The sequence below is a fragment of the Koromonas humicola genome, from assembly GCF_059726255.1.
The window spans coordinates 806,431-864,101 of record NZ_AP040873.1; the positions used below are offsets into that span (position 1 = coordinate 806,431).

General features: G+C 55.0%; 51 protein-coding genes and 1 pseudogene (2 of these 52 only partly in view). 31 read left to right on the forward strand and 21 right to left on the reverse strand.

Annotated elements, in window-relative coordinates; translation table 11 throughout:
- The 15 genes from AC6IZD_RS03570 to AC6IZD_RS03640 all read left to right on the forward strand — a co-directional run.
- Positions 1-864, forward strand: partial view of a sigma-54-dependent Fis family transcriptional regulator gene (locus AC6IZD_RS03570; protein WP_497786310.1) — the 3' end only. It extends 1,164 nt beyond the left edge of the window; the window shows 864 of its 2,028 coding nt (coding positions 1,165-2,028); the start codon falls outside the window, past its left edge; its stop codon occupies positions 862-864.
- Between the two features lie 380 nt (positions 865-1,244).
- A complete protein-coding gene (locus AC6IZD_RS03575) occupies positions 1,245-2,204 on the forward strand; it encodes a hypothetical protein (protein WP_497786311.1) in 960 nt (319 codons plus the stop codon).
- A gap of 56 nt (positions 2,205-2,260) precedes the next feature.
- The gene (locus AC6IZD_RS03580) at positions 2,261-4,996 is read left to right on the forward strand and encodes a molybdopterin-dependent aldehyde oxidoreductase (RefSeq protein WP_497786312.1); all 2,736 of its coding nucleotides are present in this window, start codon (positions 2,261-2,263) and stop codon (positions 4,994-4,996) included.
- A 93-nt stretch (positions 4,997-5,089) separates the two neighbouring features.
- Entirely contained in the window at positions 5,090-7,387 is a 2,298-nt protein-coding gene (locus tag AC6IZD_RS03585; RefSeq protein ID WP_497787553.1) for a pyridine nucleotide-disulfide oxidoreductase/dicluster-binding protein, read from the forward strand.
- 1 nt (position 7,388) lies between these two features.
- Positions 7,389-7,601 (forward strand): DVU_1557 family redox protein, encoded by a 213-nt coding sequence (locus AC6IZD_RS03590; RefSeq protein ID WP_497786313.1) that lies wholly within the window; start codon positions 7,389-7,391, stop codon positions 7,599-7,601.
- Positions 7,598-8,323: a DVU_1556 family methyltransferase gene (gene trsM, locus AC6IZD_RS03595; RefSeq protein ID WP_497786314.1), complete on the forward strand. Its 726-nt coding sequence runs from the start codon at positions 7,598-7,600 to the stop codon at positions 8,321-8,323. Before AC6IZD_RS03590 ends, trsM begins: the two co-directional genes overlap by 4 nt.
- Before the next feature lie 14 nt (positions 8,324-8,337).
- On the forward strand, positions 8,338-8,796 hold the full coding sequence (locus AC6IZD_RS03600) for a DVU_1555 family C-GCAxxG-C-C protein (protein ID WP_497786315.1): 459 nt from the start codon (positions 8,338-8,340) through the stop codon (positions 8,794-8,796).
- A gap of 11 nt (positions 8,797-8,807) precedes the next feature.
- Positions 8,808-10,262, forward strand: a complete 1,455-nt coding sequence (trsS, locus tag AC6IZD_RS03605) for a radical SAM (seleno)protein TrsS (protein ID WP_497786316.1) — start codon at positions 8,808-8,810, stop codon at positions 10,260-10,262.
- A complete protein-coding gene (locus tag AC6IZD_RS03610) occupies positions 10,259-11,596 on the forward strand; it encodes a DVU_1553 family AMP-dependent CoA ligase (RefSeq protein WP_497786317.1) in 1,338 nt (445 codons plus the stop codon). The genes trsS and AC6IZD_RS03610 overlap by 4 nt, the downstream gene beginning before the upstream one ends.
- Positions 11,596-12,255, forward strand: coding sequence for a histidine phosphatase family protein (locus AC6IZD_RS03615; protein ID WP_497786318.1), 660 nt, complete (start codon positions 11,596-11,598; stop codon positions 12,253-12,255). Before AC6IZD_RS03610 ends, AC6IZD_RS03615 begins: the two co-directional genes overlap by 1 nt.
- Positions 12,256-12,268: 13 nt before the next feature.
- Positions 12,269-13,435: a cysteine desulfurase family protein gene (locus tag AC6IZD_RS03620; RefSeq protein WP_497786319.1), complete on the forward strand. Its 1,167-nt coding sequence runs from the start codon at positions 12,269-12,271 to the stop codon at positions 13,433-13,435.
- 22 nt (positions 13,436-13,457) lie between these two features.
- Entirely contained in the window at positions 13,458-14,294 is an 837-nt protein-coding gene (locus AC6IZD_RS03625; protein WP_497786320.1) for an XdhC family protein, read from the forward strand.
- Between the two features lie 225 nt (positions 14,295-14,519).
- Complete coding sequence (moaA, locus tag AC6IZD_RS03630; protein ID WP_497786321.1) at positions 14,520-15,536, forward strand: GTP 3',8-cyclase MoaA; 1,017 nt, start codon at positions 14,520-14,522, stop codon at positions 15,534-15,536.
- Between the two features lie 54 nt (positions 15,537-15,590).
- Positions 15,591-16,877 carry a molybdopterin molybdotransferase MoeA gene (locus AC6IZD_RS03635; RefSeq protein ID WP_497786322.1) on the forward strand — a complete coding sequence of 429 codons (1,287 nt, stop codon included), beginning with the start codon at positions 15,591-15,593 and terminating at the stop codon, positions 16,875-16,877.
- Between the two features lie 56 nt (positions 16,878-16,933).
- Entirely contained in the window at positions 16,934-17,407 is a 474-nt protein-coding gene (locus AC6IZD_RS03640) for an NUDIX hydrolase (protein ID WP_497786323.1), read from the forward strand.
- Here AC6IZD_RS03640 and AC6IZD_RS03645 read toward each other — a convergent pair.
- The 3 genes from AC6IZD_RS03645 to AC6IZD_RS03655 all read right to left on the reverse strand — a co-directional run bounded on the left by AC6IZD_RS03645 (position 17,404) and on the right by AC6IZD_RS03655 (position 20,340).
- The gene (locus tag AC6IZD_RS03645; RefSeq protein WP_497787554.1) at positions 17,404-18,654 is read right to left on the reverse strand and encodes an aminopeptidase; all 1,251 of its coding nucleotides are present in this window, start codon (positions 18,652-18,654) and stop codon (positions 17,404-17,406) included. The genes AC6IZD_RS03640 and AC6IZD_RS03645 overlap by 4 nt on opposite strands.
- 166 nt (positions 18,655-18,820) lie before the next feature.
- Positions 18,821-19,726 (reverse strand): pirin family protein, encoded by a 906-nt coding sequence (locus tag AC6IZD_RS03650; RefSeq protein ID WP_497786324.1) that lies wholly within the window; start codon positions 19,724-19,726, stop codon positions 18,821-18,823.
- Positions 19,727-19,782: 56 nt separating this feature from the next.
- Entirely contained in the window at positions 19,783-20,340 is a 558-nt protein-coding gene (locus tag AC6IZD_RS03655; protein ID WP_497786325.1) for a YceI family protein, read from the reverse strand.
- 286 nt (positions 20,341-20,626) lie between these two features.
- Between AC6IZD_RS03655 and AC6IZD_RS03660 the strand changes: the two genes are divergently transcribed.
- Entirely contained in the window at positions 20,627-21,103 is a 477-nt protein-coding gene (locus AC6IZD_RS03660; protein WP_497787555.1) for a thioredoxin fold domain-containing protein, read from the forward strand.
- Positions 21,104-21,182: 79 nt separating this feature from the next.
- On the opposite strand, the gene AC6IZD_RS03665 is transcribed toward AC6IZD_RS03660, so the two are convergent.
- Positions 21,183-21,419, reverse strand: coding sequence for a metallothionein (locus tag AC6IZD_RS03665; protein ID WP_497786326.1), 237 nt, complete (start codon positions 21,417-21,419; stop codon positions 21,183-21,185).
- Positions 21,420-21,543: 124 nt separating this feature from the next.
- Here AC6IZD_RS03665 and AC6IZD_RS03670 point away from each other — a divergent pair, with 124 nt between their 5' ends.
- Positions 21,544-22,146 (forward strand): cysteine hydrolase family protein, encoded by a 603-nt coding sequence (locus tag AC6IZD_RS03670; protein ID WP_497786327.1) that lies wholly within the window; start codon positions 21,544-21,546, stop codon positions 22,144-22,146.
- 333 nt (positions 22,147-22,479) lie between these two features.
- On the opposite strand, the gene AC6IZD_RS03675 is transcribed toward AC6IZD_RS03670, so the two are convergent.
- The 6 genes from AC6IZD_RS03675 to AC6IZD_RS03700 all read right to left on the reverse strand — a co-directional run bounded on the left by AC6IZD_RS03675 (position 22,480) and on the right by AC6IZD_RS03700 (position 27,718).
- Entirely contained in the window at positions 22,480-24,195 is a 1,716-nt protein-coding gene (locus AC6IZD_RS03675; RefSeq protein WP_497786328.1) for a DUF7305 domain-containing protein, read from the reverse strand.
- The gene (locus AC6IZD_RS03680) at positions 24,177-25,238 is read right to left on the reverse strand and encodes a hypothetical protein (RefSeq protein WP_497786329.1); all 1,062 of its coding nucleotides are present in this window, start codon (positions 25,236-25,238) and stop codon (positions 24,177-24,179) included. Before AC6IZD_RS03680 ends, AC6IZD_RS03675 begins: the two co-directional genes overlap by 19 nt.
- A 7-nt stretch (positions 25,239-25,245) precedes the next feature.
- The gene (locus AC6IZD_RS03685) at positions 25,246-25,788 is read right to left on the reverse strand and encodes a prepilin-type N-terminal cleavage/methylation domain-containing protein (protein WP_497786330.1); all 543 of its coding nucleotides are present in this window, start codon (positions 25,786-25,788) and stop codon (positions 25,246-25,248) included.
- 9 nt (positions 25,789-25,797) lie between these two features.
- Positions 25,798-26,421 carry a pilus assembly FimT family protein gene (locus tag AC6IZD_RS03690; protein ID WP_497786331.1) on the reverse strand — a complete coding sequence of 208 codons (624 nt, stop codon included), beginning with the start codon at positions 26,419-26,421 and terminating at the stop codon, positions 25,798-25,800.
- A 226-nt stretch (positions 26,422-26,647) separates the two neighbouring features.
- Positions 26,648-27,355 (reverse strand): monofunctional biosynthetic peptidoglycan transglycosylase, encoded by a 708-nt coding sequence (mtgA, locus tag AC6IZD_RS03695; protein ID WP_497786332.1) that lies wholly within the window; start codon positions 27,353-27,355, stop codon positions 26,648-26,650.
- Positions 27,356-27,442: 87 nt separating this feature from the next.
- Positions 27,443-27,718, reverse strand: coding sequence for a hypothetical protein (locus tag AC6IZD_RS03700; protein WP_497786333.1), 276 nt, complete (start codon positions 27,716-27,718; stop codon positions 27,443-27,445).
- Positions 27,719-27,923: 205 nt separating this feature from the next.
- Between AC6IZD_RS03700 and AC6IZD_RS03705 the strand changes: the two genes are divergently transcribed.
- The 3 genes from AC6IZD_RS03705 to AC6IZD_RS03715 all read left to right on the forward strand — a co-directional run bounded on the left by AC6IZD_RS03705 (position 27,924) and on the right by AC6IZD_RS03715 (position 32,308).
- Entirely contained in the window at positions 27,924-29,405 is a 1,482-nt protein-coding gene (locus AC6IZD_RS03705) for a DNRLRE domain-containing protein (RefSeq protein WP_497786334.1), read from the forward strand.
- 71 nt (positions 29,406-29,476) lie between these two features.
- A complete protein-coding gene (locus AC6IZD_RS03710; protein ID WP_497786335.1) occupies positions 29,477-31,699 on the forward strand; it encodes an NHL domain-containing protein in 2,223 nt (740 codons plus the stop codon).
- 9 nt (positions 31,700-31,708) lie between these two features.
- Positions 31,709-32,308 carry a hypothetical protein gene (locus AC6IZD_RS03715; RefSeq protein WP_497786336.1) on the forward strand — a complete coding sequence of 200 codons (600 nt, stop codon included), beginning with the start codon at positions 31,709-31,711 and terminating at the stop codon, positions 32,306-32,308.
- Positions 32,309-32,474: 166 nt separating this feature from the next.
- Here AC6IZD_RS03715 and AC6IZD_RS03720 read toward each other — a convergent pair whose 3' ends face one another.
- The 4 genes from AC6IZD_RS03720 to AC6IZD_RS03735 all read right to left on the reverse strand — a co-directional run bounded on the left by AC6IZD_RS03720 (position 32,475) and on the right by AC6IZD_RS03735 (position 39,734).
- Positions 32,475-34,334 (reverse strand): methyl-accepting chemotaxis protein, encoded by a 1,860-nt coding sequence (locus tag AC6IZD_RS03720; protein ID WP_497786337.1) that lies wholly within the window; start codon positions 34,332-34,334, stop codon positions 32,475-32,477.
- Positions 34,335-34,359: 25 nt separating this feature from the next.
- Positions 34,360-34,881: a TOL_0243 family YfiR-like periplasmic protein gene (locus AC6IZD_RS03725; protein WP_497786338.1), complete on the reverse strand. Its 522-nt coding sequence runs from the start codon at positions 34,879-34,881 to the stop codon at positions 34,360-34,362.
- A 124-nt stretch (positions 34,882-35,005) separates the two neighbouring features.
- Positions 35,006-36,985 (reverse strand): TonB-dependent receptor plug domain-containing protein, encoded by a 1,980-nt coding sequence (locus AC6IZD_RS03730; RefSeq protein ID WP_497786339.1) that lies wholly within the window; start codon positions 36,983-36,985, stop codon positions 35,006-35,008.
- A gap of 514 nt (positions 36,986-37,499) precedes the next feature.
- Positions 37,500-39,734: an APC family permease gene (locus AC6IZD_RS03735; RefSeq protein ID WP_497786340.1), complete on the reverse strand. Its 2,235-nt coding sequence runs from the start codon at positions 39,732-39,734 to the stop codon at positions 37,500-37,502.
- A gap of 187 nt (positions 39,735-39,921) precedes the next feature.
- Between AC6IZD_RS03735 and AC6IZD_RS03740 the strand changes: the two genes are divergently transcribed.
- Together AC6IZD_RS03740 and AC6IZD_RS03745 are read left to right on the forward strand one after the other, a co-directional pair.
- Positions 39,922-41,046 (forward strand): sensor histidine kinase, encoded by a 1,125-nt coding sequence (locus AC6IZD_RS03740; protein ID WP_497786341.1) that lies wholly within the window; start codon positions 39,922-39,924, stop codon positions 41,044-41,046.
- Positions 41,043-41,738: a response regulator transcription factor gene (locus AC6IZD_RS03745; protein ID WP_497786342.1), complete on the forward strand. Its 696-nt coding sequence runs from the start codon at positions 41,043-41,045 to the stop codon at positions 41,736-41,738. Before AC6IZD_RS03740 ends, AC6IZD_RS03745 begins: the two co-directional genes overlap by 4 nt.
- Positions 41,739-42,007: 269 nt before the next feature.
- On the opposite strand, the gene AC6IZD_RS03750 is transcribed toward AC6IZD_RS03745, so the two are convergent.
- Positions 42,008-42,562, reverse strand: coding sequence for a metallophosphoesterase family protein (locus AC6IZD_RS03750; protein ID WP_497786343.1), 555 nt, complete (start codon positions 42,560-42,562; stop codon positions 42,008-42,010).
- A gap of 380 nt (positions 42,563-42,942) precedes the next feature.
- Between AC6IZD_RS03750 and AC6IZD_RS03755 the strand changes: the two genes are divergently transcribed.
- Positions 42,943-43,593 (forward strand): energy transducer TonB, encoded by a 651-nt coding sequence (locus AC6IZD_RS03755; RefSeq protein ID WP_497786344.1) that lies wholly within the window; start codon positions 42,943-42,945, stop codon positions 43,591-43,593.
- 252 nt (positions 43,594-43,845) lie between these two features.
- Here the strand turns inward: AC6IZD_RS03755 and AC6IZD_RS03760 are convergent, their stop codons facing one another.
- Entirely contained in the window at positions 43,846-45,312 is a 1,467-nt protein-coding gene (locus AC6IZD_RS03760) for a sensor histidine kinase (RefSeq protein ID WP_497786345.1), read from the reverse strand.
- A gap of 30 nt (positions 45,313-45,342) precedes the next feature.
- Between AC6IZD_RS03760 and AC6IZD_RS03765 the strand changes: the two genes are divergently transcribed.
- The 7 genes from AC6IZD_RS03765 (at position 45,343) to kdpC (ending at position 52,444) form a co-directional block, all read left to right on the forward strand.
- Complete coding sequence (locus tag AC6IZD_RS03765; protein ID WP_497786346.1) at positions 45,343-46,467, forward strand: universal stress protein; 1,125 nt, start codon at positions 45,343-45,345, stop codon at positions 46,465-46,467.
- A 64-nt stretch (positions 46,468-46,531) separates the two neighbouring features.
- Positions 46,532-47,236, forward strand: coding sequence for a response regulator transcription factor (locus AC6IZD_RS03770; protein WP_497786347.1), 705 nt, complete (start codon positions 46,532-46,534; stop codon positions 47,234-47,236).
- A 225-nt stretch (positions 47,237-47,461) separates the two neighbouring features.
- Positions 47,462-47,695 carry a hypothetical protein gene (locus AC6IZD_RS03775; protein ID WP_497786348.1) on the forward strand — a complete coding sequence of 78 codons (234 nt, stop codon included), beginning with the start codon at positions 47,462-47,464 and terminating at the stop codon, positions 47,693-47,695.
- Positions 47,696-47,841: 146 nt separating this feature from the next.
- A complete protein-coding gene (gene kdpF, locus AC6IZD_RS03780; RefSeq protein ID WP_497786349.1) occupies positions 47,842-47,931 on the forward strand; it encodes a K(+)-transporting ATPase subunit F in 90 nt (29 codons plus the stop codon).
- A 1-nt stretch (position 47,932) separates the two neighbouring features.
- Positions 47,933-49,735, forward strand: a complete 1,803-nt coding sequence (gene kdpA, locus AC6IZD_RS03785) for a potassium-transporting ATPase subunit KdpA (RefSeq protein WP_497786350.1) — start codon at positions 47,933-47,935, stop codon at positions 49,733-49,735.
- A 10-nt stretch (positions 49,736-49,745) separates the two neighbouring features.
- Complete coding sequence (kdpB, locus tag AC6IZD_RS03790) at positions 49,746-51,836, forward strand: potassium-transporting ATPase subunit KdpB (RefSeq protein ID WP_497786351.1); 2,091 nt, start codon at positions 49,746-49,748, stop codon at positions 51,834-51,836.
- Positions 51,837-51,847: 11 nt separating this feature from the next.
- The gene (kdpC, locus tag AC6IZD_RS03795; RefSeq protein ID WP_497786352.1) at positions 51,848-52,444 is read left to right on the forward strand and encodes a potassium-transporting ATPase subunit KdpC; all 597 of its coding nucleotides are present in this window, start codon (positions 51,848-51,850) and stop codon (positions 52,442-52,444) included.
- 465 nt (positions 52,445-52,909) lie between these two features.
- On the opposite strand, the gene AC6IZD_RS03800 is transcribed toward kdpC, so the two are convergent.
- From AC6IZD_RS03800 to AC6IZD_RS03820, 5 genes and pseudogenes are all read right to left on the reverse strand, one after another.
- Entirely contained in the window at positions 52,910-54,028 is a 1,119-nt protein-coding gene (locus tag AC6IZD_RS03800; protein ID WP_497786353.1) for a serine hydrolase domain-containing protein, read from the reverse strand.
- A 282-nt stretch (positions 54,029-54,310) separates the two neighbouring features.
- A complete protein-coding gene (locus AC6IZD_RS03805) occupies positions 54,311-54,769 on the reverse strand; it encodes an RES family NAD+ phosphorylase (protein ID WP_497786354.1) in 459 nt (152 codons plus the stop codon).
- Positions 54,769-55,098: pseudogene (locus AC6IZD_RS03810) on the reverse strand (Xre family toxin-antitoxin system antitoxin); the annotation flags it as partial. The pseudogene AC6IZD_RS03810 and the gene AC6IZD_RS03805, both read right to left, overlap by 1 nt.
- Before the next feature lie 295 nt (positions 55,099-55,393).
- Positions 55,394-55,678, reverse strand: coding sequence for a hypothetical protein (locus AC6IZD_RS03815; protein ID WP_497786355.1), 285 nt, complete (start codon positions 55,676-55,678; stop codon positions 55,394-55,396).
- A gap of 106 nt (positions 55,679-55,784) precedes the next feature.
- Complete coding sequence (locus AC6IZD_RS03820; protein ID WP_497786356.1) at positions 55,785-55,976, reverse strand: hypothetical protein; 192 nt, start codon at positions 55,974-55,976, stop codon at positions 55,785-55,787.
- 1,168 nt (positions 55,977-57,144) lie between these two features.
- On the opposite strand from AC6IZD_RS03820, the gene AC6IZD_RS03825 reads away from it, so the two are divergent.
- Positions 57,145-57,671 carry the start of a thiamine pyrophosphate-dependent enzyme gene (locus AC6IZD_RS03825; RefSeq protein ID WP_497786357.1) on the forward strand. The gene runs 1,225 nt beyond the window's last position, so the window shows 527 of its 1,752 coding nt (coding positions 1-527); it begins with the start codon at positions 57,145-57,147; the stop codon falls past the right edge of the window.

A 57,671-nucleotide genomic window follows, 5' to 3' on the forward strand; every position in this document is an offset into this window, starting at 1 on the left:
TTGCGGTCACGCGGACCCTTTATAGCAATCAACTGTGCCGCCATTCCAGAGACTCTGATCGAGAGCGAACTCTTCGGCTATGTTGATGGATCGTTTACTGGAGCGAAGAAGGGCGGGCAGGCGGGCAAGTTCGAAATGGCGGGGGGAGGCAGTATCTTCCTCGATGAAATAGGCGAGATGTCGTTGAGTGTGCAGGCGAAACTGTTGCGGGTGCTGCAGCAGAGGACACTTACACGCATTGGGTCTTCAAAAGAAATAGACATCGACATAAGAATCATCGCCGCCACACATCGCGATCTGAATAAGGACGTTGCAGCGGGGAGGTTCCGCGAAGATCTCTTCTATCGCCTGGCCGTGCTGGAAGTGAAAGTTCCACCTCTGCGGGAACGCCCTGAAGATATTCCGGAGCTCGTCAATGCGCTGATCACGAAGATCTCGGTACGGTTGCAGCGCCCCCTGGCCGCGGTTGATCCTGAGTGCATGCGGCGCCTCTGCGCCCATAGCTGGCCGGGCAACGTGAGAGCGTTGGAAAACGTACTTGAGCGCGCGCTCGTGTGCATGGGGCATTCGCACATTTTGAAGCCCGAACATCTGTGGCTGCCTACTGAGATTCTCGCGCCTGTGGTTGATGCGGAAGTTGTTTCACCTCCGCATCGCGCGGAGCACGACGTGTCAAAGGTTCGCTCTCTGCGCGACGTCGAGCGTGATGCCATTGCCGAGGCTCTGAGTGCCTGTTGCGGCAACATCAAAAAAGCAGCTTTCCGGTTGGGGATCGCTCGCAACACCCTCTATCGCAAGATGGAGGATTATGGTCTGCTGGTCGAGGCTGAACGTCACAGCCGTCATAATTCCGACACGGTCTAGTTCCTCTCTACATTGCATGTTCCAGTAATGAACACAATCTTGTGTTCATTCTTGGAGCACTGACTCATCCTTGATATCCCACGCGAACGACTCGCAACACTCTTCCGACATGGCTTTCAGCTCTGAATGTCATTCGCGGTACCGCAGGGTACGTCTTTAACTCCAATTGCGAACATTAAGCGGATGGAAAGCGTCCGATCGCGCTGGGCCATGATGACGTGGCGCAAATAAGGTTCGGTGGCAGCGCGATTGCAGGACTGCAATTAACAGGAGTTATCACGAGGAACCGGGAGCTTGCCATTTGCGGTCTGAGTGGATGAGCTCTGACCTCTTCTGAGCAGTGTTCCCGAAGGGGACGGCTTCCATTCGGAGGAACAGAAATGATCCTTGTTGATGTCTTGAAGAACCGGAAGACTATGCAGACTTTTTGGCACTGCCTCACAGCTCTAGTCGGAATGGTAGTCATCTGCAGTCTCTCGGTCCCTGCCCACGCACAGGCTTTGGGGTGGGAAGGTGAAACCGGAGTTTTTGTCACTCCGTTGGCGTACACAGCCTCCGCTGAGGGACAGAAGTTCCATCCTGTGGTGGCATACCACTATTTCAATGCTGGCCCTGTCATTGGCGATTTCCACGAGACGTCGATCGAAATGGGAGTCGGAAAGCGTATGGAGTTTGGTTACACGCATGAATTCCACGTTTTCGGCAATGATCCACAAGGCGTGAGTTATCTGTGGCAAAACGGCTTTGATATTTTCAACGGCAAAGTCAACGTGCTCCCCGAGAATTACAAGAAACAGAAATGGGTTCCGGCGCTCTCGGTCGGCTTCATGGCGCGCACCGGCGACCGTAACGTTGGCAACTATGTTGACGATCTTGTCGCAAACAATAACAAGATCAATGGAAAGAGCAACGGCGACATTTACCTGGTGGCCAGCAAGGTAGTTCCTGTCAAGAACGCAGGGAAGTTCAGCGCTATGGTGCTGAGCACTGGCGTGCGTGGCACGAACGCCGAACTGTGGGGCATGGGGGGCAATGCTCCGGATTGGCAGGCACGCGCGTTTGGCGCAGTGGCACTCGTATTCAAAGGTCCAGATAAGAGCACGATCATTTTTGGCTCCGAAGCAGCGCAGCAACCGCACCACCCGAAAGATTTTCCAACTCTGAACATTCCAACAACGCTTACCTATTGCATGCGCGTAGTGCCCACCTCGAAATACAAACTGAATTTCGATTTTGGTATTGCACAGATCGCAGGCAGGGTGATGGCCACAGGGCCGAACACCTATCTTGATCTGAAAGCGCGGCATCAGGCCGGATTCCAGGTTTCGTACGGCTTCTAGTCAGAGGCAACAGGCTGCCGAACTTGGCGGCCGAGTGAAAGGACAAGGCGAACCACATGGAGAGAAGAATTCTAAACGTGAACGGTGTTGATCGCCCCGTGATCATTGATCCGGAAAAGAGCCTGGCTGACGTGCTCCGTCAGCAGCTTCTGCTCACCGGATGCAAGCTGTGCTGCAGTGAAGGTCAGTGTGGGACCTGCACTGTGATCATAGACGGTCAGCCAACTCGTGCCTGCATGGTGATGATGGAAGATCTGGAACCCGATGCCAAGATCACGACGATTGAAGGCATTGGCACCCCGGAGAATCTGCATCCACTGCAGGTGGCCTGGATGGCACATGGAGCGGCACAGTGCGGCGTCTGTACGCCGGGCTTCCTGATGTCCGCGAAAGTGCTGCTCGAGAAGAACAACAATCCTACCCGCGATGAAGTGCGCGACTGGTTCGAAGCGAACAAGAACGCCTGCCGTTGCACGGGATACAAGCCGCTGGTGGATTCCGTGATGGATGCTGCAGCGGTGTTACGTGGCGAGAAGAAGAAGGAAGATCTTCTGTTTGAACCACCAGACAACGGATCGATTCTTGGCTCGACCTATCATCGTCCATCGGCTGTGGCTAAGGTCACGGGCCAGTGGGATTTTGGTGACGATGTAGCGCTGCATATGCCTCCTGACACATTGCGGCTGGCTCTGGTGCAGTCACAGGTCTCACATGCCAACATCAAGAGCATCGACACAAGCGAAGCCGAGAAGATGCCGGGCGTCGTGAAGGTCGTTACCTGGAAGGATGTGAAGGGCAAGAATGCAATCACCGGACTCATCACCTTCCCGACGAACAAGGGCGATGGGTGGGATCGTCCGATCCTTTGCAAGGACAAAGTATTCCAGTACGGCGACGCTATCGCCATTGTCTGCGCCGACACAGTAGAGCATGCTCGTGCCGCCGCAGATGCAGTGAAGGTCGATCTGGAAGTCCTGCCGGCTTATATGAGCGGTCCCGCTGCAATGGCTCCCGATGCGCTTCAGATCCACCCCGGCGTTCCGAATGTGTATTTCGAGCAGGGCGTGAAGAAGGGCGAGGAAACTGGCCCGATCATGGAGAAGGCGGCATACACGGTTGAGGCAGAAACTTACTGCAGCCGTCAGCCGCATCTGCATCTTGAACCGGATTGCGGACAGGCCTATCTCGATGATGAGGGCCGCCTGACCATTCAGTCCAAGAGCATCGGTCTGCATCTGCACCATGCCATGATTTGCCCGGGCATCGGCATCGAACCTGAGAAGCTCCGCCTCATCCAGAATGGCACTGGCGGAACATTCGGATACAAGTTCAGCCCGACGATGGAAGCACTGCTTGGCGTGGCGTGCCTCGCAACGCAGCGTCCGGTTTCTCTCACGTACACTCAGTACCAGAACTTGACTTACACGGGTAAGCGTTCGCCAGCCGAAATCAAGATCAAACTTGGTGCCGACAAGGATGGCAAACTGCTCGCGATGGAAACCGACTGGTGGCTCGATCACGGCCCGTATTCCGAATTTGGCGATCTCGTCACAGTACGCCAAGGTCAATTTACTGGCGCTGGTTACGACATCCCCAATATTCGCGGTCTAGGTAGAACCGTGTGCACGAACCATGCATGGGGTTCCGCATTCCGTGCGTTTGGTTCTCCGCAGGCGTTTCTGGCGTCGGAAATCGCCATGGACATGCTTGCCGAGAAGATGGGCATCGATCCTTTCGACCTTCGCGTGAAGAACATCAATCGCCTCGGCTCAACGTTCCCGACCGGGCAGGAACTCGATGTTTACTGCCTTGAGGGACTATTCAAGCTGTTGCGTCCGAAATACGAAGAGGCAAAAAAACGCTGCAAGGCTCTTTCTACGGCGAAGAGACCGCGCGGTGTTGGCTTATCGCTTGGCCTCTATGGATGCGGACTCGACGGCCCGGATGGTTCGGAAGCTGCAATCGAGCTGACTCCGACGGGTGTGACGGTGTATGACAGCTGGCAGGATCATGGCCAGGGCTCCGACCTTGCGGCTCTCACTCTGACGCATGAAGTCCTTCGTCCCACCGGCTTGAAACCTGAACAGATCAAGCTGAGGATGAATGACACTCTGCTACCCAATAGCGGACCTTCCGGTGGAAGCCGCTCAACAGTGTTCACCGGCAATGCCACAAAGATCGCCGCAGAGATGCTGATGAATGCCATGCGCAAGCCGGATGGCAGCTATCGTACCTACGACGAAATGGTGGCTGAGAATATCCCTGTGCGCTATGACGGAAAGTGGGTGGCTAGCGATTGTACCGCTTGCGATCCGGATACCTGCCAGGGCAAGCCATTCCCGGTCTACATGTATGAACTGTTCATGCCGGAAGTGGAAATCGATGTTGAATCCGGCAAGGTGCAGGTCGTGAAGTTCACGACGGCCGTGGACGTGGGCACCATCGTCAACCGCGCAACGGTCGAAGGACAGATCTACGGCGGACTGGCGCAGGGCATCGGACTGGCTCTGACCGAAGACTTCGAGGACCTGAAGTATCACATCTCCTTAAGGAATTGCGGACTGCCTTACATCAAGGACGTGCCGGACGATATCGAGATCCTGTTCCAGGAAACTCCGCGTCCGCTCGGGCCATTTGGTGCAGCTGGTGTCGGTGAAGCTCCGTTGACTGCTCCCCACCCAGCGATTCTGAACGCAATTCACAATGCTTGCGGCATTCGCATTACTCGCGTGCCAGCACTGGCGAAGGTCGTGAAGGAAGCCCTCGATGCAAAACATGCAGTACTAGCTTAGTTGGCGTCACCGGGACGGCTGAAAAAGTATCCAGCCGTCCCAGCTTTTCAGATGTAATGTGTTGTGGTATTTGTGATCGGAACCGGGGGCGTTATGGAAGGGGAGCGCGTCAGGCAATGGGAAGCGCAATGTATCGAAGAGCAACCACCAGCGTGCACGGCGGCATGCCCAGTCCATGTGGATTCGCGAAAACTGGCGCAAAGCATCCGAACCGGTAACTTCTCAGCAGCTCTCAAGGTATTTACCAGCACTATTTCTCTACCTCGAATTATCTCCCGAATTTGTGATCATCCGTGTGAGCGGGCCTGCCGACGCAACGAAGCTGGCGATGCATTGAACATCTCTGCACTCGAGCGAGCCGCGATTGAGTATGGCGGCACAATTGCCAAGCCAAGGAAGTACGGTACCCGCCAACAGAGTGTTGCAATCGTTGGTGCAGGTATTAGCGGGGTTGTTGCAGCCATCGATTTGCTGGTGAGGGGATACCTAGTTCATATCTTCGAGGCCGAAGAGCAATTGTTGCCGCGCTTGCGCCATAGTGACTGGAATGTTCCTGCGGAGGACATCGAGGCTGATCTCTCGGTCTTCGCGGTGCTTGGGGCGGCGTTACACACCGGGCAAACTGTTTCAAGCGATGATCATGAGAATAGCTTGACAGACCTGCTTGCCAGGTTTGACGCGGTCTATCTCGCAACGGGTGACGCAAGTGAGCTAAGTAGGTCATTGCGTCCGAGTCTGACTATCGATCCTGTTACGTACGCCGCGGGCGTGGTCAAGCTCTTCGCAGGAGGATCGCTGAGAGCTAACACCCAAGAGTACTCGCCCATAATTTCTTCCCAAGACGGTCGATATGCGGCGCTATCGATTGATCGAATGTTGCAGGGCGCATCGCTCACTGCAAGCCGCGAATCGCAGGGATCGCAGAAGTCTCGACTGTATACAAACACGGCTGACTTTGCTCCGAGTACACAGGTCATTGCTGCGGCGGAGGATCGGAGATACACCCGCGAAGAAGCGCAGCGTGAAGCCGACCGCTGCTTCCCGTGTTCATGCATGGAGTGCGTTAAAGCTTGCGAATATCTCAAGCAGTACGGTTCATATCCGAAGCGCTATGTTCGCGAGATCTATAACAACTTGACCATTGTGATGGGTGTTCGCAACCTGAACCGAATGATCAACTCCTGCTCTCTTTGTGGGCTATGCGCGGAAGTGTGCCCTGAAGAGATGAATATGGCAGACGTCTGTATCGACGCGCGGCAGAGCATGGTTGCGACAAAGAAAATGCCTGTCTCCGCACATGAGTTTGCATTGCGCGACATGGCCTTCAGCACCGGCGAGCAGTTCGCTGTTGCGAAGCATCAGCCCGGGTTTGACAGCAGCGCTGCGCTGTTCTTCCCAGGGTGTCAGTTGGCGGCATCGTCTCCAGAGCACGTGCAATCCTGCTACGAGTTTCTATGCGAGAGCCACGAGGGCGGCGTGGGATTGGTGTTGAACTGCTGCGGTGCTCCGGCACGCTGGGCAGGGCAGAACGATCTGTTTGAGCAGAGCCAGAATGTGCTGAAAGATATTTGGCAGAAGATGGGAAGACCTAAGATCATCACTGCATGCTCGTCCTGCTTCCGCACACTGAAGGAGAGCCTGCCGGAAATCGAAGTAGAGTCGCTGTGGCCTCATCTGAACAATGATGCGGCACTCGGTACAATTCCACATTTGCCAGGACGTGAGTTCGCGATTCATGATCCCTGTGCGACGCGAGGCGTAGCTGAAGTAGAAGGTTCCGTGCGCGAGATCCTGCGCCACATTGGAGTGAAGAGTTCGGAACTAAACGAGCGAGGTCAAACGACTTGCTGCGGATATGGAGGACTGGCACGATTTGCGAATCCGGAACTCATCGATAGAACGATGAAGCGTCGAGCGCAGCAGAGTGACGCCGATTACATTACGTACTGTGCCATGTGTCGCGACAGTTTCGCACGCCAGGGAAAGCGCGCAGTTCATGTTCTCGACCTTGTGTTCGGGTCTGAAGGCAATGATCCGGCTGCGCGTCCAGATCCGGGATTCTCAGCCCGTCAAGATAATCGATCGAAGCTAAAACGGCATCTCCTGAAAGAACTCTGGGGAGAAGGTGGAAATCGAGAACGATCTATGTTGCCACTGAAGATTTCTGATGAAGTACGCCAGACGATGGAGCAGCGCATGATTCTCGACGCGGATGTTTCCGACACCGTGCAGCATGCGGAAAGCTCAGGCGAGAAGTTTCGCATACCCGAGAGCGGACACTGGCTTGCTACGTATCGCTCGGGATGTGTGACGTACTGGGTGGAGTACACGCACGACGAAGACGGGTTCAGTATTCATAACACCTACTCCCACCGTATGCAGGTGCGCTGAAATGAACAAGGAACCTGATCGTGGCAATGAGAGTCCGCTGATTTGTTGCAAGTGTGATAAGGCGTTCGAGAGGTGCAAGGTGACAGCTTCGTATCTCGGAAGCGAATTTCCGATTGAACTATGGAAGTGTCCCGGGTGCGGTGTGGTGTACGTGCCGGAATCACTGGCGACAGGCAAGATGCTCCGGGTAGAGCAGGCGTTGGAGGATAAGTGAGTTCTAGGGCCATGTTGCGGAATTCCGGAGCGTACTCCACCGGGCGCACGTCGGCGAGTGCTCGGATATCCCATCCTGGGGGAATCGATCTGACGCTTCGAACTCTGGAACTTGCCGGACTTCGCTATGGTTCGCGCGTGCTGGATGTGGGATGCGGGGCAGGCGACACAGTTGTGTTGCTGAGAGCACACGGATTCCACGGATACGGTGTGGATAGCAACTTCGTGTGTGATGATGACGTCGCGGCGCTTTACTGCAAGGAAGGAGATGCCGAACACCTGGACTTTGTCAGCGGGGCGTTCGACGCTGTACTGCTGGAATGCACCCTGTCGTTAATGCAGGCGCCGAGGCGCGCTCTGGGCGAGTGTGCGCGTGTGATTGGCAGAGGCGGCAAGCTGATGATTTCTGATTTGTACGCGCGTAATCCTTCCGGCGTTGAGCAATTACGCAGCTTAGGCCATACCTGCATCGCAGGAATGTTTATTCGGACGGACCTGGAGTCGTGGTTGAAGGATTGTGGGTTTGCCGTCACCTGCATTGAAGACCATTCGAAGGAATTACGGGAGACTGTTGCACGGTACATTCTCGAGCACGATTCACTGACGGGGCTTTGGGGATCTAGCGACGTGTGCGAGTGCGAACAGATTTCAGATGCAATGCGGCAGGCGCGTGCGGGATACTTCATCCTCACCGCGGCGAAAACAGAAGGGCAGTGCAGCTAGGAGGGAAGAAGACCATGAGTGACGAAGGCTTTCGAATCATGGAACTGGGGCTGCAAGGATACAAGTGCAGCCAGATCCTTACGCTGATGGCGCTGGAAGCGCAGCAACATGGGAACCCAGAGCTGGTTCGCGCGATGACCGGATTGCTGTCAGGCCTTGGAACTGGAAAGCTGTGTGGCGCACTGACTGGCGGATGCTGTGTGCTGGGAATGTACGCAGGGAAAGGATTGGCCGAGGCGAATGCAGATCCTCGATTGCAAACCATGCTCGAAAGATATGTTGAGTGGTTCGAGGTGGAGTACTCAGCGCGTTTTGGTGGGATCAACTGCTCGGAAATTGTGAAGGACGATCAACGACTGCGGCTCACGGTATGCCCGGGAATTGTCGTGGAGTGTCTTGAGAAGATACGGGAGCTTCTCGCTGAAAACGATTACGACTTCAGCGTGGATCCACAAACTACACACGGTGTTTAGGTGAAAGCTGTATGGGCACAAACCAGAGCCACGGAGCGCAGTTAACAGACATCTCGAATTCGGCGAGTGAGGTGCTGGCGGTTACCGAGAGCGTTTGCCCCGTGTGCCTGAGTCGCGTGGATGCTGAGCGGGTTCGGATTGGTGATGACATCTACCTCAGAAAGACCTGTCCAGAGCACGGCAAATTTCAGACGATACTCTGGCGCGGAGTCCAACTCTACGCAGAATGGGCGAAGAAGCGTTACATGCCATCTCACCCGTTATCACCTTCAGGCGGAGTAGAGAAAGGCTGCCCTTTCGACTGCGGACTCTGCACGGAACATCGACAACATACATGCTGCGTCGTGCTGGAGGTTACCGAGCGTTGCAATCTGCAATGTCCTGTCTGCTTCGCGAATGCAGGGAAGGCTACAAAGCACGATCCGACACTCAGCGAGATTGACGCATGGTGCAAGTCTCTGCTCGAACTTGGCGGTCCATACAACATTCAGCTTTCAGGCGGCGAACCTACAGTTCGCGATGATCTTCCCGAGATAATTCAACTGGTACAGTCACGAGGATTCAGCTTTCAGCAATTGAATACGAACGGTCTGCGACTCGCGTCGCAAGATGGATATGCGCAGCGGTTGAAAGCCTCAGGACTCGGGTGCGTGTTTTTGCAGTTTGATGGACTGACTGACGATGTGTATTGGAAGACACGCCGTCGTCCGCTACTGGATGTGAAGTCGAAAGCAATTCGCAATTGCGCCGAGGCGGAACTGGGCGTTGTACTGGTGCCGACTCTTGTCCCAGGGGTGAACACTGACCAGATCGGCGCGATCCTGCATTTCGCACTCGAAAACTCTCCAGTCGTGCGAGCAGTACACTTTCAGCCCATCAGCTACTTTGGCCGGTATCCCGAGCCTGCCGGGGATGTCGCTCGGATTACGCTGCCTGAAGTGATGCAATCAATAGAGGCGCAGACCGGCGGAGTGTTCCGCGTACAGAATTTCTATCCAGCATCAGGCGAAAACGCATTCTGCGAATTCCATGGAAAGTTTTGGATTGGCGACGACGGCAGTGTCGAACCGGCACCCCGGCCCGCAACTTCTTGCTGCGCACCTCCCGTAGACGGTGGGTTGATTCAACTGGGCGCGATCAGCTGTGGTAATGGCGAGGGCGCGCGTGCAGCACGCAAATTCGTTGCTCAGCACTGGTCATTTCCTTCCTTATCGGTTGCAGCGCATGAAGATGAAGGGCTCGATCTCAGCAGTCTGGACACCTTTCTCGCCCAACACGCGAACTCGTTCTGCATCTCTGGAATGGCGTTTCAGGATGCTTGGAATCTTGATCTGAACCGTTTGCGTGAATGCTTCCTACATGTGTATTCCCCAGATAACAGGTTGGTTCCGCTGTGCGCCTACAACCTCTCGTCAACGCTGGGTGAAACAATCTACCGCCGCATGGGCGCGAGAGGTGATGAATGACACTCGCGACGCGGATTGTGCCTCTTACTCCTCTTCACTCGTGGATCGCCGCGCGAATTGGAGTGCGTGGCCAGGAATTGACGCGCGAGGCAATCAGCGAGTTTCAGATGGAGCGACTGAGTGAAAGTATTCGCTGGGCGCAGGAGCGAAGTCCGTTCTATGCAGAGCATCTGCGAAGGGTGGATGCGGGCCGCATTCGCTCCATGGATGACGTGCAACAAGTGCCTCTCACGTCGCCGGCGGATCTAGCTCGGAATTCGGCACAATTCCTTTGCGTGTCGCAGAGTGAAGTCAGCCGCGTTGTGACGCTTGCAACGAGCGGAACAAGCAGTGTTCCGAAGAGGGCGTTCTTTACTTCCGAGGACCAGGAAAGTTCTCTAGATTTCTTTGCACATGGCGTTTCCACGCTGACCTCGCCAGGAGATCGAATGTTGATTGCTCTTCCCGCCGAACGTCACGGTGGAGTCGGGCAGTTATTGGCTGCGGGCATTGAGCGCTTCGGTGTCGATGCGATTCCATACGGACTCATTGCGGATGCGGATGACGCTTTGGAAACGATGGAGCGCGAGCACGCGACGAGTATCATCGGGTTTCCTGTTCAGTTGTTGTGCTTGGAATCAATGACAGGTCAGCTGGCCGACAGGGTCTTCGCGCGCCTGACAAGCATTGTTCTCTGCAGCGATTATGTTTCGCCAACCGTTGTAAAAAGATTAGCCCGCCGTGCACCGAATGCCGAAGTCTTCCAGCACTATGGAATGACGGAAACCGGATTGGGCGGTGGCGTGGATTGCCGCGCGCATGAAGGTTACCACTTGCGTGAAGCGGACTTCCTTTTCGAGGTCGTTGATCCAATGACGGGCAAGCACGTTGCGGATGGAGAGTGTGGGGAGATAGTGATCTCCACCCTAACGCGGAAGGCGATGCCTCTGATCCGCTACCGCACGGGAGACAGTTCCTGGTTTTCTGCGAACCGTTGCAAATGTGGAACCTGCCTACGAACTTTGTACTACGTTGGTCCGCGAACGGACGGCGCGATTTGGGTCGGTTCCGGACACATCACGATGCCAGAACTTGACGATGTGTTATTCGCGCTGCCGGAGGTTCTGAATTTCGATTGCACGATTGTCCCCGGAGAGATTGCGGTAATGAGCGTGCGTCTTTATTTCTCGGGGACGGTGAGCAAGGGTGTGGAAGAGCAAGCTCGTGAGCAACTGGTACGAATTCCGGCCATAAATACGGCAGTCAAGAGTGGACGATTGCAGTTGCAGATCAGTGGTTCGAGCGATCTGCCTGTGTTTACCGGGGCGAAGCGGCGCATCGAGGTGGGTGGGTGATGAAGAGAACTTTCCTTTATCTCGTGCGGCATGGGGCCATCATCAACGTGAATGGGAAGCGGTACATAGGCCAGACCGAGGCTCCGTTGAGCGAGCATGGAATTGAGCAGGCGTGGGCTCTGCGCGACTATTTGGAGCACGTCGACTTTACTCAGGCCTGGTGCAGTGATCTTACTCGCTCGCAGCGTACGGCGAAGATCATTCTTGGCGGAAGACAACTGCTTCTCAATGTGTGCCCGCAATTTCGCGAGATTAGTCTTGGAGTTTGGGACGGGTTCAGCTTTTGCGAAATTGCAGAGAAGTTCCCAGACGAGTTCGCGGCGCGCGGTGCGGATATCGAGAACTGGCGTCCGCCGGACGGCGAGAGTTTTTCCGATTGCCGTAAGCGAGTGATGTCGGAGCTCAACAAGTTGCTTCAGATCTCGGAAGGCAATGTGCTGTTAGTAGGTCACGCGGGGGTGAATCGCATGATCCTGTGCGAAGCGCTTGGGCTGTCCACGGCAAACCTCATGAGCATCGGGCAGGATTATGGATGCTTGAACATTGTTGAGTTTGGTCGCGAACGCCGCCGAGTTCAATTGCTGAACTACGCTCCAGCGGTTATGGCGCGAATGGCGGATGCTCCGAGGTCCGAGAGTGGAGCGGCAAGATCGAAGTAAGGAGGGTTGGCCGATGATTTATCTCGATAACAACGGAACGACGCCGCTACTGCCGGAAGTTCTCGATGCGATGCTTCCTTACTTTATTGAGAGGTTTGGGAACGCGTCCTCCATGCATGCTTTTGGTCGTCGTGCGCTCGAAGCAGTGAAGCAGGCACGGACCTCGGTTGCGAAGTTTCTTAACTGCCGAACAACAGAGCTCATCTTCACCAGTGGTGGAACGGAAGGAGACAACACGGCGTTGCTCGGCATGCTTTCGCCGGGCGATCATGTTGTCACCTCGGCCATCGAGCATAGCGCGATCCTACAAACCTGCCTTCATCTCAAGCACATCGGATGCGATTACACGGCAGTCAATGTGAATCACCAGGGGCAGGTCGAACCGGATGAAGTTCGCAAAGCCCTCAGGCCGAATACCAAGCTGATCTCCATCATGGCAGCGAATAATGAAACCGGCGTGCTGCAACCAATCGAGGAGATTGGTCGGGTCGCGCGCGAGGCAGACATTTGGTTTCATACGGACGCCGTACAAGCAGCGGGCAAGGTACCGTTGGATGTTGAGCGAATTGGATGCGATCTGCTTACGATCACCGCGCACAAGATGCATGGGCCTCAAGGGACTGGAGCTTTGTACGTGCGCCGCGGAGTGCCGCTTCGTCCTCTGTTGCACGGTGGCCATCAGGAGACAGGAAGGCGTCCGGGGACCGAGAACATTCCTGGGATTGTGGGGCTCGGGTGCGCGTGCGAGATCGCAATGCGCGGATTGCAGGATGGTTCCATCGAACGCATACGCGCATGGCGCGACAGGTTGGAAGGTGCCGTGCTTAGTCACATCCCGGAGACAGGGATCAATGGCAATAAAGGTCCACGGGTTGCGAACACCTCAAATATCTATTTCGACCACGTTGCGGGTGACGCTTTGGTGCTTGGGCTGGACGAACTTGGAATCGCGGTATCGCGAGGCGCGGCATGCAATGCAGGTGAAGCCGAGCCTTCAAGCATTCTGATGGCCATGGGTTTGAGTGGTGAACGCTCGCGCTCGAGTGTTCGCTTCAGTCTTGGAAAAGCCAATACTGAGCAGGATATCGAAAGGCTTATTGAGGTGTTGCCGGAAGTGGTCCAACGTTTGCGACAGCGTAGTTGGTTTGCCGAACCTAGCCGAGTTGTTACAACACACTAGGCTGGAAGGGAAGCAGTCGGTCATGGATATCTACCAGGAGATTTGCAATCTGCAACGCCAGGGACGGCGCTGTGCGTTGGCAACGATCATCAACGTACGGGGCTCGATTCCATCTGTAAGGGCGGCAAAGATGCTGATCCGCGACGATGGATCCATCGTGGGGACCATCGGCGGCGGATGCGTCGAGAACGACGTTCGCAAGGGGGCGATGGAGGTTATGAAAGAGGAGAAGCCGAATACCTATGAATTTAACCTCAATCAGAATCCGGATGATGACAGTGGGTTGGTCTGTGGCGGATCGTTGCAGGTGTTCGTGGAGCCAGTGGTTCCGGCACCTCTGCTGTACATATTCGGCGCGGGCCATGTTGGTCTGAACATCTATAAAGTTGCATTGCTGGCCGGTTTCCAGCCAACGATCATCGACGATCGTGAAATCTATGCCAACCGCGAGCGCTTTCCAGAGGCACTCGACGTGTATGCGGGCGATATGCAACGGGTGATGGCGCAACTCGATCCGCCGGACACTTCCTACATCGCCATTGTGACGCGAGGGCATCGTCACGATCTCACGGTACTGCGCTGGGCGTTAGAGACAAAGGCCCGCTACATCGGAATGATCGGTTCTGGGCGGAAGGTATTGACGCTGTATCAGCAACTTGAAAGGGAAGGCTTTTCGCCCGAGGCTTTTGAGAAGGTGTTTGCGCCTATCGGATTGGAACTTGGCGCGGTCACTCCGGAGGAGATCGCAATTTCCGTGGTCGCGGAATTGATTGCAATCCGCAGACATTCGAATTCGCAACTGCCGCACTCCAGAAATCGAGTTCGCAAGAATTTGCATTGCGAGTCGGCCGGGGTCTAGAAAACTCAGGACATCTGTGTGCGCGGCGGTGTATCGGAGTTCGAAAAATGTGCAACGTTCAGGAATGGAGCACCGAAGTGCTCAATTTTTGAACACCTGCCGTGGGCCGGCGAGCATGCGGAATTTGATTCGCAAGCGTTGACGCGGCAAACTCTAGAGAAGCGATTCATTTTGCAGCGGCACGTGAATTGCAGTTTCATCCGTACAGCGCTAATTCGGAGAATCATGTCGGAGCCAGTGGCAGGACATCCCGTTATCCCCGATGAGCTTGGGGCTGTAATGCCGTCCTCTGTCGAGCTTGGCTGGTTGCGTCGGCTCCGACTTTCAGTGACAGACCGGTGCAACTTCCGATGCTGCTACTGCATGCCATCCGAAGGGGTGCCAAAGCTGCGGCACGAAGATCTGCTGTCGTTTGAGTCTCTTCTGCAACTCGTCCGGTGGTTGGTGTCCGATACTGGGATTCGTACGATCCGGCTCACAGGTGGGGAACCTCTGGTTCGAAAAGGGATTGAACACCTGATCGAGGGACTCGCGTCCATTCCTCAGATCACTGAGGTGGCGATGACCACGAATGGAACGCTACTGCCACACATGGCGAGTGACCTGAAAAACGCGGGACTGGACCGGGTTAACATTTCTCTGGATTCACTCGATCCAACGCGTTTCTCGCAGATTACGCGAGGCGGGAGTCTCGATCACACTATGGATGGGATCGAAGCGGCGGAGCGAGCGGGGCTTACTCCTATCAAGCTGAATGCTGTGTTGCAACGATCCACCTGGCGTCGGGAGGTTCCACAACTTCTCAATTTTGCGCAGGCTCGGAAGTACGAGGTTCGCTTCATTGAACTAATGCGCACGGGGACCGAAAGCCTATGGTGTGACTCCGAATTCATCTCTGTCGATGAAGTTTGTCGCGAGCTAAAAGCTGAGCTCTTACCGTGGGACGTCGAGAGCCGGGCATCGGCTCGCAGGTCGCTTGTGAAGTGGAATGGAGAGTTCATCAAAGTAGGGTGGATTACTCCGCGCTCGCATCCCTTCTGCAGCAGCTGTGAGCGACTTCGACTCGACGCTCGCGGGCGCGTACGGCGCTGCCTGATGGATTCGACGATGTTCGATTTGGCGCAGGCTTTGAGAGACTCGGATCATAAGTCTGCTCGCGCGGGATTTCGAGAATACATCGCCGGGAAGGTCGCACCGACGATGATGAATAGTTCCTTCGCAATGAGCCAGATCGGCGGCTGACGCGCGTGAACGAGCTCAACAGTACTTGCGGCATGGTTTGGGCAAAGGAACCATATGGCACTCAGCTTCTTTGAAGCACGCGACATCATTCTGCAAAATGTAACCACTGTTGGGACCGAGCAGGCTGGATTGCTCGAGGCTCTTGGACGTGTGGTAGCGGCGGACGTCGTAGCTCCGCTGAATCTTCCGCAATTCGATAACTCCTCGATGGACGGATATGCAGTGCGCGTGCAGGATTGCGTCGCTGATAGGCCCATTCCTGTTCAGGGATATGTCCCCGCGGGCGAACTCGCGAACGCACCTCTAAAGGCGGGAACCGCTATAAGGATTATGACCGGAGCTCCTGTACCGCAGGGTACGGAAGCAATCGTTCCCTTCGAGGAGACTGAGGAGGCTCCCGACAGTGTAGTTGTGAAGGCGAAGGTCGTTGCGGGGCAGCATATTCGACGCGCAGGCGAAGACATCCAAGTGGGCAGCGCTGCATTGGCTGCCGGTAGCACGATTCGTGTGCCGGAGATCAGCCTGCTCGCGTCGCTCGGCCGAACATCGGTGATTGTCTTTCGAAGACCCCGTGTCGCAATTCTTGCAACGGGAGATGAGCTAATTGAGCCTGGGCAGCCACTTTCGGCGGGCAAGCTATACAACAGCAATTCGATGGCATTGGCGGCAGCGGTACAGGAAGTAGGCGCAACTCCCGTTTTGCTAGGTATAGCCACGGACGACAAAGCCACATTGTCCCAGATGATTCGAGAAGGGCTTCGGGCGGATGTGCTCATTACTGCCGCAGGCGTTTCTGTCGGCGACCGTGACATGGTACGGAAGACACTGGGTGAGTTGGGCGTTGAACAAATCTTCTGGGGCATCGACATGAAGCCAGGTAAATCGACGGCTTTTGCCATCAGAGACAAAGTTCCGGTGTTTTCGCTGCCGGGTAATCCGGTTTCAGCCATTGTCACGTTTGAGGAACTCGTGCGCCCAGCGTTGTTGAAGATGATGGGCTACCGCAAGGTCATAAAAACAGCGGTGATGGCTACGCTACAGCACGATGTTCGCAAGCTGGCGGGGAAGACACAGTTACTTCGTGTGCGGCTTGAAACAAGGGCAGGGCAACTTTGTATTTGGAGCGCTGGCGATCAGGACACTCGCTTCCTTAAGACTTTGTTGCATGCGGACGGATTGGCAATTCTGCCCGCCGCGCCCGGTTTTTGCAAGGCCGGAGAAGCGGTTCCCGTTCATCTTCTTTCAAGCAAGGCGGGTGATTTAAGTGAGTCGGAGGAATGTGAGGCGCCGAAGCAAATCTCTGGCCGGGGAAGTGTAGTCGCATCTTCCGGCAACAACTAGGGCGCATTCTTTCCAGGGCAGTTGGACAGCGGCTACAATCCGCAAGAGCGATAGATATGCTGAAGAGAAGTGCCGGATTGCTTATGTACCGTAGAACGAAGGGTGAAGTGGAAGTATTTCTGGTTCATCCCGGAGGCCCGTTTTGGGCGAAGAAAGACTACGGCGCGTGGTCCATTCCTAAGGGCGAGTATCAGGCAGACGAGAGTGCATTGGAAGTCGCGCGGCGCGAGTTTCAAGAGGAGACCGGCCACGTTGCTGAAGGTGCGTTCCTTGAGCTAGGAGAGGTGAAGCAGGCGGGCGGCAAGATTGTCACTGCGTTTGCATTCGAGGGAGACTGTGATCCCGCAGCGATCAAAAGCAATCTGTGCGAAATTGAGTGGCCTCCGCGATCAGGGCGCCGGATGGAAATTCCCGAAATCGATCGCGGCGCTTGGTTTTCGATCGCAGAGGCCCGAGAGCGCATTCTGAAGAGTCAACAACCCTTTCTAGAAATGCTCACCAGTAGATTGAGTCAACAAAAGGCCTGCTAGCTCACCCACTCTCCCTTTCGCATTAACGGTTCCGATGCGCCTGACGCAGTAATTCCATCAATGTCGAGTTCCGCTGATCCGATCATCCAGTCGACGTGAATCAGACTCTCGTTTGCACCTCTTGCAGCAAGTTCTTCGCGAGTTAGCTTGTCACCATCGCGCAGGCATCCACTGTAGGACTGGCCGAGAGCGATATGGGATGCGGCGTTCTCGTCGAACAACGTGTTGAGGAAGGTGATCCCGCTGTGCGCGATTGGAGAAGAATGCGGAACTAGTGCTACTTCTCCTAGCCGTCGCGCGCCCTCATCTGTGCTGATAAGTTGTTCCAATACTTCCTGCCCTCGGCTGGCGTGAGCCTGGACAATCCGTCCTTGCTCGAACCGCACCTGAATGTCCTCAATCATTGTTCCCTGATATGAGAGCGGCTTGCTCGCGGCGACTGTCCCATCTGCACGATCTTTGTGCGGGGTGGTGAAGACTTCCTCGGTCGGTATGTTGGGAATGCAATACACTCCGTTGCCAGCCGTTGTGCCTCCTCCAACCCAGAGATGGTCGTCTGAGAGTCCGAGACGAAAGTCGGTTCCAGGCCCTCGATACTGCAGAGCGGCGTAGCGCTTCTCGTTCAGGTATGCCGCTCGTTTGTGTAGAGTCGCATCATGCTGCTTCCATGCTGAAACAGGGTCGTCGAAGTTGATGCGCGAGGTTTCGAAGATGGCGTCCCACAGCTTTGCAAGTGCCGCATCTTCGGGTTCCCCCGGAAACATCGCTCTTGCCCAGGCGGGTGTCGCACTCGCGACAATCGTCCAGTTGATCTCATGACGCGCGATCAATTCCAGCGCAGGTCTGTAAGCAATGGAGTTCGACCGATTTGCGCGGCTCACCTTCTCGGAATCTTCGTTCGAGAGCAACAGTGGGTCAGCCCCGGTAATTGCCAGTCTTGCGGCGCCGCTCTTGAACGCTGCGGCCATTCCCTCATAAAGCCACTTCGGAGCGTGCTCGAAACTTTCATCATGTGCGTTTCTGAACCGCAGCAATGACACAGCGTCGTCCGTGTACAAAGTAGTGACGAGCGCGGCCCCTGCACGGTAAGCATGCTCGGTAATGCGCCGCGCCAAGGGAACTGCATCCAGGGAAGCGGTCATCACTAGCTCCTGTCCAGCCTTCAGTCCAAGCCCAACCTTCACCGCTACTTCGGCGAGCTGATTGATCTTCTTCTCAAGCGTGGATTCGGTCATTGTGAGCGTCATTGCCATGGTGTATTGGATGCAACGTACTTACCTTATGCACCTTCAGCGCTGACTTCAATCGACGAACTTAGGAGCGAGGGGAACAAAACGCGGTGTTAGAGGAGAAGAAGCATCGAAAAATCAGCAGAAAGCGACGGAATAAGCCGACGCTTTCTGCAACCAGCACTCACCGATGTTTGATAAACGTACCGTCCTGTAGCTCAGCCATAGCCTGCTTAAGCTGTCCGGGGTAGTTCATCACGATGGGCCCATACCACGCGACGGGTTCTTCGAGTGGCTTGCCCGAGACCAGCAGGAATCGAATTCCTTCCGGTCCTGCCTGAACGACGAGTTCGTCTCCCCTATCGAACAGTACAAGTGAGTGGTTCTTCGCGTCATAAGTTGGCGCCGCTTCGGGCTGCGCTGTGTGCTCGGTCAGCACGGCTCGGGGTTCGGATGAATCCCGGAATGTTCCGGAGCCAGCAAAGACGTAGGCGAAAGCGTTTCGAGTTACATCGACTTTTATGCGCTTTCGAGTGCCTTGCGCAACCGAGATGTCGACGTAGGACGGATCCGCCGCCACTCCCTCGACCGGTCCGCGCTTACCCCAGAACTCGCCACAGATGATGCGGGCACGTGTGCCATCGTCATCAATGACTTCCGGGATCGCACTGGATGGAATGTCCTGATAGCGCGGATCTGTCATCTTGAGTGAGGACGGCAGGTTCGCCCATAACTGGAACCCATGCATGCGGCCCTGATCGTCACCGCGAGGCATTTCCTGATGCAGAATGCCGCTACCAGCAGTCATCCATTGCACATCGCCTGCAGTCATTTTGCCCTTATTGCCGAGACTGTCACCATGCTCGACGGATCCCGCCAGCACATAGGTGATCGTCTCAATCCCACGATGCGGGTGCCACGGGAAACCTGCAAGATAGTCTTCGGGGCGCTCGTTTCGAAAGTCGTCGAACAGCAGGAATGGATCGAACTCCTTGGTCTTGCCGAACCCGAACGCACGTTGCAACTTGACTCCCGCGCCTTCCATCGTGGGTTGCGTCTGCAGAATTTCCTTTACTGGTCGGAGTGACATCTTGTACCTCTCATTTCACGCGTCGCACGCGGCTCAAGGGCCAGTGGCGACGAGACTTAAGCTTTGATCAACTGCAAATCGAGGGTGATCGTGACTTCTTCGCCGACGAGGATGCCGCCAGTCTCGAGCGCTGCGTTCCACGTCAATCCGAAGTCTTTGCGGTTGATCTTGGTCGTAGCAGAGACACCGATTCGAGTGTTGCCCCAGGGATCTTTGCCAGGAGCGGTCGGGCCTTCCACGTCGAATTGCACATTGCGGGTGACGCCATGAATCGTAAGCTCGCCTCCCACCGCCAGTTCGCCATCAGCTTTGCGGGTCACACCACTCGACTTGAAGCTGAGGGTCGGGAACTTCTCTACATCGAAGAAGTCCGCACTCTTCAGGTGCGCGTCGCGCTGGGCCTCTCGTGTGTTGATGGAAGCAGCGTCAATGCTAGCCTCGATCTTCGAATTCGTCACATCCGCTTCATCAAGGCTCAATGTGCCAGAAAGTGCGGTGAACTGCCCCTTCACATTCGAGATCATCATGTGCTTCACCTTGAACTCGGCAACGGAGTGAACCGGATCGATTGTCCAGGTAGAAATGCTGGTTTGCGGTGCAGTGCTAGTGATCATCTTTCTAATCCTTTCTTCACTAGCTTTAGATTCGCGAGATGGAAATACGTTGCAACAAATATTCCCGAGTACGATGCAAGCGACGAGCGAGAGTGTCAGGCTGCGTAACCGATCCAGCGCTGGGGCATCTAAAGGAGTGGGAAAAACCAAAGCATACATTCAAGGAGGAGAAATGCCGATCAACTGGAGCAAAGATGTAGACGCAGCCCTAGTCGAGGCGAAGCAGCACAATCGTCCCATCCTTCTCGATTTCAGCGCCGCCCCGGCGTGAGGTGCATGTGCTCGGCTGGATGCCGAGTCATATGAGGATTCGAAGACCGGAGAATTCATTGAGCAGCAGTTCGTTCCAGTGAAAGCGCATATAAAGGAGCATCCTGCCTGGTTTCACCGGTTTGGCGCCGTTTGGACTCCGACCATTCTGCTACTGGACGGCAATGGCTCGGAGCAAGTCAGGCTGGAAGGGTATCTACCAAAAGACGATTTCGTAGCCGCTCTTGAGAACGGGCTCGGTCGCATCGCATTTGTCCAAAAGAAATATGATGATGCGGAGCGCTGGTTCAGCGATGTTGTCACACGCTTCGGCAGCACTCACTCCGCCGCACGTGCGATGTACTGGCGCGGTGTTGCACGCTACAAGGCGACCAATGACCATACAGCGCTGGGGAGAACCGCCGAGGAACTTCGGGCGAGCTATCCTTCAAGTCTGTGGACGAGCAAAGCAATTCCATGGCTTCCGGCTGAAGCGAAGCGGGATGCGGCCTAGAGCGGAATAGTGGGACTGGTCCGCCGGTTGGACCGGGTAGGAATTATCGGCCAGCGGACCATTTCATTGCTAGCATGCGTCAGGCCACTCGATCTTTGATTTCAGGCGAGCCTGCACTTCGCGCGCAATGGGCACAGCAATAAAAACGCCCGCCAGCTTCGACACCATGTCCGATGACCCGGCAGTGGCAATGTTCACAGATAGGAGCCATCGCTTGAATAGCGCACTCGAAGCAGTCGAAGGTGTGCCGCGCACCGGCCGCGGTTAGTTCAAAGGACAGGTCGTATTCGTTGCCGCAAACTTCGCACTTGGACATAATGAACTCCTCGGGGTGCTGGCTATGAAGCCGAAAGTGGTTCGCCTAGTAGTGGATGTTTGTTGGGTAAATGCTGTTGTCGCGAAGCGGTGGATGAAATCGGCGAAGAAAGGTGCTTCAATCTATGTTGTTGTGGGACGTTGATACGCAGGTTGATTTTCTCTCTCCGGATGGGCGACTCTATGTGCCTGGTGCTGAGTCGATCATCCCCAATCTTGCACGATTAACCGCATTTGCACGCGAGAAGCGCGTTCCGTTGATTTCGTCTGTAGATTCTCACCATGAGGGCGATCCCGAACTGAAGTTGTTCGGTCCGCATTGCATGGCGTGCACGCCAGGGCAGAAGAAGATCCCGGAGACCCTTCTTGAGAAATTCTATGTAGTTCCCAATCGTCCGGTGCAGCTTGCAGCAATTCAGCAACTCAAGCAGATTGTCATAGAAAAACAGCAGTTTGATGTGTTCACAAATCCGAATACCGACATGCTACTGCAGCAATTTGGTCCGTCGTTGCAGATTCTGCTGTACGGCGTTGTAACCGAGATTTGTGTTGCTGCTGCTGCACGTAATCTGCTGCAACGTGGACATCAAGTTACTCTGGTGACTGACGCGATGCGCGCGCTAGACCCGGCCAAAGCACAACAGTTCTTTGACGAGTTCGTTCGCTCTGGAGGAAAAATGACCACCACGGACGAGGCCACAACTAAAGCTTCTGCCATCGCTACATAGCGTGAGTTCTTCAGTGTATGTCGCTGAGGCATCTTTCGGACGGTGAGAACCGTCGATTGTTGGGAACTCTTTGGTTTGGAGGCTAAGTGACACGACCACATGAGCTGCGTCTGTTCTTTTCTGAGCGGAGCGTAACGGACCCATTGTTGGCAATCTCAAGGCTGAACAGTCCGAATCCGCCTTCCCCCATTCCGAGCCCCGATCCCAAGCCTGCGCCGGACCCAGAGCCAGAACCAGGCTCAGACCCGGACGTAGTTCCACAAATACCCGTGCCCGAGCCGATGCCGATCTAGCTGTAACGAGACTTCTGGCACGCGAGCGGCACGTCGTGACTTAGTATGCACTCCAACTGTATTCAGTAAGGTGTACCGCAGTTGGCGTGGGTGTGCCTGCCCCGGGATTTACCGGCCCGCTGACGCCGAGATTTGTGTCGTAGTACACGTGAGCGCCGCCAGTGACGGTGATTGTGTTACTGACAATCGCACCGTAAGTGCTGAAGTTTCCCGAGTAGTCAACGTGGGCGTTGGGAGCATAGATGGTGCCGAACAGGTTGGCACCTCCCCCGAGTTTTATCGTATCCGCTCCGGCATATACCAATTGCAGGTTCGCGGGGTCCCCGCCTGCATTGGAAAGAGTGCCTCCAGCCAGGTCTATGGGATAGAAGTTCTTGCCGTCCATACAGTAATTCTTGCTGCTGTTCGGGTTAGTCCCGTAGATATTGATGATCACTGTTCCGTTCGCAGGCAGGTTTACAGTCGCTCCTCCGCTCAGGCTGAAGCAGTTGAAGTTATACGTACCAGCAGATAGGTTGATGGTTGCTCCCCCTGCAAAACGGACGTTTCCATAATTTCCCGTCGGATTAGGAGCCAAATTCAGACTACTGACCCAGCTTCCATCACATCCCTTTGTGGCGCAGTTTGTGGTGTTCGTAGGAACCGAGGGGAGGGTCGGTGTGACCATGTTCTGATCGGCTGGCGAGAACTGACTTACGATGTTAGGCTTCGTTCCATTTGTATTGGTTCCCACCACGTTCGATCCGCTCTTATCGGCTGTCACTCCCTTGATGGGTGACTCGGATGCTACGCAATTGTATGCGGTGACCTGGTTCGGATCGGCCCAGGCTCCTCGATATCGACTCCCGGGATTCGTTGTGTCCAATTTTGTGGTGTTGATGCTGCCAGTTGTGTACGCATTGCCGTCCACACTGGCGCTGCCCGATAGCGTAATGTTTCCGGCAGACCACACATCGCCACCAGTTGCTACTGTAGTTGGATTGTTGATTCCTAGGTTCCCGCTCGAGTTGTAGCTTCCCGTCTGTGCGTTGCCATTCATAGTGACGGCTCCGCAGCCAGTTCCTGTGGCGTATATTGCGCCTTTGAATCTGGGACTGCCGCCATTCGGTGAAGACGAGATCGTCTGGGTCACAATCTGTACGACTTGTGTCCGGGCTACTCTCGACCCCGATCCTACGGTGCCTTGCGAAACGATCTTCCACTTCAGGACCCTGGTCGAAGAAACCGAACTCGCCATATAGGCCTCAAGCAACTGGGCAGAGACTTCAAACTTGTTGCCAACCCCTGATCCAGATGCGTACAGGTTTCTAAATACTCCATTGTTTAGCGCCGAGGATGACGCCAGAGTCGCTTTGAAATTCGCGTCCACGTCTGAAGAGATCGCTGTGCCATAAGTATCGCCTGCACCACTGAATCCGCTTGTGGCGAGAATTACCTTGGAGTTGTTGAACTGCACTGGAAACGCGCTCAGGTTCCAGCCTGATTGAGTAAAGTCAGGCAAGTTGTAGTTCCAATACGTATTGATCCAATTAGCTGCCTGCTGTGCGCCTGCTTCCGCCTCATACCGTGATTGCGTCGTGGCCGTGTAGTTCGCTGTCGTCCATATCTCCGACTGCGTCGAGAGAATCACGCCGGTGGCGAGTGTGGAAATTAACAGAATCATCAGCAGCGCCACAACCAGTGCAATTCCTGCCTCCGGATTAGCTTTGCGAGGGCGGTTGCTGCCGGATATCGCGATCAATCTGCTTTGAAGCATGCAAACGCTCCGTATTCTGGGGTTTGTTGAAGATCGGACGCATCGGGGTTGGAGTTATGAACGAGATTGTAGGCAGCAATGATATTGCGCGGCTGCACGTTCAGGTACGACTTAGTCAGGGTATATGGGGCGCCCGTTTGTGGGTCGTTGGTTGCGGACTGCACCTGCAGCGTAACTCCAACCGAGAGAACGAAAGTGAAGTTGCCAACCGACTTCGACTTCGGAATCCGAAGAAGTTGAAACGGGGGCGTATTGACGCGCGGATCGCAGTTCACCACGTTGTCAAGAAGCACCATTTCCTGAGTGTTTCCTGACTCGCTGGGCTTTCCGTTCGAGCACGTTGTCGTTGCAGAAGTGTCATATACGACTCGCACAAGTTGGTAAGAATTCCCGTTGGCTTGGCACTTGTATTCGATGAGGTCAAGCGACCCACTCCCGGTTGTCATGTCCCCAAAAAGCCACAGTTCATAGCCAGTGAAGACGTTAGTCGCCGTTTGGGTATATGTTCCATCATCAAACCAGAGAATGCCCTCGGGATACAATCCGGCGGAGAAAATTGGGTCGCCCGCGTGGTGCGTGGCGGCAAAGGTACCGTTAGGTTTGATCTTTTTACTGTTTTTATCAGCCGTGTCCAGTGTGACTTGTTCTCTTACTCCAGACGTGTCGATGACGATTGTCTGGTTCTTATAGAAGGGAAAGCCTGCAGAGTTGCTGTTCACTGGCACCTCATCTGACGTTCCTTCGTCAACACCATCGGAAAGAGAACCCGTAGCCTGTTGCACTATCAGCGCATTGTCGTTTGAAAGGGTGTTACTCCCGGCGAGTCGCGATAGGGGGAGGCCGGCTTGTCCGATCTCCTGGGACATCAACTCGAGAGCACTGCGCGTCTGCTGGTCAATCGAAATCTTTACCTGCTGGGAGCGATAGTTCTTTTGAGAAGACATGATGCTGCCGAGAACAGCTCCAGATATGACGAGCAGCAAAGCAAGGCTCATGACGAGTTCTAGCAAAGTCGTTCCCGATGATGCTCGCTTTCTTTTCATCTCCTGCCTAGTAGTCCGCTTTCTGACTGATCAATGTGGTCGTCGGCGCTAGTCCTGAAATATTGCCGATCACAGAAACGCGCACCTGAATCGTTTTCACCGAGGAGTTCGAGTCAGTTATCAGCCATTGCCTGACATACCCGACGCCGGGCTTAGTCGTAGAAACGGCGCCAGTACTCGCGTCGATATAGTCAAAGTATCCCGTGTGAGTGACGTCTGCAGGATTGACGCCTCCTCCTGCAATTAGGCCTACCCCTGTAACGCCCGAGGGGGTGCAATCATTTGCCCGACTACATGTGGGAGTTACCGTTACATCACTGTCAACATCATCGAATTGCAGTGCCAGGAGTTGTTCCATTTTGTCAGTGGCGTATTCGGTAGTGCGGCTGGCTCGGTTGCCACGGTCGCTGTTCCTTGCGACTGCCACTGCAAACAGCGTCAACACACCCACTGCGACTATCGTCAGGATCACCGTGGCGACCATCACCTCAATGAGAGTGAATCCCTTCTGACCATTGCGCACTCGCCCGAGCATTGCGTTGACTTTCATAGAACTCGATTAGTCCTGCATCCTGGTGTAAGTTGAGCCGTCGAGTCGGTAAATAGTGGCACGACCACTCGCATCGATCGCGACAGCAAACGACACATTGTTTGAATTTGTGAGATAGATCGCGTAGTCAGAAAGCACAGTGCCTGTACCCGGGTTGATCGGGAGTCCGCGTGAGTTGTAAGTGATCTCAATCGTGCCGCTGGGTGGCGTCACCGAGCTTGATCCCTGCACTGGAGAAGCTCCGCTTTGATTTCCAGCACCGTGGTCGGCCGCCGAAGGAACGCCGAACAGCACGCCCGGTGAGAGCACAAGTGATCCACCTGTCGTTTCGGTGTTCCAAATTGCGCTGCCATTCTGTTGTGTTTGCAGGCTACAACTTCTGATGTTGATGGTGCATGTGATCTTGGCGCGCGACATATTCGCGCTGGCCCGCATTCGAGCCACCATGAGTTGTCCGACAATGTTGCGGGCATCGTTCTGGCCGCGGTAACTCTGCACGTTCGTGATGCGAAGAATCGCCATCGCGCTGACGATCAGCACAATGGCCACCACGATCAGCAATTCAATCAACGAGAATCCCGACATTTTGGCCTGCAACGGATTCTTGCAATCGGGATTTCTATGCTTGCCCATTTAGGTGTTCATAACAGGACCGAGTCCCGTGTTACACAGTGCCGAATCGATTGAAAAACTAAATACAGCAATCGTACCCACTTTCGCTGGAGCGGTAGCGTCCCAACCTGATAGTTCGCGTACCTTGGTGTACGTGAGTAGGTTACTGTAGTAAGTAGTGGTTCGCAGGCACAAAATAGCAGCGCCAATATCTAGCGCTGCCGCTTTTTGAAGAGCCTTATTGCGATCACCAACCCACTTGGCGCATTCTTCTTAGGATCACCGCACTGTACCCATTCATGCGGTCAGGTCGTCGCTTCAGCGGAGCGGGAAGAATCGCTGCCAGCCGTGCTGACTGTTCTCGGCCAATATGACGGGCCGAAGTTCGATCATGGTAGCGACACGCCGACTCTGCGCCGTAAATACCGGGCCCCCATTCCACGACATTGAGATAGAGTTCCAAGATACGCTGCTTGCCGAGCACGAGTTCGGCGACGGGTACAAGCGTTGCTTCCGCACCTTTGCGAAGGAATGAGCGGCCCGTTCCGAAGAACAAGTTCTTCACGAGTTGCTGCGTTAGCGTGGATCCTCCGCGCGTTCGCCCTCCCTCGATATCTTCTTGTGCTGCTAGCTGGATCGCGTGCCAGTCGAATCCATGGTGTTGGTAGAAACGTGCGTCTTCAGCCGCGATCACCGCATGCTGGAAATCAGGCGAGATCTGAGTTAGTGGAACAAACTTGTATCGCTTCTGATACGGTGCTTGGTGAACCCAGGCTTGCAATCGGCGTTGCGTCTGAACCGCAGTTGTGGGAGGGTCGATCCACCGCGCGGCCACGAGGAGCAGCACGGCCAGCGACCAAAGTGCCAAAGCAGCCAGGCTAAGCCATCGAATAAGAGATCGGAGGAGACCCTTCCGAAGCGGGGTCTTGGTGCGTGTAGATTGCCTTGGAGTCACATTCCAGAATAGCAGCTTTGATGTCGCTTGCTGCGCCGGTAACGTGTGACAGCGAACGCATGGTTCGCGTCGTTTTCGAAATACCTGTCACCGATTCGTCAGGACGTTGTTCCAGTTAGTAAGGAGTGAAAGTGGAGTCGGAGAGGACGGCAGGAAGGTTGAATTATGCGAGGCGTAGATGACGTGCTTGCCATCGGCCAACCATGTCGGAGTTTCGTCTGAACCGCCATCGCTGACGCGAGTCGAAACGTCCCGCGCCAGATCGTACACGACCTTGCGATCGATCGGCCATTTCGCGAAGTAAGGGGCGCGGCAACGGTTTGGCTTCGTGTCGCTGATATCCGTAGTTCGATAGATCGACATTACGAAAGGATTATCACAAAAGTCACGTGAGGGCTGTGCATTGTACTTTGTCCTAAGTAGAACGCCCGATTAACATTCTTAAAGCGCTATAAGTCAGTTCCTAGCTGTCTCAGGTCCGACCGCAGTGTTCGTTGCTGTACTCTCCCGGACGTAAAAGCACACGTAGTTGATGTGTATACCAAGGTGTCGGGAGCCGGAGTGTGTCGTGAGACGAATCACCTTCATCCGCCCGCTTTTCTTGTGCCTGATTGCCGCTGCATTTTCCGTTGCTGCCCAGGCGACAGATGCTTCCCTAAAGGGTGACGCACACGTCAACTCTGCCCATGCAAGCGCAAACTTCGGGAAAATTTCAAATCTTCACGTGGGGAGTGGCAACACGGCCCTGTTGCAATTTGATCTTGGAACAATGCCCGCGGGAGTGACCTCCAGTCAGATTTCTCACGCAACGCTGGCCATATTTGTGAATCGCGTCAACACGGCGGGAACAATAAATCTCGCTTCGGTGAGTTCGCCGTGGTCCGAGGAAAGCGTCACCTATGCCACCATGCCCTCGCTCGATTCCCCATTAGGAAGTATTCCCATCTCTGGGACCGGACAGTTTGTATTCATCGACGTGACATCGCTCGTCCAGCAGTGGGTTACCTCCCCCGCTACGAATTTCGGTGTAGCGCTAACCTCAAGCTCTGCCGACGTACTGTTCGATAGCAAGGAGAATGACCAAACTGGTCATGCCGCCCGGCTCGACATCACGATTACTTCTATGGGCGCAACCGGACCGATGGGGCCGCAGGGTCCCCAAGGACCGATTGGCGCTACTGGCGCGCAAGGTATTCCAGGCCCTCAGGGACTAACAGGGGCCATCGGAGCGACGGGTGCGCAAGGTATCCAAGGCCCTCAGGGACCGACAGGTGCCACCGGAGCGACGGGCGCACAAGGCCCTCAGGGTGCAGTGGGAGCTATTGGCGCCACCGGGCCAATGGGCCCTCAGGGTCCCCAAGGAGCCACTGGTGCAACTGGAGCGACGGGAGCAGAAGGTCCCCAGGGTGCAACGGGAGCTAAGGGAGCGACCGGGCCTCCGGTCTCGTTTCACGGGAGTTGGAGCAGCACGACTACTTATTCGATCGGTGATGCTGTTTTCCTCAATGGCAGCAGTTGGATCGCCTTGACCAACAACTTCAACGTGACACCAGGCAGCGATAACACTGTTTGGGCTTTGCTGGCAAAGGAGGGTGCAACTGGCGCTACTGGCGCACAAGGGCTTCAGGGCATCCAGGGGCCAGTAGGCGCGACTGGCGCACAGGGACCGCAAGGCCCGACTGGACCGACAGGTCCGCAGGGTCCGGCAGGGTCGGCAGCATCAGTTCCAGCCAACTTAACGGCTCTCTCAAACGCCCTCAGCACCAACGGGGGAGTCACTGGTTCGATCTCATTCACGGGCAGTGCGTGTGATGCCGGTTATCTCTTTGTCGGGGACATCTTCCTCTCGGTGAACGCGTATAACGGCTCGAGTACATTGCCTGCAGACGGAAGGACTCTTCAAATCAACCAGTACCAGGTGTTGTTCAGCATCATAGGAACCCGCTTTGGCGGCGACGGTGGGACCACCTTCGCCCTTCCGGATCTGCGGCCGTTTGCACCTAAGGGTTTGCAGTATTCCATCTGTGTAAACGGAATTTATCCGTATTAGCTGTGTCGGTGGAGAGCAGAGTGAAGGGGATTCCGATGGATCAGTCGCGATCTGTGTCAACAGAGAAGAAGATGGATTTGTGGAAAGTGCGCGGTTCTGTCGGTCTGTTTCTGTTGCTAACTGCCATCTCAGCTCACGCGCAAGGTGTGCTGACCATCACGCCCGGACGTGTCGTGACCACTACTGCCGGAAGTAGTCAGGAAGGATATAACGGAGACAACGGCACCGCTGTTTCGGCCGCACTGGCATCACCATCGGCAGTCGCTTATGACGCAAGCCGGAATCTGTATATCGCGGATGCCTCGAACCATGTGATTCGCAAAGTCTCCACGGCCGGAACAATCACGACAGTTGCAGGATCTGGCGAGCAGGGATTCAGTGGTGACGGCGGCGCCGCGACCGTGGCACAACTCGACACTCCGATAGGTGTTGCCGTCGATTCTAACGGAAACATCTTCATCGCCGATTCTCACAACCATCGCATCCGCAAAGTGGCCGACGGAGTGATCTCGACGATTGCAGGAACCGGGGTTGCGGGATTTTCCGGAGACCTTGGTAATGCTACTGCCGCAATGCTCTCTCTGCCGAGCGCCGTCGCGGTAGATGGCAGTGGGAACCTATACATCGCGGACACAAACAACAACCGCGTTCGCAAAATCACCGCTGCGGGAATTATCACCACGGTCGCGGGTAATGGCGAGGAGATGTACACCGGAGATGGCGGCGACGCCACTGCCGCGGCGCTCGACCTCCCAACGGGTGTGGCCGTTGATAACGCCGGACGTCTGTATGTCGCCGATCGCCAGAACCACTGCATACGAATGGTCGATACCGCAGGTACGATCTCGACCATTGCGGGAAATGGGAATGGCGGGTTCAGCGGAGATGCAGGATCTTCAACCTCGGCGGAAATGGCGAAGCCAAGTGGAGTCGCAGTAGATGCGAGCGGGAACATCTATATCACCGACTCGAACAATCACCGCATTCGCCAAGTTTCCAATGGGGTAATAGTGACGATTGCCGGGACCGGCGAACAGTCGTACGGTGGGGATGACGGAGCCGCGACCAGCGGTGTTTTCGACACTCCTCAAGGGTTGGCCAGCGACAGTATTGGAAATCTGACCATAGCCGACCGCTTAAACCAGAGAGTTCGTTCCGTAGTGACTAACGCATTTTCATATGCCAGTCAGCCGGTCGGCAGTACAAGTTCCGGACAGGTCGCAACGCTCAGCAACAACGGCAATACGTCCATCGTCGTCCAGTCCGCTACGTTCTCCGGGCCTTTCGGCATCAATGGTGGGAGTTGTGGCACCCTGCCAATTACGCTTGCTGCCGGTGTAAGTTGCACAGAGTCAATTGCATTTTCACCAAGTGCATCCGGAGCTACCAGCGGAAGCGTGGTCTTCGGCGGTTCTGCGCTTCTTCCACAAACGCTTCGTCTGATGGGCACAGCGGTGCAGGCCGCGACTATTACATCTCTGTCGGTCAGCAACATAAATCCCAATGCAGTGCAGCCTGTGGTCTTTACCGCGGATGTTGCCGCCGTGACCTCGGGTGTCCCCACTGGAAGAATTGGGATCTACGATGGAAGTACTCTATTGACATCGACTACGCTTGACTCAAGCGGCAAGGCTACTTACACGACGAGCAGTCTCACTGTGGGCGCGCACTCCCTGACTGCCAAGTATGACGGTGACTCCAACTACCTTGCCAGCACTGCATCGGACGTTTCCGTAGAGGTTTCATCGAGTCCAGGCTTCACCATCGAACCTGCGAGCGGAACTGGAAGCGCTGGAGGCACGAGCGGTCCATCAGTACCGTCGCAGACAGTTGCTCCTGGGGGTGCAGCCGCATTCGCCTTTACGATAAAGGCGATCAACGCTCCTATGACCACGCCAGTTGTGTTCAGCGCGCTGGGCCTGCCCGCTGGAGCGAGCGTCTCCTTCAACCCGCCATCGATAACTCCTGGAATGTCCGCGACGACGTTCACAATGACCATCTACACACCGAAATCGAGCAACACTGCAGAACTCCGGTCACTTCGATGGACGTTTGCTCTGGCGCTCTTCGGCATGTGCTTTGTGCCGGGTCAGTGCAAGTCATCGCTCCGATTGCGAAAGGTTAGGACCGCAATGGCTGCACTTCTGTTGGGACTGGCTGTTTTCGGAATGGCTGGGTGCGGCTCAGGCAGTGGTTACTTCGCTGAGCCACCCAGAACTTACACCATAACCGTGTTGGCTACGGCTGGGACTTACTCAACGCAAGCAGCCCACGTTACCTTAACCGTTCAATAGAAGGAGCGCATGCGGCTCAATTTGAATACAGGGATCGTTTTGTTGGGCGTGCTGAGTTTTGGCGTTATGTCGCACGCACAGGAGAAGCGCTTCTTCCTGAACTCGACCGACATCGCCATTACGTACAGCGCGTCGGCTGCGAAGACTGCTGACAACCGTGGTACGTTCTGGATGCAGGGCGGCGGGATTGACGCCTCCTTCAATGTGCACCGTGGCTTTGGAGTCGCAACGGCCTTCAGTGGCGAGCACGCAGGAAACATCGCAAGCACGGGAATTTCCATTTCGCGCCTGAGCTTTATGGGTGGGCCACGATATACCTTTGGCTCAATAAGAATAGCCAAACGCCCTACAAGAGCTTTCGGGGAGTGGCTCTTTGGAAGCAGCCACGCCTTCGATGGCGTGTTTCCTTCTGCCTCGGGTACCAGTTCTGTCGCAAATGCGTTCACAATGCAGTTGGGCGGCGGTCTCGATGTGGAGCTCTCGCATCGGTTTGCTCTTCGCGCTCCCGAAGTTCACTACGTGCGGACGAGCCTGCCCAACAGAGACTCTGATAGGCAGAATGACGTCCGCTTTGATGTCGGTATTTCATACCGGCTTGGCAGGAAGTGACGACGCACCGATCGATGTTTTTGCTTAAGAAGCTCAGGAAGTTCGAACCGGAATCTACTTCTCCCTGCTTTCGCTCTATATGTTCTCGACTTAAAATCACGCATCCACTTGCGCGAAAGGGGCACCATTATGGTGCCCCTTATTTTTAGCTCCCTGCTTAAGTTCGTCAGTTCGTAGCGGCGAGGCTGCGCGCCGTTTTTGACCGCCGTTCCAGGGTAAAGCGGTCAATGGAGTTCAGTAAGGAATTTGCCATTGTCGACATTTGCTCCGCAGACGAGGCTAGGTCGCTAGAGCTCGAGGCAGACTGCTGCACCATTTCATGCATGCGCTCCATGGCGCCCACTACAGCTTTCGCTCCAATCGCCTGCTCCTCAACGGAGGAGTTGATTTCATGTGTGAATTCGTTGAGACGGGATGCAGCCTGGGCTATCTGCGTGGATCCCAAAGATTGCTCTCTAGTAGCCCCTCCGATTTGTTGCGCAAACATGAGAACCTCAGCAACCACCTTCGATATCTTCTCCAAGGCTGTCCTCAGTTCGCTTCCGAGTTCCAGACCCTCGTTAACGATCAGGTTGCTTTTGTCCATGTTCTCGACAGCTTTGCGTGATTCACTCTGAATCGCGCTGATCAACTCGCCTATTTCCTTCGTGGAGTTAGCTGATTTCTCGGCGAGTTTGCGTACTTCGTCAGCAACGACGGCAAATCCGAGTCCGTGTTCACCAGCGCGGGCAGCTTCTATAGCGGCGTTAAGTGCAAGCAGGTTGGTCTGATCGGAGATGTCGTCAATTACCTCAATGATCTTGCCAATGTCGTTCGCACGCTCACCGAGTGTTGCAATGATCCCTGAAGAAGAACCGATTGAGCTGTTTATTCGATTCAGGCCGTCGGTCGTCCTCTGCATTGTTACGATTCCACTCTGCACTTCATCGCGTGATCGGCTCGAGATGTCGAGCAGCACTTTTGCAGTATCAGCCACGCGCTGAATACTAGCAATCATTTGTTCAATTGCCGCTGAGGTTTCACTCACGCTGGAGGACTGCAATTGCGTGTTCTTCACCACATTTTGCACGTTCATACTCATCTCGTGCATAGTGCTGGTGACTTCCTCTATGGCAGAGGAGGCTCGCATACCCACCTTTGCGGAATTTTCAGAAGCGGCTGCAACCTGGCTTGATCCGCTGGCGACTTGAGTTGCACTCTGCCTTACATCACGGACCAAATCTCCCAGGGCTTCGGTCATACGTGAGAAAGCGCGGCCTAAGATGTCGCGTTCAGAGCGGGGATTTACGTCAACCGAGAGATCCCCTTGAGCAATGCCCTCCGACACAGCAGCCATCTCCTTCAGGTATCCGACCATGTTATTGAACGACCTGGCAAGGTCACCCAACTCGTCTTGGCGATCAACATCGATCTGATGCTCGAGGTCTCCAAAGTCGCCGATCGCGTGGGATACTTCAATCAATTCGTTCAAAGGATCTGTGATTGTGCGACGCAAGCGACGTACAACCAAGAACACAGCTAGCCATGAGAACGCTAACACTATCGCGACGATTCCGGCGTAATTGCGATATCGCTGCCTCATTTCTGCAAGGTCCGACTCGACTAAGACAATACCGATTTGTTCGCCTGACAGCGATACCGGTAGGTACTGCATCAGTCGATCGCCTTCGAAATACGTCCCTGGTCTTCTTAGCTGCGGTGCTGAAGTGTTCGCAGCCCCACTCGGATGATAGGAAGCGAAGATTTTTCCTTCCTTATCAAACAGACAAGCCGCTGTAATGTGAGGCTCCGCTTTCAATGCTCCAAGCACTTCACCGGCCGCATTCTGGTCTCCGAAACTGAGTGCAGCTTTGCTGTTATCCGCAATTACTTGAGTCAACGTGGACAAATGTTCGGAGGTGGCCCGCTTGGAGGTGGACACATCGTAGCCAAGCAGGATGGCGCAGAGCAGTAGAAGTGCGACGCTACTCACCGCCATCATGACAATCATCAACTTGCGGCCGATAGACAAGTCGCGCAACTTCATCGATACCTCCTTCAGCGTCAGCCGCTCAAATACGATCTGCGACAATTGTCGCTAGAGAGAGCAATCGGGAGCTGATTTGAAGATGCGCTCGCTCTGCAGCATGGGGATTCACTTCGAAATGAATTTTGCCGCCATTAAGCAGGAGATTGATCATCCCACCATGTTGACCAAATCCATCGGACTCTCCAACAGTTAGAACGCTGCTTCCACGCAAACGCTCGAGAACGGAACCCATGTTCTTGCTTGCTGACGCACCGACATAAATTACCTGACACCCTTTCAGGTCGGCATCGGGCGCAAGTCGCCGAACAGTGACGCCTTTTCCCTCAATGGACTTGCCAGAGGCGAGTCGTTGAAAAGCCGCGCTTGTGGCATCCGCTCCGACGAATCCTACGACGAGTTGATTGCCACGTTGCCCTTCTGGCGGCCACTGGACGAAGTTCATGACCTTGAGAACAAATGCGGCCTTCGCATCATGTTCCTCGATCGCCTGCGCCTGAGCTCCGATAACAAATCCACCTGCAGTAATCAGTGCCAGCGTACTCAATGCCGATATCACAAATCGGCGAACACGTACGCACGGCGACAGCTCGCAAGCGCGATGCGAGCTGCCTATTCTTTTCTTTATTTGTCCATACCACTGGGTACCGAGTTGCATAAGTATCACCGGATTAGTGCATTTCTTCTGGCTGGGTGTTCTGCTTGTCTTTTTTGCCGCGCTCGCCCGATGTCCAGACGAGTTTCAGGCGGAATGTCCGCCGGTCGTCAGGCAACAACGAACCGGACGGCACATTATGCGTCTGCTCGAAATAACCAATCGCCGGATTGCTCAATGATCTGCCGACCAGGTTATATGCGCCGCCTGACAGGGAGAAGCCTTTGAACTCGCGAGTCGAGATGTTGGCATTCAGTACTACCGGGGGCGCCGAACCTGCTGTGGCCGGCCACAGAGCGTAGCTTCTGGTTATGTATTCGGCTTGAAGCGCGGGGGTCACTCGGCGATGGAACACGGGACAAGAAACGTCTAGCTTCGCCACGTGCTTTGGAGAATCGGGCAAGATGCTGCTGCCGGGCAGCGTGTTGCGTGCATCCTGATATGTGTAGCTGAGGTGTCCCTCTGCACCGGATGCTAACTTGCCGATCACTTCGATCTCTGCGCCCTTGGCCGTAGCCTTGGAATTCAAAAAGCTCGTGTGATCAATTCCGTTTACTGCCGATGTCTGCTCTTCAATGTAGCTTCCGATGTGGTTGTTGAACGCAGCAACGTTGAGCGTCAGGCGTGGTCCGAATTGCTGCGACAGAACGGCTTCCAGTGTGCGGATCTTCTCAGGCCGTAAATTTGGAGACGCGACGCTCGCCATTCCGGCATAGTAGAGCTCAGAGAAGCTGGGTGCGCGGAATGCGGTTCCGTAAAGGAACTTTAACGTCGTCGATTTCTGCGGAGTGTAGATGAGTGCCGCGCGCGGACTCGTGGAATTGCCAACGAAGTAGTTATATCTGTCGGTGCGAACTCCGGCGTTCAAGAGCAGTTTCGGATGCAGCCGCAATTCGGCTTCCCCATAGATACCCCACAGGGCGGAGGTGCGGTTGTAGTCCACATAATTTCGGGTAGTGGCTTCTGTCGCGTCGGGCACGTGGTAGACGATGTAGTTCGTCTGGGCCTGGCGGAAGTTATCGCGGTATTCAGTCCCAATCGTGACTCGGTGCTTGTCGAGGAACCGCCTTGTAAGCCTCAGTTCCGCGCCGACCCTATCACCGTGCGCAGTGTCATAGTTGAATAGGTCGCCATGGCAAAGCGCATCCGAGCAACCGCGAAGGTCGTCGATTTTCTGATGCGACACATAGCTGTCGTAGTAACTGCGTGCGATTAGTTGTGTCCCCTTCCAGACCGGACGTTCGTATTGCAGATCAACGTATCCGCGAAAATTTGTGTTGTGGGTATCAGTCTGATGGCAACTTCCGCACCACTGAGCCGACGGCGAGGACTTCGACTGATAAGCTGACCCGGCTGCCTGCAAAGTGAAGTTGTGACTGGAAATCATGGCAAAGGCGCTTCGCGACTGGTCGCGGTCTGATGACGAGCCGATTGGGTCTTGAATCGCACCTAGGCGTCCAGGGGCATTTGTATCCCAGTACGTGGCCGAGAACAGAGCTTGTGTGTGCGACGCGTTCAGTGCGTAGCTGGCAGTCGTCTTGTATGTTCCTAGACTCCCGGCCTCGCCAGAAATCTCCGTCCCGGGTTTATTTCCCGTACGCGTAAGCACGTTCACGACGGCAAAGAATGCGTTTGCGCCGTACAACGACGAACTAGGTCCGCGCACTACTTCGATCCTATCCACAATGTCCAGATCGATAGGGAAATCGCTTTCGAGTGGCACGGAGTCGTCAACGTTGTTGTTGATCGTGTGGCCATTGATCAAGACCAGAATTCGCCCATTCGAGTCACCGGAAGGAGCAAATCCGCGAACACCGACGGTGGAGTAGCTGCCGTGATTCCGAACATAAAACCCTGGCACGGTTTCCAGAGCTTCTCGCAAAGTGCGATAGCCGAAGTGACGAATCTGCTCCGATGTAATGACGGAAATCGAGCTGGGTGCCTCTGCCGCGTTTTGTTCGTATTTGGCAGCACTGAACACTTTTACGTTCAGCAATTCCTCCAAACTGAGAGCAGATGCGTCCTGCGCGACAATTGGTGCAGCGTTCAGAAACAAGAACGATAACGATAATGCAAATCGCGATAGATGCCGCGAAGGCAGAAGAGTGGAACAACGCATAGAGAGCGTTCGCCTGTTCCCATAGCCGTGAGGACTATGAATTGAAAAAGAAAACGGTGTTGATGGTATGTATTGTGGATTTGGTCAGGCAAGTTACTTTTCGGGTAACGGAATCAGAGTTGAAATCCCAAGCACTGCCTTCAGAACTGAGGCAGCCAATCTCATGACCAAAACGGGAATGCCTCAAGTCATGCTTATCAAACGAGATAGTGCTGGTTGGAGGCTTATCAAAATCTGTGTGACTCGGTCGCATTCCCAAATTGAAACTGTCAAGCTCGAGAGAGTTTTCAAGGGAAGCCCGGTCTTCTCGCGTGTGCTCGAACCTAGGGTGTCGTGGATAGCACGATCACAGAATGGCACATTTCAGCACACGGATGAGTTGCTATTGGGTTCAACCCTCCGGTCCATCATCGAGCAGTGAGTTGATTGCCTTCTCCCGCTCAGATGATTGCAACTTCTGCTCCAGATCGCGCAGTGCGAGTGCCACCACATGGTAGTGGTGCACCGCCGCATACTGCGGGTCTTCCGTCACCTGCAGCCACAAGCGATGCAGAAGGTCGACGTCTTGTGGGCGCAGGTTTGGCATGTGCGCGCCAAGGTAATACGTGTTCGACTCTCCATCGGGCATTACGATTTCCATCGACACGGAAGGTCTTGGTTCCGGCAGGCGCTCCCAGGCGTCGCCGGTCAGCTTCCCCTGTTCATCAGAGGTAAGGCGCCCCGAGAGGCCGCACACAATGCTCGAGGACTCCAGCGCCTGCGCTGTAAGCATGATGGTGTCGAAGACATTTGTTCCGGCGGCGACCATCAGGGATACTGTCTTTCCTTCCTTCTCTGCGACTTTCACCACTGCGCTGAACAGTTCCTGCTCATAGCGATGGAATATCTCGTCAGTTTCCATGGTTGTGGTTCCGCTGAACGAGTGTTCGCGATGGTAGAGCCGCGCGGTCATCACCACGACGTCCTGCCGAGAGGTGTTGGTTGTTCGCAGCACCTTCCGAAGATAGTGCAGGTTGCGCGGGTCACGAATACCCACGAGAATGTTTCCGGGGCGCACCTGCAGAGCTTGGGCGCTGAGTCCGTCGCTGCTGTATACGCGAAATTGTTCGACCTGCTCGCCTGTTTCTCCCATCCTCACTTTGTGTTGCTGTGTCAGGCGCTCCGAGACGGTGAAGACAGCAAAGAACACCGCGCTGAAGACAATACCTGCGGCGGTAGCGGCGGGCTTAGAGAAGAGGTTCGCCAACGCCGTGAGGAACAGGATGGCTGTGATGATTCCGAGCCCGACGGGAACTTCCCTGTCGCCGACCATGATGTTTCCCGGAACGCGCCACTCTCGCTTCTCCGGGTGAGTGTAGCGCAGCACGAGCACAGCGAGTCCGTTCAGCGAAAAGCTCCAGATGACTCCGAATGCATACAGCCCAGCAAGGACGAAAACATTTCCACGGCTTAGGACGATGGTGACGATCTGCAACGCGGCGATCAGGTTGATGATGCGGTAGCTGGTGCCGTAGCGACGGTGCGGGGCGCGGAACCAGTTTGGCATCACACCGTCCTCGCTAATACGGTTGAGCACGCCGTTGCTGCCCACAATGGCCGTATTCACGGCACCGGAGAGGATCATCACGCCAACCAACACCACGAATCCCTGGAAGAACAATCGCAGCGAGTACGGTCCAACCATGTACATGGCCAGCCCGCTTATCAGGTTCCCGAAGTACTCCGGCCGAACCTGATCGGGGATGATCATCACCGCGAAGAACGAGATGAGTGCAGTGAAAAGCAAGCTGTAGATGAAGATGACCATGCCCGCGCGCTCAAGGTTTTTGAGCTTGGGACTTTCGATTTCGCGGTTCACTTGCGCCAGCGATTCCTCGCCGCTCATGGCGAGCACGGAGTGTCCGAAGCCAAGTAATACGATGACGAACGTGAGCTGCGAAAGCCAGGTGCCGTGCAGCCAGCCAAAGAACTCATGGTCGAGATGCATGTTGGCGGGCTTTGGCGTCGGAGGCAGGTGGACACCAACGTGGGCGAGTGTGATGCAGCACCAGCCAATGAGTATAACGACCATCACGGTCGTGATCCCCATGATCCACAGGGCCTTGCTGCTGGACTCGTGCATGCCCTGAGTGTTCTTCCACCAGAAGTAGAGTGTGACCAAGACGGCAAAAGCGGCGGCGAACGTGTTTCCGGGCAGATGAATTGGGTGCTTCAGGTGTGTGCTGAGGTCTTCGACAAATCCTGAAAGGTAGAGTCCGGCTGAAACCGCACTGATCGGCCCGGTTAGCACGTAGTCGAACAGCAGCGCCGAGACCGAAAGCTTGGCCAGCGTGCCGCCCATCGCCTCCTTCACCACACGGTAAACGCCGCCGCGCACAAACATCGCGCTGGACTCGATGTAGACGGCGCGAACCGCATAGCTGAACAGCATGACGGCAAGAACGAACCAGGGCGCACTCTTGCCAATAACCTTTTCCGTGTCGCCGCCGACGTAGTATGCGGAGGAGGCGAGGTCGGAAAGCACGATAGCAGCCGCGCGCCAGAAGGAAATGAAGGAGAGCATCACCGTGGTAGCCACAAACACGGGCACGACGGGTCGGGAGACGGCGGTACTTCTGGAAGCCATGCATCTATGTTGTGCGAAGCCTGCTGAGGTGGCGTAAAGGACAAGGAAAGAAGTTGTAAAGAAGTCATAAAGAGGTCACAAATCGAGGAGGTCCGTTACTTCTTGTGCCGGACGGAACACGCCGCGTAGGGTGTAAGTCGCACAACGCGCTTGTGATTCTTACAACACGACGTATGATGGTGAGCGCATGGCCAGCATTGAAAATCAATGGCGGTTGCTACTGTCATACGTGGTGTCGAGCCTTGGACTAGCGCTGACGAGCGCACTGCTGGTTGCACTTCGATCGCATGCCAGCCTGACCACAGTTGCGCTGGTGTACGTGCTGGTTGTGATGGGTACTGCGCTTGTCTCCGGCAGCGGACCCGCATTGGTAATTGCTGTACTGGCCACACTCGCTCTGAACTACTTCTTTATCCCTCCTATCTACACGTGGGTCATCCACGGCTCGTCGAACTGGGTTGCGTTCACAGTTTTTGTCATCACCGCGATCATGGTCGGGCAACTTTCGTCGCGAGAAAAACGCACGGCGGAGCAGGCAGAAGCACGGCGCGTGGAAATCGAGCGGCTCTACGACGAGTTGCAGAGAGCTTTCAAGGAAGCGAGCCAGGCAGAGGCATTGCGTAATAGCGAAAAGCTCAAGAGCGCGCTACTGGAAGCCGTCACACACGACCTGCGCACTCCGCTTACGGCCATCAAAGCATCGGCCACCACGCTACTCGGTGGCAGCACGCTGAACGACGAGGGGAAGCGCGAACTACTGCAGGTGATTGACGAAGAAGCGGACCGCCTCAACCACTTCGTGGAAGAGATGATGGAACTGGCGCAGATCGAGGGAGGTCAACTCTCATTGCATCGCGCCTCGGTGCCGACGCTGGACGTAGTGAACGCTGCACTCGATCGCTGCAGCCTGTTGCTGCAAAACCGTCGAGTTGAAATCGCTCTGCCTCAGAATGTGCCCGCGCTGAGGGTTGACGCGGCGTCGATTGCGGCAGTGCTGGTTCAGTTACTCGATAATGCGGCAAAGTACTCGCCACCTGAGTCAGCGATAAGGATTGCGGCCGAGGTCGCAGGCGACGGAACCACTCAGCTCTCGGTCGAAGACCGTGGCCCGGGAATCTCTCAGAATCTACGCGAACGGGTGTTCGAGAAGTTCTTCCGCGGTTCGAAAGTGCGGTCAAGAGGCTTTGGAATGGGATTAGCGATCGCCAAAGGGATCGTGGAAGCACATGGCGGGCGCATATGGATGGAGCCAGCGCCCGCAGGCGGCAGCGTGTTCAAGTTCACGGTACCATCACAACAAAGCGAACCATGATTACCGAGAAGCCAACGCGGGTGCTGGTAGTGGACGACGAACCGCAGATCCTGCGTGTGTTGCGACGTGCACTGGAAAGTCATGGGTTCGAAGTGGTGACCGCCGCTGAAGCCATGACTGCACTTGAAATTCTGCGCACGTCCAGCGTTCAGATTGTGATCACCGATTTGCGCATGCCCGATATGGATGGCGTGCAATTGTGCCGCGAGATCCGCAAGACCTCTTCGATTCCGCTGATCATTATCTCGGTGAAGGGTGAGGAAGCGACCAAGGTGATGGCGCTCGATGCCGGCGCAGACGACTATGTGACGAAGCCGTTCGGAATCGACGAACTGATGGCGCGCTTGCGTGCGCTATCTCGTCGCGCGGTTCCCGCGTCAAACGCGCCGGTGCTTGAGGTTGGAGATTTCCGCATCGACCTCGCCCAGCACAGAATTTTTCTGCGAGGCGAGGAGCTGCGCTTGACACCGAAGGAATACGACCTGCTCGTCTACTTCATCGGCAATCACAGCAAGGTACTCACCCATCGCACGTTGCTGAGCGCCGTCTGGGGCGCGAGCAGTTCGGAACAATCTGAGTATCTGAGAGTGTTTGTCGGACTGCTTCGCAAGAAAATCGAGCGCGACGCGCGAAATCCTCAATACATCGTTACCGAGCCGTGGATCGGGTATCGTTTTAATCCCGCGCCGTAGGCGTGCATATTAACATTGATTTTGACCCAAGTTTATCCAAGGCGATTCTCGCGTCGCCTGGTTTGTGAAAGCCCTGTGCCGTCTCGTCTATTGTTCGTCAGATGGATTAGCATCGGGCGGGAGTCCCTTTCCCGAGGCCTGGGAGCCTGGTGGCAGAGTCAGTGTCACTTGCACAGTAGGATTTCCCCGGGAGTCCAAAATCTCAAGGGCCTGTACGTTCTTTATGCTCGTCATAGCGTCTCACTTTCGGTTCATTACGGAGTTTTCACCTACACAGATCCATTGCGTAAAATGTTTGCGAGATCTCTCTTCACTTCGACAGGAAAAGAGAGCGCCTCGATTTGCATTACTGTGTGCTCGACCGGATACGAGTATTGCTTCAGTTCGAATCGGCCATCTTCAAACACCGCATAGCAGGCGTTAGATTTGCCGGTCTTCGGCTGGCTGAGACTTCCTGGGTTCAAGATTGTTTTCTTTCCAACCTTGCGAATGAAGGGTGTGTGCGTGTGTCCAATGAGCAAGAAGTCCGCATCGACACTCTCCAGTTCCTTTGACCACAGCTCAGAGCTTTCTGGGCAATACCCGTTGGATGGAATGGCATGACACAGATAGAAGCGCTTTCCTGCTCGCTCAAACTCCAACGATAACGGAAGAGAGCGCAAGTACGATTTGGCGTTTTCATCCAAGGCTCGGATTGAAAACTGCATTGTGCTGTCAGCCATCTCTTTGTAGCGGGGAGTGCAGCGAGGGTCGACATCAAATCCGACAGCATGATCATGATTGCCTTGAACTATGTTATTTGCGTGAGTTCGGACAGAGTTCACTACATCTACTGGTGACGGTCCTCTGGCTTGCTCAGTCCTGAGCTAGCTGCCGGAATTTGTCGGGTCAAAATACCAGGTGATGAATTGCTCGATCGCAAACTTGTAGTTTCTCCTCGAATGAGGACGCTAAGGCTATTGAGTACCGCAGATTTAGCCTGATCCAGATCTGGAAGCTTCAAAACGATGTTGTGGCAGGGTGGCCGTTGGTTCCTTTTGCGCATATGAGCGGCCTCCACGCCGCTGGCATGCACAAAATAGACCGTGCCAAGAAGTCTGGCTCGCAAAACGTGTAGCCGATTTCGCGACAGTTAGCCTTGCATCTCAGAATGGTTCGCGCGAATATGCTGTAACCTTTGTTGGTACGGAGCGTCTTAAACAGAATGCTGACTCCACTCCAACCCGCAGGCTCGTCACAGACGAGGCTAACGTTCGCAATCTCTCTGTGCTTGCACTTGGCAATTTTCGGTATGCTGCTTTATCGTCCTGAGCCAAAGCTGCTCCGGTCGTCGCAGGCGTTGAAAGGTGCGGGCGGGCGAGGCAGCATGAGCGTGGTCTATATGCCAGGACCCAGCGTTGCCCTGGTGGCTAAGGCTGAGCGAAAACCGGAGGAGGAGCGCAAGCATGCTAGCCTGATGCCACGGCCCGCTCCCCGTAAAGCGGCGCCTCAACGGGTAGAACTCGCGGCTTCAACCGACCAGAATCTGAAACCCGGAATGCCAGGTTATGTGCTGGGCGGGCTCGACTGGGGATTCGCCGAACAGCATGACGTCCGCATTGCGTTGCCCGTAGTTGCGCCTGACCCGCCCATCGCCCGCGGCAAGCTGCCCAACTGGATCAATGGCGACGTCATCGTCGAAGTGACAATTGATGAGCAGGGTTCTGTGGTCAAAACCAAGTTGCTCCAAGCGGTTGGTTTTGGCCTGGACGATATTGTGGTCGCGACGCTGCGGGGCTGGCGCTATACTCCCGCCAAGGTAGATGGTATAGCCGTGGCCTCGCTGCAGGACGTGCACTTCCACTTTCCGGCCTAGCATTACGGGATCTGCAAAGGACTGTGAGACGGAAGCGATTTACCTCTTATTATTGAGATTCGCGGTGCGGATTGCTTCCGGGTTGCCGACCATCCGAACACCATTGGGAGGCCCTGCGAGTTCGTGGCTCCTAGGGCGTTTATCGGTACCGGTCGGACCAAGTAGACGTTTGTAACGCGCTGAATGAGCGACTTGCACTGTTCGATGGGCCGCCAAGCTAAAGCGACAATGATGGTGTCTACGATTAGCGGTTCAAGATAACGGCAGCGAGAAGTAAAACACTGAGCCTTGTCCTAACTGACTGGTCACGCCAATGCTGCCTCCGTGCGCCTCAACAATTGCTTTTGAGATCGGCAGGCCCATACCGGTACCCGGCACGATAGACCGCTCCTTCTGGCCGCGATAGAACTTTTCAAAGATGAGTGGCTGTTCAAAGCTATCAATTCCGGGACCGTGATCCGCCACGCTGGTTGTGATCTGGCCGTCGTCGACTTCGCACATAATGTGAATGGCGGTGTGCGGGGGAGAGTACTTCGCGGCGTTCGTGACAAAATGCTGCAGTACTTCAGCAATGCGCACCACGTCCATATTCACGATAGGAAGATTTGGCGCTAGCTTCACGTTTATTGGACGGCCTTCGAGCACTTGGCTGCAGCGCTCTAGCGCAACGTCTACGGCTTCACCAATGTCGTGCGGAGCAATGTGAAGTGCTACCTTCCCTGCATCGAGTTGCGCCATTTCAGTGGCTTCGCCGACCAGTCGATCAATGCGATCACTGCCTTCTTCAATGATGGTCAAAAGCTCATGCTGCTGCTCCGAATCGAGCTCAGGGTTTGTAAGTAGCGTCGTCACTGAGCCCTTGATGCCCGTGAGTGGAGTCCGAAATTCGTGCGTCACTGAGTCCAGAAGCGCGGTGCGAAGCCGCTCATTTTCCCTGGCAGCTTCGCTTTTATTGAGGCTTTCTGCTGCCCTCACATGCTCGATCGCGATTGCGATCAGGTTAGACATGTTATCCAGAGTTTCGCGTGAGAAATTCTGCCCAACGACCGCGAGTACGCCGAGGGGGCGCACCCCCACTCGCAACAATACAAAATGCAGTTCGCGTTCCGGGGCAGCTATGGGGGAGCCCTTGCTTAAGACGTCCTTCAACTCATCAGATCCAGCCACGTTTTGAACGGACAGATCAGAGTAATAGACCTTCTCGCTACGGGATACGAACATAGCGGCGCCGGTGATGTCGAAATTCTCTACTATATGGCGCGGGATGGCATTCAGTAGCTCAAGAATATTCTCTGTGGAGAGCAATTGTTGGCTGAAGGAATAGAGTTGCTCAAGCTCACGACGCCGCCTATCTGCGACCAGGACCGCGGAGCGCGCGCGTTCTGAGAGGTGACTAGCGATGAGTGCGGTTGTTAGGAACGCGAATAGTGCGATCCAGTTTTGTGGATCGGCAATAGTAAAAGTTCCGACCGGTGGGAAAAAGAAGTAGTTGAAAGCGAGGGTAGAGATGATGGAGGTAAACACTGCATACATCAACCCCCAGAGTGCGGAAATCACTAGCACGGACAAGAGGAACGTCGTCGATACCGTAGCCGCCGTAACGTTCAGCATCTTGGCATAGACCGCCGTTATCGCAGCCACAATAGCTGCGCACGCCACAAAGCGGAAAACAAATAGGCGAATGCTTTTCACGGCACAAGATTGTAGCCGATTAGACAAGTAATCTCCCGTCTGATACACAATAGGCGCATGACGAAGACGCCTGACCAGTGGCTGGAAGAAACAACGCCCCGCCCGCACGGTGAAGCCGTGTTCAAGCTCTTCCTGGGGTATGCACCCGGAGTGGGAAAGACTTACAGCATGCTGAGCGAGGCTATTCGCCGCCACAGTCGCGGAGAGGACGTCATGATCGGTGTGATTGAGACGCATGGCCGCACAGCAGTTGCTGAGCTTGCGAAGCAACTGGAGGCGATTCCACGCCGCACTCTGGACTATAAGGGAGCCGTCTTTGAGGAGATGGATGTCGAGGCGATTATTGGGCACCGGCCAAGTGTTGTTTTGGTCGATGAACTTGCACACACTAATGTGGAAGGCAGCAAGCACCGGAAGCGCTATGAGGATGTCATGGACATTCTGGCGTCCGGAATTGATGTGCTCTCAACAATGAACGTTCAGCACATTGAAAGCGTAACGCCCACGATTCTCAAGCTAACGGGAGTGCAGGTGCGAGAGACGGTGCCGGACTGGATCATGCAACGGGTCAATGAGATCGTGATGGCCGACCTCACGCCCGAGGCACTTAAGCACCGCATGGAACGTGGAGACATTTACCCCGTCGAACGCGCGGAACGCGCGCTAGGGAACTTTTTCCGAACAGGCAATCTCATCGCTCTGCGAGAGCTGGCTTTACGTCAGGTAGCCAATGTCGTAGATCGGAGTCTTGAGTCGTTCTTACGGGAACAGAACATTGAGCAGGCTGCTCCGGTTCAGGAGCGAATTGCCGTAGCGATCAGTTCCAATCCAGCCGCCCAGTATTTGATTGCTCGAGCTTCGCGAATGGCAAATGCGATCGGTGGGGAGTTCTACGTCGTTTACGTCGATACTGGCGTTGATGACAATGCTGAGAATCGCAGGTCACTATCGCAGAACATTCAATTCGCAGAGAACCTGAAAGCAAACGTCGTGATGCTGAAGGGCAAAGGTGTTGCCGAAGTCATGGTTGAATTTGTTCGCGACAAGCACATCACTCAAATGGTGTTTGGCCATTCGGCCACTACCGGTTGGCGCAGATATTTGTATATGTCGGCAATCCACAGATTTCTTCGGGATGCGCCTACGATTGATGTTCATATCGTGAAGCAGGAAGCGAAATGAACTGACTCTTCAGGTATTTAGAGCTTATTTAGGAAACACTCGCTAGAATTCTTGGAACGAACCGATGCCGAGTACAGAAGATGTACGACAAATTCTAGTGGTTGACGATGACGCACAGATTCGTCGTCTGCTCAGCGCCTCTCTGTCAGCGCAAGGATACGCGATCCGCTGTGCACCCGACGGTGTTCAGGCGCTTGAGATGATGCAGGAATGGCATCCTGATATGGTCATCACAGACCTGCTGATGCCTCAAATGAGCGGCGCCGAGCTTTGCCGGCGCGTTCGGGCGATATCGGAGATTCCGATCATCGTGCTCTCAGTCCGCGAACAGGAGAAGGATAAGATCGAGGCGCTAGACGCCGGCGCGGACGATTACGTCACGAAGCCTTTCCACTCGAATGAGCTGCTGGCGCGTGTGCGGGCACAACTTCGCAGGGCTCCCCAGCAGTCGAAATCAGGGAACGAATGTATTGAGATAGGAGATTTTCGGATCGATCCGGAAAGCCACAGTGTTCTAGTACGCGGTCAGGCTGTCCGTCTCACACCGAAGGAATTCGATCTGCTGCTTTACTTAGCTCGTCATCCAGGAAAAGTTGTTACGCATAGAAAGTTGCTTGCGGCCGTATGGGGCGATACCAGCATGGAGCAGCCTCAATACTTGCATGTGTTCGTAGGCCACCTACGCAAGAAGCTGGAACGGGTCACCGATCCCACGCAATACATCATTACCGAACCTTGGGTTGGATATCGCTTCAACCCCGGTGAGTGATCCTTCCCTGAAGGTTTCTGCATTTGCCGGTTTGCTCTTTCCTCGCTTCACTCAAAGCATGTCGTTGATCCTCCCGTAATGCTTGCGCCGTTGCCCTTTGTCACGGACCCGCCGCACCTTTAGGAACTCTTTAGCGACCTTTTAGTTTGGCTTTATCGACCCTGTTATCGAATAGGAGTGACGGGCCGGAGAGCGAGTTCCTAGCGCTGGGCTCTGGAGGTACGTATGACAACAGTACTGGTGATGAGCGCCATATCCGTGATTGCGGTTGCGTTCTTCTGCCGCTTCTTTGTCGCGCTTTGCGGAGAAAAGGCAAAAGAACGTTGCGCGATCACACGGCTGAGTACCCGGAAGCATGATTGTGCGGGTGCCGAGACTGCCGCGAGCGGACAGCGCTGGGTAGAGTCCCCGCTTGATTATGAGTCGGAGATGAAACAGGCGAGGCGGAGCTGGATTTAGGGAAGGGCATGTCCCATGAACTATCGGGACGGGAATGTGTGTGGAGTATTTATGAATGACCTTGTGTTTGTCGCAACTACCATCGCGTTCTTTCTCGTCGCTCTCGCGTATGTGCATTTCTGTGATCGTGTGAAGTGAGGAACTCAATGACTGTGGAATCCATGACTGTGTTTGTGATCAGCGTTCTGCTGTTGGTCTATCTGACCTACGCAATGCTGCGACCGGAGAAATTCTGACATGACCGCGAATGGCTGGCTTCAAATTGCGTTCTTTTTTCTGATCGTACTCGCGATAACAAAGCCGCTCGGCGTCTTCATGTCCCGAGTATTCAATCGCGAACGAACGTTTATGGATCCGGTGCTGCGGCCGATTGAGCATCTGATTTACAGGCTCACCGCAGTGGATGAGCACCGCGAAATGGCCTGGAAGGAATATGCCGCCTCCATGCTCATCTTCAGCGGTGTATCCATGCTTCTACTGTACGGACTCGAGCGCCTGCAGGGGTACTTGCCGCTCAACCCACAGAAATTTGGTGCCGTCACTCCACCAGCGCTGGCATTCAACACTGCCGCTTCGTTCACGACCAACACTAATTGGCAGAACTACAGCGGCGAAACGACGATGAGCTATCTGACGCAGATGGCCGGCCTTGCTTACCACAATTTCATGTCCGCGGCTGTGGGCATTGTGCTGGCGATTGCATTCATTCGTGGCATCGCGCGGCGCGAGAAAGATACCATCGGAAACTTCTGGGTTGATACAGTGCGCTGCACACTTTGGATACTGCTCCCAATGTGCATTCTTGGTGCCTTGGTTCTGGTGTGGCAGGGAGTTCCTCAGAATCTGAAGCCTTACGACACAGTGAACCTGATAGAGCCGATGCACGTTCCCAAGGTGGAAGCCGATGGTAGGCCGGTGCTCGGACCTGACGGTAAGCAGATCATTGACACGATTACGACACAAACGATCGCGCAAGGTCCTGTGGCGTCGCAAGAGATCATCAAGGAACTCGGTACCAATGGCGGTGGATTCTTCAACGCAAACAGCGCCCATCCTTACGAGAATCCGACACCGCTCAGCAATTTGTTCGAACTCGTCTGTATTTTCGCGCTCGGATCGGGCTTGACTTACACGCTTGGCCGCATGACCGGATCACAACGCCATGGGTGGGCGGTGTGGGCCACGATGTCAGCGCTCTTCTTCGCTGGCGTGATTGTCGCGTACAGAGCGGAGGCCCAGGGAAATGCGTTGTTTCCAGCGGCAGTTAACCAGCATGCCACCGCCTTGCAGTCCGGCGGCAACATGGAAGGCAAGGAAGTGCGCTTCGGCATCGCCAACACCGCGTTGTGGGCAACAGTAACTACCGACGCGAGTTGCGGCGCTATCAATGGCTGGCATGACTCCTTTACTCCAATCGGTGGCATGGTTCCGCTCGTCAACATGATGCTGAGCGAGGTCATCTTCGGCGGAGTTGGCGCGGGGATGTATGGGATCCTGGTTTACGTAATTCTCGCCGTCTTCATTGCAGGCCTGATGGTTGGCCGCACCCCGGAGTATCTGGGCAAGAAGATAGAAGCTTATGACGTAAAAATGGCAATGTTGGTGACACTTGTGTTTCCGCTGACCATTCTCACATTCGCCGCGATTTCGACCATCAGTGGGTTCGGTACTTCCAGCATTCTTAATGCCGGTCCACACGGATTGAGTGAGGTTCTGTACTCATTCACATCGCAAGCTGCAAATAATGGTTCTGCCTTCGCGGGACTTACAACGAACACGCCCTGGTACAACATCTCCGGCGCGTTCACGATGTTGATTGGCCGCTTCCTCATGATTGTTCCTATGCTCGCGATTGCGGGCAACTTGGCGAGCAAGAAAGCTGTGCCGCCTTCGCTTGGTACCTTCCCCGTAACGACTCCGTTGTTTAGTACGCTGCTGCTGGGCACGATCGTCATCGTCGGTGCGCTGACGTTCTTTCCCGCGATGAGTTTGGGACCAGTGCTTGAGCATTTGCAGATGGCAGCAGGAAAGATGTTCTGAGGTATAGCGCATGATAACGAATGTGAAGGAACGCCTACTTCCCACGGTCGAACCGGTGCCTGAACCTTCTCGGCCGAAGGCACGTTCCAAAGCCGTTTGGGATTGGAAGATAGTTCGGCGCGCTCTTTATGACTCCTTGCTTAAGCTGAACCCGCGGCACATGATGGGCAATCCCGTCATGTGCGTTGTCGAGGTTGCCAGTGTAATCACGACAGTCCTGCTGCTCAAGGGCGGAACAGGCTTCAAGTTCAATCTCCAGATCACGCTTTGGCTGTGGTTCACCGTGCTGTTCGCAAACTTCGCAGAAGCAATGGCAGAGGGCCGCGGCAAAGCGCAGGCGGATTCGTTGCGGAAGGCTCGTGCCGAAACATTGGCCAATCGCCTGCTCCCAGACGGGCGGACAGAGACGGTTCCCGGCTCAAAGCTGCGAGCAGGAGACGTTGTGATTGTCACCTCGGGAGAGTTCATCCCCGGTGATGGGGAGGTGATTGAGGGCGTCGCATCGGTAGACGAGTCGGCCATCACTGGCGAGTCGGCACCAGTGATCCGTGAGTCAGGTGGCGATCGCTCAGCCGTGACGGGCGGTACGCGCGTGCTGTCGGATAAAATAAAGGTAAAGGTCAGCTCAAATCCTGGCGAAACATTTCTGGATCGCATGATTGCTCTTGTTGAGGGAGCCGAGCGTCAGAAAACGCCGAACGAGATTGCGCTCAACATTCTTCTGGCTGGCCTGACCATCATCTTCCTGCTAGCAGTAGTTACGCTGCAGCCATTCGCAATCTATTCAGGCTCGCCACAAACAGTGTTCGTGCTCGTGTCACTCTTGGTCTGCCTAATTCCGACAACCATTGGCGGTCTTCTCTCGGCTATTGGAATTGCAGGCATGGACCGCCTTATTCAGCACAATGTGCTAGCAATGTCTGGCCGTGCAGTCGAAGCCGCGGGTGACGTGAACACGCTTCTGTTGGACAAGACCGGCACCATTACTCTTGGTAACCGGCAGGCCGTCAACTTTTCTCCTGCGCCGGGCGTCACGAGTGAAGAACTGGCCAGTGCAGCTCAACTTTCCTCTCTCCCGGATGAAACGCCTGAGGGACGCTCGATCGTGATATTGGCGAAGGAGAAGTACGGCCTTCGGGGCCGCCATTTCAGCGAGCACGAGATTCAGTTCGTGCCCTTTACCGCTCAGACTCGCATGTCAGGCGTAAGCGTGAACGGCTTCCAAATCCGCAAGGGAGCTGCTGACGCAATCGAGCGATACCTACAGGAAAGCGGCTGGGCAGTTCCAGACGAGGTGCGCACGCAAGTAGAGCAAATAGCTCGTCGTGGTGGAACACCGTTACTTGTCGCGGAAAAGAACCGCGGTGCGCTCGGCGTTATCGAACTGAAGGACATCGTGAAAGGCGGCATTAGGGAGCGATTTGCGCAACTTCGAGCGATGGGCATCAAGACCGTTATGATCACGGGCGATAATCCCCTGACTGCTGCGTCAATTGCCCGTGAAGCGGGAGTAGATGATTTCCTCGCTCAAGCTACTCCCAAGGACAAAATGGACTTGATTCGCAAGGAGCAATCGGAGGGGAAACTCGTGGCAATGACTGGCGACGGCACGAACGACGCTCCTGCGCTCGCGCAGGCTGACGTAGGCGTCGCGATGAACACCGGCACTCAGGCCGCAAAAGAGGCGGGCAACATGGTGGACCTGGACTCCAACCCCACCAAGCTGATTGAAGTCGTCGAAATCGGCAAGCAGCTTCTGATGACGCGCGGCTCGCTAACTACATTCTCAATCGCGAACGACGTTGCCAAGTACTTCGCCATCATCCCGGCAATGTTCGCGTCGACCTTCCCAGTGCTGAATTCGTTGAACATTATGCGCCTGAGGACTCCGGAATCAGCAATTCTTTCCGCCGTGATCTTCAATGCATTGATCATCATCTTGCTGATCCCGCTGGCCCTGCGTGGCATCAAGTATCGTCCCATGGGTGCTGCTGCGGTCCTTCGGCGCAACCTGATGATCTACGGTTTTGGCGGAATCATCGTTCCATTCATCGGGATCAAGTTGATCGATATGTTTATCACCAGCATCGGCCTCGCATAGTGGAGACGTATATGAAGAGGACTCTCATCACCGCAGTCCTAATGACGCTTGTGACAACGGTGATTCTTGGACTAGCTTATCCACTCGTCGTCACGGTGCTGGCACAAACGTTCTTCCACGACAAGGCCAACGGCCAGTTGCTGTTGCGAGATGGGAAGGTTATCGGCTCGCGAATCATCGCGCAACCTTTCACCGCGCCCGAATACTTTCATCCGCGCGCGTCGGCCGCGGGTAGCAATGGTTATGACGCTGCAAGCTCGGGCGGGACGAACCTAGGGCCGACGAACCAAAAGTTGATCGATCGCGTGAAACAGGACGTTGCAACCGCCCAAGCTGAGAATCCTGGACAACCGATGCCGGTGGACATGGTCACAACTTCGGCATCCGGACTGGATCCTGACATCAGCCCGGCGAGTGCCGGATTCCAACTCCCTCGTGTTGCGCACGAGCGGCGCATGACAGAAGCCGAGGTCCGTGCTCTCGTCCAGCAGCACACAGAACAACGCCAATTTGGTTTCCTGGGTGAACGCAGAGTCAACGTCCTCGAACTGAACCTCGAACTCGATCGAGTTCACCCGGTCGCGACTCTTCATCGCCCATCCGACTAACTCCTTCGCGCAAATTCGGTAATCAACTGTAGCGGGCGTTATGGATAAGTATCTCGCTTCCGGAATCAAAGCAGGTCTGGGGAACAGAATATCTAAATCGTCCCTAACCTAATTTATGCCCGGATGACGGGCAAATTGGAGATCGGCGGAATTAGGGAAGAGCAGGCGATAACTCGCGAGTTGCTGGCGACAACGCGGTTTTCGAGAAGTTATCGTGGAGATCGCAATTTGCGTTTAGAAAAAGAGACCGGGGTGTCACAATTCGTGGGCAGTACGAGTCCCCAAGACATGGGCCGCGCCCATAATACGCCTCGCGAGTGTTCGCTTGGTCAGCCCGGTTATCGAGCGACCTATCGCGTGCCCGGATCAGCGGGACGGCTCCGGTCGTCATGAATGCAGAAACGCTTTGCAAAGCAAGGCTCTCTACCCGAAACGCTTCTCGCGCCTTGGGCAATTAAATTGAACTCACTGTGGCAGCGCGGAACTTTTTGTTGGTGAAGCTTTCCTTTTTAAATTCGGCGGCCTGCTCGCGTGATGAAGCTCGATGGCCAGTTCCTTCAGGGCGCCTTCCGTTCCACTGCACGCATCATTCGCAAGAAGAACGTACCCCTCGTGGTCGTCAGGAAAGAGAACAACCTGGCTGGTCATTCCAAACGTGCCGCCACCGTGCCATAAGATACGCGAGTTTTCCGCAATCCCCAGATTCCAAACAAGACCCTGGCCGTCGTGCCCGTTGCCGGTGACGGCTTCGTGCGCGAGCCTGATCACGGGATCTGATTCGTCGAGTTGCCATTTTAAGTACTTGGCCATATCCCGGGGAGTTGAGTAGAGTCCATATGCCGCTCCAGCATTGCGAAGATGGTAAGGCATAACATTCCCCGCCGGACTGTACCCGCGCACCAATCGCGTTTGCTCGTCCGGACGCAGCACAAATCCAGTACATCTCATCGACAATGGTTGAAGTATTCGTTCCTGCGTAAGTCGCTCAAAGGACGACCTGTACACCTGCTCAAGGCCCCAACCGATCACCTTGAAGCCGAGGTTTGAGTAGACTTCCTTGGATCCGGGCTTGGTCAGCAGCCTCACCCCATGTAACTCCCGTAAATAGCGCGCGTGATCATAATCGGAATCTCGCGCAATCAGCTTAAAGGGCAAGGTCTCTGGATCGCGATTGGCAAAAAGATCGTCGGTATCGGGTAAGTCGCGCGGAAGACCCGAAGTATGTGTCGCGAGGCTCCTCAGTGTAATCGGATGGCCTTGCCACGCCAGGTTTGGATAGCTCCCTGGCAAGTATCGCCTGAAGTCAGCATCGAGCTGCATGCGATGCTCGAATACCGCCTTAGCCACCAGTGCGCCTGTGAACGTCTTCGTGACCGAAGCAATCTCATACACACTGTCGGCTGTTGGCTTCGCCTGGATCTCCCTCGAGGTCGATCCAAAGTTATAGAACCATGTCTGCTGTTGCCGGATGATCGCGACAGAAAGACCCACGTGGCAGGGGTTGTCGAAAAACGACCGAAGGATCGTTTCAAATGCTTTGTCCTGTGCTCCGGTAGCCGCGGTCGTCGGCTGTGCAGCAGGCATCTGTGCTCCGCACAGGGTTGGAAGTCGTATCAAAATGGCGAGTGAGATCAGCCAACACACATAAAACGCGCTCTGCAGCCGCTGAGAACCATGCCTCTACCTGAGGATCATTTTTTCAGACAATTTCGCGACTGTGAAGTCGGCTTGTGTAGCGCCTGGATGGATTTCTCGCTTGTCGACAACAGGGCAAAGCACTCGTTGACATGGATCTGGGCGGTTGGTCGGCTACTCTTCCCTTGAGCCGAAGCAGAGCAACAACAAACTCGCGCTCCCACCTATTTTTTACTTGAACATACGCGGATCGAACACAAACGGCTGTGGAGAAGCGATTGCTATCTTCGAGAACTCTGGATGAGCGGGATTAAGGAGGACACTCCATTCGCCTGGGATTGCTGCAGATGGAACTTCCAGCGCCACACAGCAATTCGATGAAATCCAAGCCTCACCTATGTGTCGCAGGTCCTCCCGATTGAGAGTTTTCCAAGTCTTAGGCAGGCGCGTCACATCCAACTTTTCCAATGAAATGCCGTCAGGAAGCGTTGCCTGTATTGACACGAGATCGCGAGGAGCGAAGGCGGGATCGAAGTGGACAAATGTCTCGACTGCCGCGAGCGCCAGAGAGGTGGAGGTATAAACCATCCTGGCTCCACTCGGATTCCATCGACTGGCGAAAAGGAATGCGCCCTCGCCGGCGAAAGCCGCCGCTGCGTACTTGGCCTTACAGATTCTCCATACGCGCATCAGCTATAAACACAGTAGCCGATGCGGCCGAGAACGGTCTCGACCTGTTGCACTCCGGCGTCGGTATCGAGTAGGTCAATCGGTCGCTGCCCTTTGAGCACCCGATTGGGCGTTTGCAACCAATTTGCGGCGGTTGAGAGATCAACGAAGGCATCCGTGGCTTGCGCAATGATCCGCGCCAAGCGAACACTTCGATCTGATTCCGCGGCGGATAGCCGCGCGCGGGAACTCAGGCGGCGACTAAGTGTGCGAGTGGGGATTCCAAGCACAGACGCGACCACCTGTCTGTCGATGTTCAAATCCTTGGCGAGTTTCAGCAGAATGTCGGCAGGGAGCCCTTCTCACCGCCGCCGTTCAGTTCTAAGTGTTCTGGGGCAAGAGTTGCTGGCGGAACAGGCGGTTATGCTGATCCTGCTCTGATCCGGCATAAGCAAGCTCGATGAGTGACTCGCACTGCTGGCGAAAGCAGCAAGTGGGATCGATCGGTAAGAACTGAGTTAGGGGCTAAGCACGCCACCGGCGATGGCCAGGTATAAGCAAAGCCGACTTTTCGTCAAAGTGGATCCCTGCGCGCGCACACTCGTTCGATCAACAGGTCAAAGAGTGCATTGCCGATTTGGCTCGCTAGGATGTTCCAGCCCGCAGTACCCTCGGGGTAGCCAAAGCATCCAGGTTTCCATTGGTCACCGTCAAATCTTCGATCGCCCAGCCCGCCACGTCTGTCAATTGGCTTCGCTGTACTTCAGACAAATGACTCTTCTTTATTGCCAGGCAAAGCAGGTACCGAGGACGACTCATGGCGACGAACAAGCGCTTCATGAAGGCGGCCCGGTTTGTCGCCCTGCTCTTCGGATGCGTGTAATCCGCCATCGGGCGCGCTGCCTCGGGATTGCATAAAAACTCAGCCATCTCTTCATGTCGTACCAGGAACTGTATTTCGTTTCGCATACCAGGGTGGCGTCATGTGTTTCGCCCTTTACGCTATGAATCTTCCCGAGAGAAACACGGACGCCATCTACCCGTCAAAGACATTTCGAGTCCGGGAAGCTTCGTTGTCTCCGATCTCTTCATCCAGAACGTGATCGTAAGCTACATACTCCGCCGCTTTGTCGTTTAGCTCACCAATTTCCAAAAGGGACCCAAGGTTTCCGACCATTTCCGACCACATGCCCTCGGTCAGAACTTCCCCCGCAACGAAGACGTTCATCAATCACCGAAAGCCAGCACTTTATTGCCGTCCTTCAGATAGGAGTCAAGCATGGCCCGATTGAACCACATGGTCTTGCCGAACCGCGTGGTGTACTGCCGACCGGCTCGTCTCATCATTCCAGAACCGCAGCCTGGAGGACTTGATAACCCCTTGCTACGTCTCCTTCGGCCGCACGACCGCAAAAGCACACGGCGTCATAGAGCGACTTCGGCCTGAAACTCGATGGCTGCGCCTTCGAATCGAATGCGGCGCAGTAGCTGGGCAGAGTGAGGCCTGTCGAACTCGCTCGCTTTCCTATGGCACCGAGAGCCTTTATCACAGATCGGTGTTCTGAGGGCAACTTCAGTGCCAGCTTCGCAAAAGCCGGCAACACGCACCCTATCGAGGGATCTTCGAACAAGAAAATCGTATTGGAAGGACCGTCGGCGAGCTGCGGTCGCAGTCCCGTCAGCCTCCCATTCGGCGATAGCTCAATCCTCCGATCGTGGATGCGATCGCCGGGACGAAGCGGTGGCTGTCGGTAATGCAGTGCAATGCCGCATCGTTGTACGTCGTATTGGGCAGGGCGTGACCCCAGGATCAGGTTGCGGGTATCCGCAGGTTTGATAATCGCCCATGGGCCTTTGCCCAAACACGGGGATCACATCAGCCTTCAAGCGTCAAAGGATATAACCTGCCGTCTCGCTATCCACGCCAGGTGCCCACCATGCATGCCAGTTGACAGCTGTGATCTTGAATGAGTGAGCATTGCTTGCCCTTTCAGCTTCGATCTGGATATTGGCGGCAGCCTTTTCCGCTTTGCGTTGTGCTATTGGATCATCGCCCTTAGCTAGCGCTTTGCGGGCTTCTTATGGGCATCAATTCCTTCTAGTGCGGCCAAGCCATGATCACAGTGGAAGCAGGTTCTATTCCTGACGCGAGTCGGAAGGTCCAATGCTTAAACATCTCTTCCATGTGCTCCCTGAAAGAAGCTCCGGGGTCTCGCAACAAAGACACCCGCACACTTAAGACAAACTCGGCACTATCCTGCGCATCCGACCAAGTATCCGAAAGTCGATAGCTCTTCTGCGATGGCGCAACGTGCTCTGCGTTCCCCTGCTGAGCAAGCCGCGCTTTGTCGAAAGTCAATTTTCAGAATTCTCTAGCTTGTCTAGGAGCGCATGGGATGTCAACGGTAGCGGATCTCGTGATTGAGCGCCTCATTGACTGGGGCGTTGATACCATCTTCGGTCTTCCGGGGGATGGCGTAGATGGAATGTTTGAAGCTCTGCGAATGCATCGGGAGAAGCTTAGATTCATCCAGGTGCGACATGAAGAAGCTGCCGCGTTTGCTGCGTGCGGATACGCGAAGTACACAGGGAGACTGGGAGTCTGTATCGCGACCTCCGGACCAGGCGGAGTTCATCTTCTGAACGGGCTGTACGACGCCAAATGCGATGGTCAGCCGGTACTCGCGATTACCGGACACACATTTCACGATCTGATTGGAACCAGCTACCAACAGGATGTGGATCTCGACAAGCTCTACATGGATGTCGCCGCTTACAACCAGCGCGTGATGGGGCCGTCCCACGTTCACAGTGTTGTGGATGAAGCCGTTCGATCTGCGCTGGGCCGGAGAACCGTTTCACATATTACGATTCCCAAGGACATCCAGGAGTGGCGAGCTTCAGACTTGCACCGCTCAGAGGC

Coding starts and splice junctions, on each gene's coding strand:
- AC6IZD_RS03820 (WP_497786356.1), bottom strand. CDS start 55,976: ATGAACGTCTTCGTTGCGGGGGAAGTTCTGACCGAGGGCATGTGGTCG.
- kdpC (WP_497786352.1), top strand. CDS start 51,848: ATGAAGAGGACTCTCATCACCGCAGTCCTAATGACGCTTGTGACAACG.
- kdpB (WP_497786351.1), top strand. CDS start 49,746: ATGATAACGAATGTGAAGGAACGCCTACTTCCCACGGTCGAACCGGTG.
- AC6IZD_RS03585 (WP_497787553.1), top strand. CDS start 5,090: ATGGAAGGGGAGCGCGTCAGGCAATGGGAAGCGCAATGTATCGAAGAG.
- AC6IZD_RS03680 (WP_497786329.1), bottom strand. CDS start 25,238: ATGAAAAGAAAGCGAGCATCATCGGGAACGACTTTGCTAGAACTCGTC.
- AC6IZD_RS03640 (WP_497786323.1), top strand. CDS start 16,934: ATGCTGAAGAGAAGTGCCGGATTGCTTATGTACCGTAGAACGAAGGGT.
- AC6IZD_RS03745 (WP_497786342.1), top strand. CDS start 41,043: ATGATTACCGAGAAGCCAACGCGGGTGCTGGTAGTGGACGACGAACCG.
- AC6IZD_RS03665 (WP_497786326.1), bottom strand. CDS start 21,419: ATGTCCAAGTGCGAAGTTTGCGGCAACGAATACGACCTGTCCTTTGAA.
- AC6IZD_RS03815 (WP_497786355.1), bottom strand. CDS start 55,678: ATGGCTGAGTTTTTATGCAATCCCGAGGCAGCGCGCCCGATGGCGGAT.
- AC6IZD_RS03580 (WP_497786312.1), top strand. CDS start 2,261: ATGGAGAGAAGAATTCTAAACGTGAACGGTGTTGATCGCCCCGTGATC.
- AC6IZD_RS03765 (WP_497786346.1), top strand. CDS start 45,343: ATGACGAAGACGCCTGACCAGTGGCTGGAAGAAACAACGCCCCGCCCG.
- AC6IZD_RS03655 (WP_497786325.1), bottom strand. CDS start 20,340: ATGATCACTAGCACTGCACCGCAAACCAGCATTTCTACCTGGACAATC.
- AC6IZD_RS03715 (WP_497786336.1), top strand. CDS start 31,709: ATGCGGCTCAATTTGAATACAGGGATCGTTTTGTTGGGCGTGCTGAGT.
- AC6IZD_RS03600 (WP_497786315.1), top strand. CDS start 8,338: ATGAGTGACGAAGGCTTTCGAATCATGGAACTGGGGCTGCAAGGATAC.
- AC6IZD_RS03805 (WP_497786354.1), bottom strand. CDS start 54,769: ATGCGCGTATGGAGAATCTGTAAGGCCAAGTACGCAGCGGCGGCTTTC.
- trsS (WP_497786316.1), top strand. CDS start 8,808: ATGGGCACAAACCAGAGCCACGGAGCGCAGTTAACAGACATCTCGAAT.
- AC6IZD_RS03650 (WP_497786324.1), bottom strand. CDS start 19,726: ATGTCACTCCGACCAGTAAAGGAAATTCTGCAGACGCAACCCACGATG.
- AC6IZD_RS03575 (WP_497786311.1), top strand. CDS start 1,245: ATGATCCTTGTTGATGTCTTGAAGAACCGGAAGACTATGCAGACTTTT.
- AC6IZD_RS03775 (WP_497786348.1), top strand. CDS start 47,462: ATGACAACAGTACTGGTGATGAGCGCCATATCCGTGATTGCGGTTGCG.
- AC6IZD_RS03610 (WP_497786317.1), top strand. CDS start 10,259: ATGACACTCGCGACGCGGATTGTGCCTCTTACTCCTCTTCACTCGTGG.
- AC6IZD_RS03755 (WP_497786344.1), top strand. CDS start 42,943: ATGCTGACTCCACTCCAACCCGCAGGCTCGTCACAGACGAGGCTAACG.
- AC6IZD_RS03625 (WP_497786320.1), top strand. CDS start 13,458: ATGGATATCTACCAGGAGATTTGCAATCTGCAACGCCAGGGACGGCGC.
- kdpA (WP_497786350.1), top strand. CDS start 47,933: ATGACCGCGAATGGCTGGCTTCAAATTGCGTTCTTTTTTCTGATCGTA.
- AC6IZD_RS03620 (WP_497786319.1), top strand. CDS start 12,269: ATGATTTATCTCGATAACAACGGAACGACGCCGCTACTGCCGGAAGTT.
- AC6IZD_RS03720 (WP_497786337.1), bottom strand. CDS start 34,334: ATGAAGTTGCGCGACTTGTCTATCGGCCGCAAGTTGATGATTGTCATG.
- AC6IZD_RS03735 (WP_497786340.1), bottom strand. CDS start 39,734: ATGGCTTCCAGAAGTACCGCCGTCTCCCGACCCGTCGTGCCCGTGTTT.
- moaA (WP_497786321.1), top strand. CDS start 14,520: ATGTCGGAGCCAGTGGCAGGACATCCCGTTATCCCCGATGAGCTTGGG.
- AC6IZD_RS03670 (WP_497786327.1), top strand. CDS start 21,544: ATGTTGTTGTGGGACGTTGATACGCAGGTTGATTTTCTCTCTCCGGAT.
- AC6IZD_RS03675 (WP_497786328.1), bottom strand. CDS start 24,195: ATGCTTCAAAGCAGATTGATCGCGATATCCGGCAGCAACCGCCCTCGC.
- AC6IZD_RS03590 (WP_497786313.1), top strand. CDS start 7,389: ATGAACAAGGAACCTGATCGTGGCAATGAGAGTCCGCTGATTTGTTGC.
- AC6IZD_RS03740 (WP_497786341.1), top strand. CDS start 39,922: ATGGCCAGCATTGAAAATCAATGGCGGTTGCTACTGTCATACGTGGTG.
- kdpF (WP_497786349.1), top strand. CDS start 47,842: ATGACTGTGGAATCCATGACTGTGTTTGTGATCAGCGTTCTGCTGTTG.
- AC6IZD_RS03710 (WP_497786335.1), top strand. CDS start 29,477: ATGGATTTGTGGAAAGTGCGCGGTTCTGTCGGTCTGTTTCTGTTGCTA.
- AC6IZD_RS03770 (WP_497786347.1), top strand. CDS start 46,532: ATGCCGAGTACAGAAGATGTACGACAAATTCTAGTGGTTGACGATGAC.
- AC6IZD_RS03690 (WP_497786331.1), bottom strand. CDS start 26,421: ATGGGCAAGCATAGAAATCCCGATTGCAAGAATCCGTTGCAGGCCAAA.
- AC6IZD_RS03685 (WP_497786330.1), bottom strand. CDS start 25,788: ATGAAAGTCAACGCAATGCTCGGGCGAGTGCGCAATGGTCAGAAGGGA.
- AC6IZD_RS03635 (WP_497786322.1), top strand. CDS start 15,591: ATGGCACTCAGCTTCTTTGAAGCACGCGACATCATTCTGCAAAATGTA.
- AC6IZD_RS03800 (WP_497786353.1), bottom strand. CDS start 54,028: ATGCCTGCTGCACAGCCGACGACCGCGGCTACCGGAGCACAGGACAAA.
- AC6IZD_RS03615 (WP_497786318.1), top strand. CDS start 11,596: ATGAAGAGAACTTTCCTTTATCTCGTGCGGCATGGGGCCATCATCAAC.
- AC6IZD_RS03700 (WP_497786333.1), bottom strand. CDS start 27,718: ATGTCGATCTATCGAACTACGGATATCAGCGACACGAAGCCAAACCGT.
- AC6IZD_RS03645 (WP_497787554.1), bottom strand. CDS start 18,654: ATGACGCTCACAATGACCGAATCCACGCTTGAGAAGAAGATCAATCAG.